Here is a 56,158-nt window from a genome sequence, read left to right on the forward strand (position 1 = left end):
GGCGGTGCCGTTGGGCCTCCGGCTTTGGCCGTCAGGGACATCCATCTGACCCGGGCCAGGGGCCCTACCTGGGGGCAGGTGGCACCGGCCGCGAAGGCTGCAGCCAGGACAGCGGACGGGAAATCGCCGGACGCGGCGGTGCCATTGGCGGCAAGGACCAGGGCCAGCACGGCCACTGTATTGAGCACGGCCGCCAGCAACAGGAGCGGCCGCTGTCCCCGCCTGTCCGCAAGGGACCCCAGAACCGGAGCTCCCAGGGCCGAGCCGATACCCACCGCGCCTGCTGCTGTGCCGCCGGCGGCAAAGGAGCCGCTGGCCGAGGTGACGAGGGTGAGCGTGCCCATGGCCAGCATGGCCAGGGGAAGCCGCGCAAAGAGGCCCAGCGGTATGAAACCCGGGCCGGCCAGGTGGGGAAGGCGCGAAAAGCGTCCCCGTCCTGCCCTTTCCGTGGTGTCCGGGTCAGGGCCTTCCCCGCATGGAACGGCACGGGCAGGGGTGGTGCCGGCTTGGGAAGGGCTGGCTGCTGAAGGGCTCGTCGGTGAAGGGCTTGTTTGTGGTGTCACTTCGGGCTCGCTCAGTAGGTGCGCACCGTCCCTCCTCCCGATGCGCGCAACCCGGTAACGCAGTCAGTATATCGGCCCTGGCCAGCGGACAGTCAGACGACGGCGTCCAGGCTTTCGGAGATCCGCAGGGTGGATCCGTTGCGGTTCTTGACTACCTGCAGCTGGGTGCTGATCCGCTGTTTCATCTCGGCAACATGGCTGACCAATCCCACTACCCTCCCGCCGTCACGAAGTCCTTCGAGGGCATCCATGACCTGTTCCAGGGATTGGTCGTCCAGGCTGCCGAAGCCCTCATCAACGAACAGGGTTTCGATTTCCACCCCTCCGGATTCCTGCTGGACCACGTCGGCAAGTCCCAGGGCCAGGGAGAGCGAGGCCATGAAGGACTCACCTCCGGAAAGCGTGGAGGTGTCCCGGCGGAATCCTGTCCACTGATCCACTACTTCCAGTCCCAGTCCCGACTTTGCACCGCGGGCGGCCTTGGCGTCCGTGTGCTGGAGAAGGTACCGGCCGTCGCTCATGGCCACCAGGCGTTCGGATGCAGCAAGGGCCACCTGTTCCAGCCGCGCGGCCAGGACATAGCTCGTCAGGCTCATCCGGTACGTGTTCTCGCCCCGCCCGGCTGCGGCGTCGGCCAATCCCGAAAGCATCTGCGCCCGCTCTGCGGGCTCACGCGAGGAGCAGGCCAGCGCTTCATATTCGGCGGCGATGGACTTGAGCGATGCCAGGCACCGGCCGGCCAGACCGGCAGCGAGATCGGCCTCCCGCGCCGCATTCCGGGCTTCGGCCGCGACGAGGCGCAGCCCCGCCAGCCGTCCCTCGTCTGCAACGTATCCGCCGGCCGCTTCGTCCAGTGCGAGCACGATGTCTTCTGACTCAAACAGCCCGGCAACGCGGGCTGCTTCGTCCTGGGCGGCACGGATGGCGGACTCAAGGGCTGCCAGTTCAGCGGCGCCGAGGAGCTGGCTGCGGGCCTCGCCCGCACTGGCGAAGCCGGCAGCCGGCAGGGCCCCTTCCAGATGCTCCCGGGCTTCGGCTGCCTGCAGCCGCGCACCGTCCAGGCGCGCCTGCGCTTCGACGGCTTTATCCAGTACTGCAGCCGCCTCTTCAAGTGCCCGCAGCCGGCGGTCCAGGCTGCGGTGGCCGCCCCGAAGGCCGGCCAGCGCTGTGTCCAGGGCCGCGACCTGTTCAGCCAGGTCGGCGAGGGACGCCGTGGTTTGGGACAGCTCCGCCTCCGTTTCGGCCAGCGTGGCCCGGGCCTGGGTGAGGCCTGTGTCCAGGGCGTCCAGCCGCTGCCGCCTGTCCTGCAGCTCCTTCGCGGCCTGCTCGGCGTCCACCGCCGCGGCAAGGGCCTCAGCCGCGCCGGAGCGTGCCTCCTTCATCGGCGTGGTCCCGCCCTGGCCGGCGAGGACGGCCACGGCCTGCTGCGCCTCGGCAAGATCTGCGGCAACCAGGGCATGGGCTGCCTCAGCAGCCTCGTAAAGGCCATGGGCCCGTTCCTCATCCTGGGCAAGGGCCGGTCCTCCGGTGCCCGCATCTGCCGGGCCGGGGTGGTGTCCGCTTCCGCAGACGGGGCAGGGGCTTCCGGGAACCAGCCCCGCTGCCAGTTCCGCGGCAGCGTTGGCCAGACGTTCCTCCCGCAGGTCCAGCCAGCGGCGTTTCGCCTCCAGGAGGTTCTCCCGCGAGTCTTCATGGCGGCCCTTGGCCCGGTCCCTGTGCTCGACGGCGGTCCCGTAGCGGCGGACGACGTCCAGCAGCTCCGCCGCAGCTCCGGCTTCCTTGCGCCGCAGCGCGGCTTCCACGGAACGGCCCTCCAGCTGGTCCATGCCGTCCGCGAGCTGTTCACGTTCTGCCACCAGGCGCGCGGCGCGCTGGCCCAGCGTCCCGACGGAGAGTTCCAGCTCCCCCAGCCTGCCGGCCAGCCCTTGGTGCCGCTTCCGCAGGTCCTGGAGCCTGCCTTCGTCAGGGAGCCGTGCCTCGACGACGGCCAGCAGCGAACGCAGCCTGCCCAGTTCCTCCGCAGCCCCTGGCAGGCTCCCCCGGGCATCCTCGGGCGCGCCCGGGCTGGAAACGGTATCCTCGGTTATCTCAATGCTGAGCTGGGCCAGTTCGCCGCCGTCCCCGGCGGCCAGGCGGAGCAACGTCATGGCCGATTCGGCGGCCGCGGCGGCGCCGCGGACCTTGGCGGCTGCGGCATCCACCGCCTGCAGTTGCCCTTGGAGAACCTCGGCCTGGCGGTGCCGCGCAAGCCGGGAGGCAGTTTCTTCATGCTGCGCGGTCCCTGCCTGGACGGCCTGTTGCCGTGCCACGGCCGCTTTGAGTTTTCGGTGCCGCTCATGGCGCGCAGCCTCCTGCTCAGCCTCTGCGCGGCGGTCCTGGTTGACTGCTTCAGCAGCTGCGGCCTGTTCCGTGAGTTCGGCCAGGCGCACGCCGGCAGAAGCCTGCAGCCAGTCAAGGCGGCGTGGGATGTCATCCGCCGGCGGCGCCCCCGCCTCAGAAAGCTGGAGCGGGGCTGCCTCGGTCTCGGCACGCGAGGCCAGGAGGCCGAGTTGCGCGGACAGGACGGCCACGTCCTCCCGTGCGGCGGCGGCCTGCCGGGACAGTTCCTGTTCCAGGGCTTCAAACCTCTGGGTGCCGAAGAGCTTCTGCAGCAGGTCCAGCCGGTCAGCAGCCTTGGAACGCAGGAAGGCAGCGAAATCTCCCTGCGGCAGCATCACCACCCGGGTGAACTGTTCACGGTCCATGCCCAGCAGGGCCATGATCTCTGCACCCGCTTCATCATTGCGGGCGGACTTCTCCACCCAGGCGCCGTCCACCCGTTCGCGGAGCAGTGTCTTGGCCTGCTGGACCGTGAAGCCGTTCTTTCCACGGGCGCTGGGCTTTTCCCATGCCGGGGAGCGGGTCACTTCGAAGCGGCGTCCCTGTGCGGAAAATTCACAGGTAACGGCGGGTTCCTGCCCGGGCTCGGCGTGGTCGCTGCGCAGCCGTTTACCGTCCTGCCGTGCGCCCGGCACGGAGCCGTAGAGGGCAAAGCAGATGGCATCCAGGACGCTGGTCTTGCCGGCACCGGTGGGCCCGTTCAGCAGGAACAGGCCGTGCGCGCTGAGGCGGTCGAAGTCGATGTCTTCGGTTCCGGCGAAGGGCCCGAACGCGCAGATGCGCAGTTGGTGGATCCTCACCGCGAGACCTCCAGGAGCCTGACGTTTTCCAGGGCGGCCGCGAGCGCAGTTCTTTCCGCGGGGTCGGCGCTCCTTCCCCGCACGTGGTCCAGGAACCCGCAGCAGACGGCGAGGTCGTCCGGCGCGCCTGCGAGCCTGCTGCTGTAGCTGGCCTCCGTGGCGGCTGCGGCGCCCTGGGGATCGAAGGCAAGGACCAGCGTGTCCGGGAACCTGGCGCGCAGCCGTTCCATGGCACGGGAAGGGCGCTGGGAATCCGTCAGGGTGATCTGGCAATACGCGTTTTCAGCCCAGGCATGCCCCGGATCCGCCAGCAGCTCCTCCAGCGGTCCGCGGAGAACGGCCAGGGAACGCGGGGCCTCCCAGAGGACTTCCGCCACCGACGCAACGCCCTCCGGGCCGATATTCACCAGCCAGGCACCCTTCTGGTGCGTGGACTCGGAAAAGGAATAGGCCAGTGGTGACCCCGAGTACCTGACCGAATCGGACAGCTTCTGCCGACCGTGCAGGTGGCCCAGGGCGGTGTAGCTGAAACCGTCAAACAGGTCCAGCGGAACAGCTCCCACGCCGCCGATGCTGAGGTCCCGCTCGCTGTCAGAACTGATGCCTCCGCTGGCGAAGGTATGGGCCAGGACCACCGAGTGGATGGTGGCGGAGGCAGCGCGCCGGGCGATGTCCTCCCGGATCAGGCCGGTTGCCGCACGGGTGACCTCGAAATGGCTTGCCGTGTCCACCCCCAGCTGTTCGGCGACCATCCTGGGCTCAAGCCACGGGATGCCGTAGAGCGCCAGGACGGCGTCCTTCCCCGCAGCATCCGTTCCCAGCGGCAGCAGCAGTGGCTGGTCGAGGTCCTCCACCCTGGTGCGCAGGTGCACTCCCCCGCGTTCCAGCAGGCGGGATGCGAACCCAAGGCGGATGGCGGAGTCGTGGTTGCCGCTGGTGAGGACCACTTTTGCGCCCGCGGCAGTGAGCCGGACCAGTGCGTCGTCAAGCAGGTGGACCACGTCCACGCCCGGAAGCGCCCGGTCATAGACGTCGCCGGCGATCAGGACAACGTCAACGCTGTCCCGCCCAACCGCCGCCACCAGCTGGTCGACGAAAGCCCGCTGGGCGTCCAGCATGCCGACGCCGTGGAAGGAGCGGCCAAGGTGCCAGTCCGAGGTGTGAAGTAACCGCATATTCCTAAGCTATCGGCAGCCACTGACAGTGCAGAAAAACGCCGCGGCAAACAGCGCTCAGGACCTTTTTCCGTCGAAGAACTCCTGGGCCTCGCTCACGCCGGGCCTCTCCTGGCGGCCAGCCTCACCGGGGACTCCCTCATTCACGTCGGCGTCGTTGTCGGCGGCGGGTTCGGCTTCGGCAGCGCCGTCGGGTTCATCGGCAGCCTGCTCGTCCACATGGGGAGCCGGGGAATCAGCCAAGGCCGTGATACGGAACACCAGCCCGGCAATGGCAGCTCCAGCCAGCGGCGCCACCAGGAAGACCCACAGCTGCTCCATCGCCCAGCCGGAGCTGAAGACGGCGGACGCGACCGCACGGGCAGGGTTGAATGGCAGGTTTCCCACCGACTGGCCCACTTGGAGCAGCGCAGCAAAGGACAGTCCGACGGCGACGGGCGCCACCGTGCGGCTTCCGCCTTCACGGCCGGCGGCCCCCAGGAAGACAGCCACGATGATGGCGGCGCCCAGCAGTTCCAGGAGGACGACGGCCGCGAGCGGAGCCTGGATGATGGAGTGCTCACCGAAGCCGGCGGCCACGGTGTCGAAGGCGGTGCGGCTGTCCGGGATGCTGGGCAGGGTGCGCAGGATTCCGAACAGGGCCAGGGCGCCCACCAGGGCCCCGAGGATCTGGGCGGCGGCGTACGCGGCGGCCGCGCCGGCCCGGATCCGTCCGGCCAGGAGGTGCCCCAGGGTGATGGCCGGGTTGAAGTGGCCGCCGGAGATATGCCCGAAGGCCAGCATTGCCGCGGTAATGGCCAGGCCGGCAGCCAGGGCGGAGGGGACGGGGCTGGACTGCGGAATGCTGAACAGCGGCACGCCCAGCCCGGCCACCGCCAGGAAGAGGCTGCCGAAGGCCTCGGCCGCCAGTCGGGGCAGCAGGCCGGTGGGCGCGGCAGCCGTGACTCCGGGCTGCACTGCGTCGCGGGCTGGGACAGGGGTGCTCATGGTGGGACCTTTGCGTTTGGGTTCTGGAGTCAGGCTGCTGCTGGTTGCTGCGGCGCCGCGGCCGTCCAGCAATGTGTTGCGGCGGCGCCGGTGGCGCCGGTGGCGCCGGACAACCCGAGCAGTATTCCAGCCCAGGCTGTGCGTTTGCTGGACGGCAGCTGTCTGCCGGGGTGCCGGGACAGGGTGCTGCCGGGCAACGGCGGGAGCGCTGGCCCCGGGCTACGGACGGTAAATTTACTCCATGAGCTCTAACCACGGCATCCCCGCGCCTACCCTTCCGTCCCGCATCCGCGGTTCCCTGCTGGGCGGGGCGCTGGGCGATGCCCTGGGCTATGCCGTGGTGTCCGATTCCATCGCCGACATCCGGGAGCGGTTCGGGGCGCAGGGCCTGGCAGGGTTCGAGGACCTGCAAGGCCCCTGCCATTTCTCCGATGACACCCAACTAACCCTGTACACGGTGGACGGACTGGTGGAGGCGCTGGAGTGGGCAAACTCCGGCGTGGGAGCGGACGTGAACGCGTGCCTGTGGCTGGCCTACCTGCGCTGGCTGGCCACCCAGGGTGAGGATGCCGGGCCGTCCGCACCGGCGCCCCAGCCGCGCTGGATCGACGGCAATGAGGTGCTCAGGCAGCGCAGGCATCCAGACAAGGTCTGCATCAGCGGGCTGGCATCCGGTGAAATGGGAACCGCGATGCGTCCGGTGAACCCCGAGGCCAGAGGCGCCGGCACCGTAATGCGTTCGGCACCGTTCGGGCTGGTGCCGCACATCACGCCCGACGCCGTCTACAAGTTGAGTGCCGACGCCGCCGCGCTGACGCATGGACATCCTGCCGCGCGGCAGAGTGCGGGCATCTTCAGCCTCCTGATCCACCGGCTGGTGTCCGGGGAGGAGCTGCGGGACGCCGCTGACGGCGTGACAGCGCATGCGGCCACCCTGGTGGACGTGGCCCCGGAGCTGCCGCAACGCCTTGAAGCCGCCCTCCGGCTCGCGGAGAAAGCAGATGTCGGCCCGGAGGAACTGCTCCAGGTGCTGGGCGGAGGCTGGACGGCGGAGGAAGCACTCGCCGTCGCGCTTTATGCCGTCCTCGCCACGCTCCCCGCCGAGGCTGCCGACGCGCAGCCCGCCGTGCATTTCCGGAGGGCCCTCGCGGTGGCGGTGAACCACAGCGGCGGCAGCGACACGGCAGGATCCCTGGCGGGGAACATCCTGGGTGCGCTGTACGGCGAGGCATGCCTGCCGGCGGAATGGCTTGAGGCCCTGGAAGCGCCGGAGGTCATCCGGGGCATGGCGGATCAGTTGGTGAAGGTTACGACCGGCGAAGGCTGATGTTGTTGCAGGCCTCGCAGACGTCCTCCGGGATCACTCCGCGGCGCTGCAGGAACCCGAAGATCGTGCATCCCAGGCAGAATCCGGCGAAGGCCTCCAGCGACGCAGCTATCACCAGGACGCCCAGGAGCGTCCAGGCTGCCGGCGCCGCACCGGCGGTCAACAGGAGCAGGGCGGCGGTGGATACTGCCGCGCCGATCCCCTGCGCAAAGCGCTTGGGCGGTCCCGGAACCAGCTTCACCATTCCCAGCCGCGGGGTAATCACCTTGACCGAAAGCAGTGCCAGGGGCGAAATCCTGGGGCCGAACAGCAACCGCAGCCAGAACCCGACGGCAATGGCCGCGAGCCCCCATCCGGAATTGGCCACGGCGGTGACGACGGCGAGCAGCACCACGAGCGCTGCCGTGGTGCGGGCGGCGTACTCGTTGACTGGGTTGGGAAAAGCGAACAGGGAGGCCATGACGCAAGGGTAGGAGGCAGCTGCCGGGGCGGCCAAGCTTTGTTGCGCCGCGTGACTGCGCCCCTTCCCGGCGGATGGGTCAGGCGCTGACGGCGGGTGCGCGTGCGCCCGCCCAGGCTTCCCCGGCGCTGTGGAGCGGCCCCGGCGCTGCGTCCCCGCTGCCCACCATCTGCAGGAACTCACCCTCGGACAGTACTTCGATGGCCTGCCCCCGCTCGTGGAGCTCCAGGACCCGGCGCGCCTTGCCGGTGAGCCGGCCCGAGCGCAGGTCCGCGGCAACGAACCCGTCCCCCACCACCAGGACGGTCGTCCGGGCGGTGACCCGGCTCTCGGTCCGCGCCCCGCACCGGGCCGACCGCAGTTTGGCTTCCGGACGGTTGATGGAGAGCTGCCCGGTGAACACCACCGTCTGGGCGTACAACGGATGGCCGGGCTCGGCGTCGAGGTTGGGCTCCGGGTTCAGTCCTTCCTCGGGCCAGCCGGACTGGAACCGGCGGACCAGGGCGGCCCCATTGCCGGAAGCACCCGCCATGGCCGTGAGGCTGGGCTTTGAGAGGTCCCCGGTGGCTGGATCGAAGGCCTGCTGCCGGGGCATGGCCAGTCCCAGGGACAAGTACAGTTCGGCGATGCTGTTGGCACCGTTGCGCGCGGCGATATCGATGAGGATGCCCGCACAGGCACGTGCATCCTCTGTAGCGTCGTGGTGGTTGACCAGCGGCACGCCCGCTTCCTCGGCTGCGAACGGGAGGGAATTGGATACCAGGGAGTAGCAGCGCCGCGACAGCATGACGGTGCAGACGTAGTCGTAGGCGGGCCCGGGCAGGCCCGATACTTCCAGCGCCGAGCGGATCACGCCCAGGTCGAAGGCGGCGTTGTGTGCGGCCAGCACATCGTCGCCGATGAACGCGCCGATTTCAGGGAACAGCTCGCCGAAACGGGGCATGCCGGCCACGTCGGCGGGAGTGATGCCGTGGATCCTGACATTGTGGTGGGCGAAGGAGTCGTACCCCGCCGGCGGACGCATCAGCCAGGAGGCCTCCGCAACGATCTTTCCGCCCCTCACCTTCGTCAGCCCCACAGAGCACGGGGAGCCCCGGAAGCCGTTGGCCGTTTCGAAGTCGATCGCCGTAAAGTTCAAACCCACGGCCCCTACCTTACCGCCGGGGAGCACCCAGCCCGGGAAGCACAGGCCCGTCAAGTAACCTTGAGGGGTGAACTTTCCTGTGATGAATGACCTCGCTGTGTCCATGCTGGGCGGTGCGGGACCGGTCCAGCCGAAAATGGCATCCTTCCTGCCCGATTGGCTGAACCCCCAGGTCTTCCTGGCCGATCCCGCACTCGCCCCCTGGGTGGTCCTGCTGGTGTGCGGAATCGTCTTCGCCGAAACCGGCCTGCTGGTGGGTTTCTTCCTGCCGGGCGATTCCATGCTGTTCACCGCGGGCCTGCTGGTGGCCACGGACACCATCAAGTTCAACATCTGGCTCCTTGCCCTGCTGATCGTTGTCTCAGCCATCATCGGCAACCAGACCGGCTACCTCATCGGGTCCAAGGCCGGCCCTGCCCTCTTCAACAAGCCCAACTCGCGGCTCTTCAAGCGCGAGAACGTCGAGAATGCGCACGCGTTCTTTGAAAAGCACGGCGGCAAGGCCCTGATCCTGGCCCGTTTCGTGCCGATCATCAGGACCTTTGTTCCGGTGATCGTCGGCGTGGCGCAGATGAGCCGGAAGAAGTTCTTCATCTACAACGTCATCGGCGCGGCGCTGTGGGGCGGCGGCGTGACGCTGCTCGGCTACCTGCTGGGAGACAAGGTTCCCTGGGTCCGCGACAACCTGGACATCATCTTCATCGCCATCGTGCTGGTCTCGGTGATTCCCATCGGCATCGAGCTCCTGCGCGGGATGTCCGCGCGGCGCCAGGCGGCCGCCTATGGTACCGACGCCGTCGATGAGTTCATCGAGGAGCACGGGCCGGAAGAGGAGCAGAAGACTCCCCGCAACATCCGTGGCGGACGGCCGGAATAGCAGGCCTCCACCCACTCCTGATTGACAGAAAAGGTGCGCACCCCGCCTGGGTGCGCACCTTCTTTGCGTGTTCTCTCAGCCGGCCGCCTCCAGCGCCGCCACAATCGAGGGCAGCAGTGCCCGGAAGGCCTTGCCCCGGTGGCTGATGGCGTTCTTCTCCTCGGCGGACAGCTCGGCGCAGCTGCGGTCCTCGCCCACCGGCTGCAGCACGGGATCATAGCCAAAGCCGCCGGCGCCGCGTGGTTCACGGAGCAGGACCCCCTCCAGCTGTCCATACTCCACCACCTCGCGCCCGGGGCCCTCGGCTTCCGCGGGCATGGCCAGCGCGGCAGCACAAACAAAGGCAGCACCGCGGTGTTCGTCAGGAACATCGGACAGCTGGTTCAGCAGCAGCTCCAGGTTGGCGGCATCGTCACCGTGCCGTCCCGCCCAGCGGGCGGAGAAGATCCCCGGAGCCCCGCCCATGACGTCCACGGCCAGCCCCGAGTCGTCGGCGATCGCCACCAGCCCGGTGGCGCCGGCCACCGCGCGCGCTTTCAGCAGGGAGTTCTCGGCGAACGTCACGCCGGTTTCGACGACGTCCAGCGCACCCGCCGCCGCTGCGTCCACCACCTGGGTGTCGACGTCGAGCCCCGGCACCTGTCCGCGCAGCAGTTCACGGAGTTCGCGAAGTTTTCCTTTGTTGTGCGTGGCGAGCACCAGCCGGGGAGCCGCACCGCTCACAGGGTGTCGGCCAGGGTCTCGCGCTGGATGGCGGCCAGCTCAGCGGTGCCCAGCAGCGCCAGGTCCAGGAGCTGGTTCAGCTCATCCCGGTCGAACGGGGCACCCTCTGCGGTGCCCTGCACCTCCACAAACTTGCCCGAGCCGGTGACCACCACGTTCATGTCGGTCTCCGCCCGGACGTCCTCCACGTAGGGCAGGTCAAGCATGGGGACGCCGTCGATGATTCCGACGGACACGGCCGCGATGGTGTCGATGAGTGGCTGGGCGTTCCTGGCGATGAGTTTGGTGTCGCGGGCGAACCGGATGGCGTCAGCCAGGGCCACATAGGCGCCGGTGATCGCTGCGGTCCGTGTGCCGCCGTCGGCCTGGAGGACGTCGCAGTCCAGCACGATGGTGTTCTCGCCGAGGGCCTTGGTGTCGATGATGGACCGCAGCGAACGCCCGATCAGGCGCGATATTTCGTGCGTGCGGCCACCGATCTTCCCCTTGACGGATTCGCGGTCCGAACGCGTGTTGGTGGCACGGGGCAGCATGGCGTACTCGGCCGTGACCCAGCCGCGGCCTTCGCCCTTGAGCCAGCGCGGGACACCGGCGGTCAGGGATGCCGTGCACAGGACCCTGGTGTTGCCGAACTCGATCAGCGCAGATCCCTCAGCCTGGTTGGACCATCCGCGGGTGATGCTGATGGGCCGGAGCTGGTCGGGGGCACGGCCGTCGGCGCGCACAATGGGCACTGCTGTTGCTTCAGATGTCATGCCTTTAGCTTATCGAGTGCCGGTGGGGCAGGCAGGCGCAGTGGGATCGGGCGCAGCTAGATGGTGTAGTGCACGCCCGCCACGGCAACCGCCACATCGCCGGGAAACACGGGACGGGCTTCGGCCATCACGGTGGTCTGGGATGTCCACACCGGGATGTGGGTCAGCAGGAGCCGCCGCGCGCCGGCTGCCGCGGCTGCCTCCCCGGCCCGCTTGCCCGTCAGGTGAACATCGTTGATGCCGTCGTCGCGGCCTTCTTCGAAGGCTGCCTCGCACAGGAACAGGTCGGCGTCCTTGGCTGCTTCCTCAAGTCCGGCGCAGGAATCGGTGTCGCCCGAATAGGTCAGGACCCGGGACAGCGGACTTCCGTCCTTGCCGGGTTCCACCACTTCCACGCGGAGGGCGTAGGCCTCCTCGATGGGGTGGTTCACGGCGAACGGGGTGATGGTGAACGGCCCCACGGTCACGGGTTCGCGTTCGGTCCAGTTGGTGAAGTCGAACTCTTCATGCATGCCGGGATCCAGGGGCAGTCCGTAGGCGGTGGCCATCCGGTCTGCCGTGGCGGCGGGCCCCCACACGGGAATCCGGCCGCGGCCCCAGCCTCCCGGCTTCCAGCGGATGGCAACGTGCAGCCCGCACAGGTCCATGCAGTGGTCCGGGTGCAGGTGGGTGAGGAAGATCGCATCGATGTCCTCCAGGTCGGTGTAGCGCTGGATGGCTCCGAGCGCTCCGCTGCCGAGGTCCATCACCACTTTCCAGGTCCGCTCGCCGTCCGTGGCGGTCAGGAGGTAGCACGACGCCGGGGACCCGGGCCCGGGGAATGAGCCCGTGCATCCCACAATGGTCAGCTTCACAGGGCGGACCCTCCGCCGCGGCGCGCACCGGTGAATCCGCCGCCCACGAAGTTGGAGGTCCTGGGCCGGTTGCGCGCGCTTTGCGCGGCGGCAATCATCTCAGGGGTGATCCGTGCCAGGCTGCCCGTGGGGTACTGCGCGGCCACATGGTCCACGTGCCGGACCGACAGTACTTCCGGGCCCAGGAACCGGCGGGCGAGCGCTTCGAACTGCCCGGCGTCACCCGTGGCCACGAAGTGGTGCTCGGGCGGGGCCTCCGAGGTGCGCTGCAGGTTGTGGGTGGCCAGGGCACGGTAGACGTCCTTGGCGGTTTCTTCCGCGCTTGAGACCAGGGTGACGTCGGCGCCCATGACGTAGGAAATGACGCCGGTCAGCAGCGGGTAGTGGGTGCAGCCCAGGACCACGGTGTCCACGCCGGCGGCCTGCAGCGGCGCCAGGTATTCCTCTGCGACCGCGAGAAGGGCCGCGCCGGTGGTGATGCCGGCCTCCACATAGTTGACGAATTCCGGGCAAGCCACGGAGGTGATGTCCAGGTCGGGTGCTGCGGCGAAGGTGTCCTCGTAGGCGCGGGACCCCACCGTGGCGGAGGTGCCGATCACGCCCACCTTTCCACTGCGCGTGGCCGCGACGGCGCGGCGGACCGCGGGCTGGATCACCTCGATGACCGGGATGCCGTACTTGGCGGTGTAGCGTTCGCGGGCGTCACGAAGGACAGCGGCCGACGCCGAGTTGCAGGCGATGGTGAGCAGCTTGACTCCGGAGTCCACCAGTTCGTCCATCACGCCCAGGGCGTTGGCGCGCACCTCGGCGATGGGGAGCGGTCCGTACGGCCCGTGGGCGGTATCCCCCACGTAAAGGATTGACTCGTTGGGAAGCTGGTCAATGATGGAGCGGGCCACGGTAAGCCCGCCGACTCCGGAATCGAAGACGCCGATGGGGCGGGATTCAGGGGCGGCGGCCGGAAGGTCGCTTTCGGCGGCCGCCGGCTGTGTTTCCGCCGGTGGTTCCATGCTCGGGGCTGTTGTCATGATTATTCGAGGATAGGTGGTCCCGGAAGCGTCAGCCATCATCTTGTGTCCGGCAACTCATGTCTGCTGTGTCACAGCGGACGGCCTCCCCTGGGCCGCCGACGCTCACCGCTTGGATTCCATCGACTGCAGCATGGCCTGCACCAGCGACTCCTGGAGCCAGGTGGTGAAGTTGTACACCAGCGCCAGGTAGCTCTCCACGTCCTCGGCCTGGGACCAGTCCTGCATGCGGTGGACGTGTTCGGCGTCGGCCTCGTCCCGGATGTCCAGCCGCTCCGCCAGGACCAGCCGCACGTCGTTCAACGCCATGGACCAGTGCCGGGCCCCTTCAGGCGTCAGCACGATCTCGTCCTTGTCCAGGTCCAGGGCAGCCGCCCGGAGGGCACCGATCTTTGTTTCCCGCAGCGACCGCTCGGTGAGCTGGCGGAACTCAAGGGACGCGGCGCCGTCGTCCTTCACCACGTTGGGAAGCAGCCGTTTGACGGCACGGTCCGTGGGTTCGGCCACGTCCATGTCCAGGCCGATGAGTGCGGCAAGCGGGTCCTGTCCCGTGCGGTCCTCGGGCTGGAGCATGGAGATGACGTCGTCGATGAGGCTGCGGAGCAGGTCCCGCTCGGCGGGTTCCAGGAAGCCCGTGATGCCCTTAAGCCCGTATTTGAATGCCTTAGCCACGCTTCCCCTTACCCTGGCCCGGACCGCCGGACTTGCCTGAATTGCCGCCGGGGCCGCCGCTGGCCTTTTCCACCGTGGCCCAGAGCCCAAAACCGTGCATGGCCACCGCGTGGCGCTCCACTTGTTCCTTGCTGCCGGAGGCAACGATGGAACGGCCCTTCTTGTGGACTTCCATCATGAGCTTGTTGGCTTTGCTCTCGGAGTAGCCAAAGTAGCTTTGGAAAACATAGCTGACGTAGCTCATCAGGTTGACGGGATCGTTCCAGATCACCAGGTTCCAGGGGATGTCCGGCGCGGTCAGGGAGTCGGTGGACTCTGCTGTGCCGGTCCGGATGCCCTCCTGTGTATCAGGGCCGGGCGCAACGCTTATGGTCATCTGTCCATTCTATGGGGAGGGTGGGCCCACGCCGGCGAGGGCCCCGCGGCGAAGCGAAGCGAGACGAGGGAGCCGGTGGGTGGGCCCACGCCGGCGAGGGCCCCACGGCGAAGCGAAGCGAGACGAGGGAGCCGGTGGGGACTAGAGTGACTTTCGTGAGCACCTCAGCCGGCTGGGACCATCCCCGCACGTCCTTTTACACCGACCACTACGAGCTGACCATGCTGCAGGCGTCCCTCCATTCAGGGGCAGCGCACCGCAGGTCCGTGTTCGAAGCGTTTGCGCGGCGCCTGCCTGACGGCCGGCGCTACGGCATTGTGGCCGGTACCGGACGCCTCCTGGAAGGCATTGCGAATTTCCGCTTCGGCGAGGCTGAGCTGGACTTCCTGGAGCGCACCAAGGTGGTCAACCAGGAAACGCTGGAGTATCTGGCCAACTACAAGTTCGCCGGTGACATCTGGGGTTACGCCGAGGGGGAGGCGTATTTCCCCAACTCCCCCATCCTGGTGGTGGAGGCCTCCTTCGCCGAGGCCTGCATGCTGGAGACCTACCTGCTGTCCGTCCTCAACCATGACACCGCCATCGCGTCCGCTGCGTCCCGGATGGTCAGTGCAGCCGGCGGCCGTCCCTGCATTGAAATGGGCTCCCGGCGCACCCATGAGGAGGCCGCCACCGCATCCGCGCGTGCGGCAATCATCGCCGGCTTTGACAGCACGTCCAACCTGGAGGCGGGCATCCGCTACGGCGTGAAGACCGTCGGCACTGCAGCCCACTCGTTCACGCTGCTGCACGATACCGAGCGGGAGGCCTTCGAGGCCCAGCTTGCCTCGCTGGGCGAGGGCACGTCGCTGCTGGTGGATACCTACGACGTCGAAAAGGCCGTCCGCACGGCCGTTGAGCTGGCGGGACCCAACCTGGGCGGCGTCCGGCTGGACTCTGGCGACCTGGTGGCCCAGGCGCAGTGGGTGCGCCGGCTCCTGGACGACCTCGGCAACGAGCACACCAAGATCGTGGTCACCTCGGACCTGGACGAATACGCCATCGCTGCCCTGCAGTCAGCCCCTGTCGATTCCTACGGCGTCGGCACGTCGCTGGTAACCGGCTCCGGTGCCCCCACGGCAAGCATGGTCTACAAGCTGGTCAGCCGGGCGGACGACGACGGCACCTTCGTCTCCGTGGCCAAGGCGGCCAAGAACAAGGCCAGCGTGGGCGGCCGCAAGTACGCACTGCGGAAGCTGGACGATCGCGGTACCGCTACCGCGGAAGTCGTGGGAGTGGGCCACCGGCCGGAGGATGACGGCAACGACCGTCCGCTGCTGCAGCAGTTCATGAAGAACGGCGAACTGGTGCCGGGATGGACCGGCCACGAAGGCGTGCTGCGCGCACGGCAGCGCCACGCAGATTCCATGGCTGAGCTGCCCCCGGTGGTCAACCGCCTGCAGCGCGGCGAGGCAGCGATCCCCACCATCTACGAAGAAAACTGAGGAGCACTGATGTCCCGCGCTTTGATCATCGTGGACGTGCAGAACGATTTCTGCGAGGGCGGCTCGCTCGCCGTTCCCGGCGGTGCGGCAGTGGCCGGCGCCATCAGCGAGTACCTGGACGCCCACAACGGCGAATTTGACCATGTGGTGGCCACGCAGGACTGGCACATTGATCCCGGCAGCCACTTTTCCGATACGCCCGATTACAAGGACAGCTGGCCCCGGCACTGCGTGGCAGGCACCCGCGGGGCCGAGCTCCATCCGGACCTGGATACCGAGTACGTGGACGCGTACTTCCGGAAGGGCCAGTTCGCCGCCGCCTACTCGGGCTTCGAGGGCCTGCTGGCCCCTGAGGACGCCGTCCCCACCGGGGAACGCCAGCCCGGGGGCCTGCCCGGCGCCCAGGCAGGGCTGGAAACCGATGAGGACGCCATCGGCCTCGATGACTGGCTGCAGAGCCACGACGTGGAGGACGTGGTGGTGGTCGGCATCGCCACCGATTACTGCGTGAAGGCCACCGCCCTCGACGCCGTCCAGGCCGGCTACGGTGTCACGGTAGTGCGGCGGCTGACCGCCGGCATTGCCGAGGATTTGGAAGACGCCGTTGCGGAAATGGAACTCGGCGGGGCGGACGTCGCCTAAGGGCTACTTGCGGCCCACGAACCAGTCCTGGAGCTTGCGGAGCCGGGACTTCAGTTGCTCCTCGTTGGCCTGTGCCACGGGTGGGCCGCCGCAGACAGTGCGCAGCTTGGTGTGCACCACTCCGTGCGGGGTTCCGGTCCGGGCAGCCCAGGCGGCCACGTTCTTGGCCAGTTCGTTTCGCAGATCCATCAGCATGCGGTGGTCGGGCACGGCGGGGACCTGCTGGGCGGCCGCGGCCGGGCCTTTCCGGTTCTTCCGGTTCAACTGCTCGTGCTGGCGCTGGCGCAGCAGCGTCCCCACCTGCTCCGCGTCGAGGAGTCCGGGGATCCCCAGGAAGTCCAGTTCGTCGTCGGACCCCACTTCGCCGCCGGTGCCGAACTCGCCGCCGTCAAACAGGACGCGGTCGAAGGACGCCTGCGAATCCAGCGCCTCGAATTTGCCCTTGGTGAGGCTGTCGGAGGCCTTTTCCTCGCGGTTGGCCTCCTCCATCAGCGCGTCTTCCGGGTTGAACAGGCCGTCGCCGTCCTCCTTCTCCGGCCGGTCCAGCGCGTGGTCCCGCTCCATCTCCATGGAGTTGGCCAGTGCCATCAGCTGCGGCACGGACGGCAGGAAGACCGACGCCGTTTCGCCCCTCTTGCGGGCACGCACGAAACGTCCCACCGCCTGGGCGAAGAACAGCGGCGTGGACGTTGAGGTGGCGTAGACGCCCACGGAAAGCCGGGGCACGTCAACGCCTTCGGACACCATGCGGACCGCAACCATCCAGCGCTTGTCGCCGGCGGAGAAATCCTCAATCTTGTTCGACGCCTTGGCATCGTCGGACAGGATGACGGTGGGCGATTCGCCGGTGATCCGCTTGAGCTGCCCGGCGTAGGCGCGGGCGTCCTCATGGTCGGTGGCGATGACCAGGCCACCGGCGTCAGGCACGGTGCGCCTGACTTCGCTGAGCCGCTTGTCGGCACCGGCCAGGACAGCGGGAATCCACTCCCCCGCCGGGTTCAAAGCGGTCCGCCAGGCGTGGCTGGTGATGTCCTTGGTCACGGCGGCCTCACCAAGGGAGGCGGCCATTTCCTCGCCCGCGCTGGTGCGCCAGCGCATCTGCCCTGAGTAGGCCATGAACATCACCGGCCGGACCACGTGGTCGCGGAGGGCGTTGCCATAGCCGTAGGTGTAGTCGGCTTTGGAGCGCCGGATGCCGTCCCGGTCCTCGGCGTACTCCACGAACGGGATGGGCGAGGTGTCGGAGCGGAACGGTGTACCGGTCAGGGACAGCCGGCGGACCGCGGGATCGAACGCTTCGCGCAGGCCGTCGCCCCAGGACAGGGCTTCGCCGCCGTGGTGGATCTCGTCCAGGATCACCAGGGTACGGGCGGCCTCGGTCTTGGCGCGGTGGAGCAGGGGCTTGCTGGCCACCTGTGCGTAGGTCACGGCGACGCCGATGAACCCCCGGCCGTGCTGGCCGTCGGAGTTTTTGAAGTTGGGGTCGATGGCGATCCCCACCTTCGCCGCCGCGTCCGCCCACTGGCGTTTCAGGTGGTCGGTGGGGGCGACAATGGTCACGCGGTTCACGGCACCGGAGTCGATGAGGGTGGACGCGATCCGCAGCGCGAAGGTGGTCTTACCGGCACCCGGGGTTGCGACCGCGAGGAAGTCGCGGGGACTGTTCTGCAGGTAGAGGTCAAGGGCTTCCTGCTGCCAGGCACGGAGTTTCGGGGCGGTTCCCCAGGCTGCACGTTCCGGGTAGGCCGGAGGCAGGGTGGGGCCGCCAAAGAGCGTCTCCGTCACTACTTGTTGTTGCCCGAGTCCCCCGGACCCTTCCCGCCGTCGTTGCCCGGCCGGAGGCCCTCATAGACTTCCTTGCATTCAGGGCACACGGGGAACTTCTGCGGGTCCCGTCCCGGGGTCCAGACTTTGCCGCAGAGCGCAATGACCGGTTCGCCGGTCATCGCGGACTCCATGATCTTTTCCTTGCGCACATAGTGGGCAAAGCGCTCCCGGTCTCCCGGTTCCACCTCCTGGCGCAGTTCCTCGCGCTCAATGGTGGCCGTGGACGTTCCAGCCCCGGAAAGCTCGCGCATCGGGTCGTTCTCGAGAGGGTCCGTCATGCTAGTCATGGCATCCATCTTAGCCTTTCCGAGGGCCGGACGTCCGACGGCGGCACGCCCGTACCGGCGTCCGGCACCGGCCGCCGTCGTACTTTTGGACGCCGTGCCGCCGCTCCAGCAGGGGTCGTTACAGTCCCTGCCAGGCGGGCTTGTTCTCATAGGTGTGGCGGTAGAAGTCCGCAAGTTTCAGGGCCGAAGCCGCGGCCTCGTCCAGCAGCACGGTGGCGTGGGGATGGAACTGCAGCACGGAGGCCGGACAGATGGCAGCCACCGGCCCCTCCACGAAATCGCGGACTGCCTGGGCCTTTTGCGCGCCCGTGGCCAGCAGGATCACGTGGCGCGCCGCCATGATGGTGCCCAGGCCCTGCGTGATGACATGGTGCGGCACGTCGGCCAGGCTGGTGAAGAACCTGACATTGTCCCGGCGTGTCTGTTCGATAAGGCTCTTGATCCGCGTCCGGGACGCGAAGGAGGAGCCTGGCTCGTTGAAGCCGATGTGCCCATCGGTGCCCACGCCCAGCAGCTGCAGGTCCACCCCACCGGCCGCGGCGATGGCCTGTTCATACGCCTCGCAGGCAGCAGGAATGTCCGCGGCGGTTCCGTCAGGCCCATGGACGTTCTCCGGGACGATGTTCACGCGGTTGGTGAATTCCCGGCGTATCACCTCCCGGTAGGACTCCGGGTGGCCGGTTGGCAGGCCAACATATTCATCCAGCGCGAAACCGGAAGCCCTGCTGAAGTCCAGGCCCCGTTCATGCCGGGCTGCGAGTTCGTCATAGACCGGCAGCGGCGAGGATCCCGTGGCCAGGCCAAGGACCGCGTCCGGCTTGCGGCGGACCAGCTGTTCGATGGCATCGGCGGCGAGCCTTCCGATCTGCCTGCTGCCGCCGAGGATTACGACTTCCATGGGGTTCCTTTCCTGGAACTGTCAGCGGTTGACGGTAACCTGCGCCAGGAGTTCCGGCCCGCGGGCATCGAGCCACCTGCCGCCCAGGCGGACACCGGCCAGGAAGAGGACCAGGCCCAGAACGGTTCCCACCGCAAGGTTGGTCCAGCCGAACAGGATGTTGCCCGTGACCGCCTGGGCAACCAGCAGCGCGGCCTCGGGCAGGACCAGGAGCATCAGGACCAGCATTCCCACGAACTGCACGGCCAGGGTCTGCCCTACGTTGCCCGGCGGTTTCTTGAACGGGCTGTCCCCGGGCAGCGGCACGGTGACCGTGTACCGGGCGGACACCACCGAGGACAGGCCCAGGCCGGTGAAGAGGATCCCCAGGCTGAACCCCAGCTGGCCGGGAAGCCCTGTCCAGGTGCGGGTGAAGGCGGCATGCCCCACCGAGAACACCAGCACCACGGGGAGGGCGAAGGTCATGCACGCCAGGGCACGTCCCAGCCGGTCCGCAACGCCCCGGACTCCGGTGGCCAGGTGGAGGGCAAACGCGGTGTTGTCATAGGAGACGTCAGCGGAGATTGACCAGGCCAGGATGAAGGCGGACACCGGGGCGAGGAAAGCCAGGCTGCCATAGCTGCCCGTCTGCGTCCCCTGGAAGGCCAGCACCACCGGAAGCAGCGGTATGACCACCAGCGAACCCGAGTAGCGCGGGTCCCGGAACCAGTAGGTGAGCGACCTTGCCATCACGGCTCCGGCGGGGGTGGCCGGCAGCAGGCCGAACAGTCCCAGCCTGCGGCCCCGGCGCTTACCGGCGCCGGCGTACGGCGGGGTGACCAGTGCCCGTTCGAGCAGCAGCTTCCAGCACCAGGCCAGCGCAGCCAGGACCGCCACCGAGACCAGCAGCTTCAGTGCGGCGTGCCCGGGGCGGCCCGACGCGACGTCCCCGCCAAGCGACCAGGGGGCGCCGAGCGGCGTCCACGACAAGGTTTGGGCGAACTCCGGCAGGAAACCCGTGGACGCGGAGATGCCGCGGCCAACCCCCGCCACGATGGGGCCGAGCAGGACCAGCGGCACCATGAACGCGAGGGCGCTGATATCCTTGAAGCGCCGGGAAGCGGCCAGGCTCGCCGTGGCGGTGGTGACCACCTTGGCCAGAACGACGCAGGTCATGACGCCCAGGCACGCGCCGGCCAAAGCTGCGAGCGCGGGGAGCACGCCCCGGGACCAGGTGACCACCGTGGACAGTGACACGAGCGCGGTGGCCAGGCCTGGAATGCCGATCAGGCCGCCCAGGGCAAGTCCGGCGAGCATCTGCCTCATGGGGATCGCAAAGGTGGTGAAGCGGGCCGGGTCGAGCGTCATGTCCGTAGCCGATGCCGCTACCGGAACAACGCCCCAGCCCAGGACGGCGACGGAGCCACCCAGGACCACCGCGGTATGGGCTGTCACCGGCCCGGCGTTGCGCAGCAGGACCAGGGCAATGATCAGTGTCGCCACCACTCCCAGCGCATAGAGCCCGGCGATGGCCATGCCCACCAGCTGCCAGGGGCTGCGGCGCAGCCCGTTGCGGAGCAGCGTGAGCTTGAGCTTTAGAAGGTGCGCAACCATTCCAGGCCCTCCGTGTGGCTGTGCCCGCCGACCAGCTGTACGAAGCGGTCCTCAAGCGAGGCGCCGGCGCGCACCTCATCCACGGTCCCCGCCGCCAGCAGCCGTCCCTTTGCCACCACCGCAACGTGGTCGCACATCCGCTGCACCAGGTCCATGACGTGGCTGGACACGATGACCGTTCCGCCCGAGTCCACGTACCGGTCCAGGATGGAGCGGATGTTTGCTGCAGACACCGGGTCAACGGCTTCAAACGGCTCGTCCAGCACCAGGAGCCGCGGGGCGTGGATGAGCGCTGAGGCCAGGGCAATCTTCTTGGTCATGCCCGCCGAGTAATCCACCACCAGCGTCCCCGCATCCTGGGCAAGGTCCATGGCCGCCAGCAACTCCCCCACCCGCGCAGCCACCACGGCCTTGTCCATGCCGCGCAGCAGCCCGGCATAGGTAATCAGCTGCTCTCCCGTCAGCCGGTCGAAGAGCCGGACGCCGTCGGGAAGGATACCCATGAGGCGCTTGGCTTCGAGGGGGTGCTGCCAGACGTCGACGCCGTGCACCACGGCGGTGCCGAAGTCCGGGCGCAGGAGGCCGGTGGCCATGGACAGCGTGGTGGTCTTGCCTGCCCCGTTGGGTCCCACGATGCCGAAGAACGACCCCGCCGGTACGTCCAGGCTGATGCCGTCGACGGCGATTTTCCCGCCGAACCGCTTGGCCAGCCCCCGGATGGAAAGGGCCGCCACGGGGCCCGGATTCGACGCCTGGTCAGGGATCGGAGCAGTCATGATGCCAGCCTAGTCCGCGGGCCCCCGCTCCGGGGGTGGGAAACTAACCTCATGGACATTGCGCTGGGCCTGCTCGTGATCGTTGCGGTGGTCTGCGCGGGGAGCTTGGCGGGCCGGAAGCTCAACCTCCCGGTTCCGCTGCTTCTGGTCCTGGCCGGCGTGGCGGGTTCCTTCCTGCCGTTCATTCCGCCGGTGGAGCTTAACCCCGAACTGGTCCTGGTTGGCCTGCTGCCACCGCTGCTCTACGCAGCCGCCTTCCGCACATCGTTGTTCGACTTCACCTCTAACCGCCGCTCCATCGGGCTCCTGTCCGTTGGCTACGTCATCTTCGGCGCCCTGGGCGTCGGGGCGGTGGTCTGGCGGCTGTTCCCGGAAATCCCACTGGCCGCCGCCATCGCCCTGGGCGCGGTGGTGGCTCCTCCGGACGCCGTGGCTGCCACGGCGATCGCACGGAGGGTGGGCATGCCCCGCCGGATCGTCAACATCCTTGAAGGCGAGTCCCTGGTCAATGACGCCACCGCGCTGGTGTGCCTGCGCGCTGCCGTGGCCGCCATCGCCGGTTCGGTGTCCGCAGTGGATGTGGCCGCCGGCTTCGTGGTGGCGGCCGGCGGCGGGCTGGTGGTGGGCCTCGCTGCCGCCTACATCCTGACTGAAATCCGGAAAAGGATCAGCAACGTGGCCATCAACACTTCCACGTCGCTGATGGCCCCGTTCGTTGCCTTCCTCCCCGCCGAGGCCATCCACGCGTCCGGCGTGCTCGCCGTCGTCGTCACCGGCCTGGTGATGGGCACCAAGGCGCCGTCCATGCCCAACGGAGCCGCGCGGCAAAGCGCCCGCAGCAACTGGGACACGGTGCAGTTTCTCCTGGAGAACTCCGTGTTCCTGCTGATCGGCCTGCAGGTGCGGACCATCATCGACAGTGTCCAGGACGATTCACTGGGGGCCGGCCGGGTGTGGCTTGGCTGCGCGGTGATCCTGCTGGCCGTGCTGGTGCTGCGCCCCATCTGGGTCTTTCCCACAACGTACCTCCCCCGCCTGATTCCTGCGGTGCGGCGGAAGGACCCGGCGCCGCCGTGGCAGTTCCCCGCCATCGTGTCCTGGGCGGGCATGCGCGGCGTGGTTACCCTGGCCGCCGTGCTCACGCTGCCCGATGACCTTGAACACCGCAACGTACTGGTCCTGGCCGCCATGGTGGTGGTGGCCGGCACCCTGGTGCTGCAGGGCTTTACGCTTCCCGCCCTGGTCCGCGCCCTGGGCGTGCCGGGGCCGGACAGGCGCGAGGATGCGCTGAACCAGGCGTCATTGATGCAGCTGGCCACCACCGCGGGGATGGCACGCCTGGAGGAGCTCCGGCGTGAGAGCGATCCCCCCGAGGTCATGGACATGCTGCGGCGGCGGACGCAGGAGCGGGGGCTGGCAGCCTGGGAGCGCCTGGGCAGGCCGGCGGCAGAGGCGGCCACCCCCAGCCAGCGGTACGCCCAGCTGCGGATGGCCATGCTGGAAGCGGAGCGGGAGAAAGTCCTGGAGCTCAGGCGCGGCGGGGACTTTGCCCATGAGGTCCTCAGCGAAGTCCTGGAACGGCTGGATGTGGAGGAGTCCATGCTCGACGCTTCCCTCAACGAACTGGACTCCGCAGCTGACGGCGGCGGCGGCGAAGGCCTGTCCCAGCCGGGCGGCGTCTGCGACCACCTGACGGCCGCCATGCCGTCTCCGCTCCCCGGCGACCCGGCCTGTGCAGGCTGCGAACGGGAGGGCACCACGCCGGTGCACCTGCGCATGTGCCTTGCGTGCGGACACGTCGGCTGCTGCGACTCCTCCGCGGGACGGCACGCCAGCCGCCACTTCAAGGAAACCGGCCACCCCGTCATGCGCAGCATCGAACCCGGCGAAGAATGGCGCTGGTGCTACGTGGACGACCTGCTGGGCTGACAGCCGGCGCTGGTCTTCAGGGCGCCTTTCGGATCCGGATGGGGCCCTTCGCCGTAGCAGGATCGACGACGGATCCGCCCTGGGTGATCTGGACCTGGCCGGCGTCTACCAGGCGACGCGCAGCTTCGCGGGCCGGTTCCATGAGGGGCCGCCAGTCGTCGCCGCCCACGGCCCTGGCGGCATCGGACGGGCAGATCGTGGATGTTGGCGCCCGCGCAGCCAGCAGCTCCAGGATCTTCGCTTCCAGCTGCCGGCAAACCGGGGTGTGCGGGTCAGGGCGCGTCATGCCGTACTCCCACTCCGGAAAATGCGGTTCAGAAGGTGCGCCGCGGGATGGCGCGCTCGTACTGGGGCGGCCAGGCCATGTCGTGGCCCAGTTCAAATGCGGCCCGGAGCCACCAGTGGGGGTCGCGCAGCGCGGCCCGGGCAATGAAGACGCCGTCGGCCTGGCCGGTGGCAATGGCGTGCTCTGCCTGTCCTGGCGTGGTCACCAGCCCCACCGTGCCGGTGGCAATTCCTGCCTCCTCGCGGATGGCGGCCGAGAAACCGGTCTGGTACCCCAGCCCCGGTTTGATCTGCTGGTGGGCCACTGCCCCGCCGCTGGAAACATCCACCAGGTCCACGCCATGCGCAGCAGCTTCACGGGCCAGCCGGACCGACGCCGCCTGGTCCACGCCGCCGGGCGCCCAGTCGGAGGCCGAGATCCTGAGCAGCAGGGGCATGGAATCGGGAATCACGGCACGGACGGCGTCAACCACGGCCAGCATCAGCCGGTTCCGTCCAGCTTCGTCCCCGCCCCACTCGTCGTCACGCTGGTTGATCAGCGGGCTTTGGAACTGGTGGAGGAGGTAGCCGTGCGCCCCGTGGATCTCCATGGTGTCAAAGCCGGCGGCCACCGCACGCTCAGCGGCGGCGGCAAAATCAGCGATGACGCCCTGGATCTGTTCCACGGTCATGGCGGCAGGTGCCGCGTAGCCCTCGAAGGAGGTAGTGGACGGGCCGACCGTGTCCCACCCGCCCTCGGAAGCCGGGACGCTGCCGTGCTTGCCGGAGAACGGCCAGTACGTGGAGGCCTTCCGGCCGGCATGGGCCAGCTGGACGCCAATCCGGGTTCCGGCGGTGCCGTTCCGGTGGACGAAGGAAATGATCCGCTGCCAGGCCGCCGCCTGCTCATCGTTGTACAGGCCCGCGTCGCGGGGGCTGATCCGGCCCTCGGCGTTCACGGCCGCGGCCTCGGTGAGGATCATTGCCGCGCCGCCCACGGCGAAGCCGCCCAGGTGCACCAGGTGCCAGTCGTTTGGAACCCCCGGGGCGTCGTCGGGATCGCAGCTGTACTGGCACATGGGCGACACCCAGCCCCGGTGCTGCAGCTCCATGGACCGCAGCGCCAGCGGCTGGAACAGGGCCGGCACTAGAACAGCACCCGGGCCAGGGCCTGGCGCGCCTTTGCCACGCGGCCGTCTCCGGCGCCCACCACCTCGAACAGTTCCAGCAGCCGCACCCGCGCAGTTTCACGCTCCGGACCGAAGTTCCGTCCGATGAAGGCCACCAGGCGGTTCAGCGCGTCCTCCACGTGGCCGCCGGCCACGTCCAGGTCCGCCACCCCGAGTTGGGCTTCAAGGTTGTTCGGCTCATTGGCCGCCAGCGTACGCAGCGCTTCGCTGTCCTGGGCCGATACCGACTGCAGCCGGTCCATCAGCTCCACCTGGGCCAGGCCGGCCTTGGCTTCGTGGTCCGACGGCATTTCCTTCAGCGCCTGCCGGTAGGCCTCGGCGGCGGCGGAGTAGTCGCCGGCCTCAATGGCGTCATAGGCGGCCTGGTGCAGCGGCGGCAGCGGCGCGGGCTCCTGTTCGGCGGCCCCGCCGGCGTCAAGGCTTCCGGTCACGCCGTTGGCCGCCGCCACCTTGAGGAGTTCGTCGAAGAGGCTGCGCACCTGCTGCTCCTCCGCCGAACCCTGGAAGAGCGGTACCGGCTGCCCCTTCAGGACGGCGACCGCGGTGGGGACGGCCTGCACCTGGAAGGCCTGGGCAAGCTGCGGGAACGCTTCGATGTCAGCTGCACCGAGGACCAGGCGGCCGCCATAACTGGCAACAACACGGTCGAGGGTCTCCACCATCCTGCCGGACTCCGGCGAATAGGACGCCCACAGGGCGAAGACCACAGGAACCTGCGCGGACAGTTCCACCAGCTGCTGGAAGTTTGCTTCGGTGACGTTGACCTTGAGTTCAGGTCCACCTGCCGCCGCGGCCGGCTGCTCTCCCTGCGCCGCCACCGGAGCCCCGGACGGAGCTGTGCCGGCGGGGGCTGGGCCGGTTGGGGCTGTACCGGCGGGAGCAGCGGGGCGCTTCAGTGAGGAAAGGTCGACGGCGCCGCGCAGGTTAAGCAGGCTGGCAGCGGCAGGAGGGACTGGGCGGGAAGCTGGCGAACTCATGTTTCCCACTCTAGCCACTCCGGCCGCTGCCGGTGGCAATACAGCCAGGGGCTACTTGAAGCTGGCCCCCACGAGGCCGCGGGTGGCGGCGACGAGCTTCATCGGGTCCGTCGAACCAGCCGGCGGCACGTACACGGCCATCGACTCGGCGAAGTTCAAGACCATGCCCGTGGTGGTTTCCTTGCCCCCGGCCAGGGCTGCTGCGTCGTCGCCGATGCTGAGCTTGTCACCTGCGGCCTTCGGCGTGCCTTCGAAGCCGAAGTTGATCCGGCCCAGGACCAGGGCCCCGCCATCGGAGGTCCGGAACACCACGGTGCTCTCGGGAACCACCTTGTGGGTGAAGGAGAAGTTGCCGTTCTCGCCCGCCTTGGCCACCTCTGCCTGGTAGGACAGGGTGTCAGCGATGTACGGCGAGGAGTCACCCTCGACGAGCTTGTCCTTGAACGGCGAGTCTGCGGACGTGAGCCTGTCGGCGAGGCCGGACATTGCCTCCTCGCCGCTGTAAAGCAGTCCGGACTTGTCCGAAGCGGCCAGGGTGTCGGTGCCTCCGCGGCTGATGTTCGGGAACGTGGTGCCCGGCTGCAGGGGCGTGGTTTCCATGAGCTTGTAATTCTCGCGCGGCGACTGCTGGACCAGTGTCAGGATCTGCGGGACAACGTTGCCTTCGCCCTGGGTCACGGCCAGCACCGAACGCGGCCAGTCACGGTCGCTGGTGACCACTGTGGTCAGCAGCTTGGTGGAGCGGACGGGCATGCGCGGCTCGTAGGAACCCACCTGGGAGCGGATCTTGTAGTTCTGGGTGCGGATTTCCAGCTCTGGACCGGCAACGCGGTCCGCGAGCTTGGCGGCATCCTTGGCGGCATCCCCGGCATCGGTGGCGCTGGAGACCTGCTCCAGGATCCGGCGGAACTGTGCGTCGAGCAGGACAGGCGAACCAACTGCTTCCTTGGCCGGTGATGAGGCGCTGCCGGAAGGCTGGGGGCTGGGGCTGGCCGCCTGGGCGGCGGTGCCGGATCCCGCCAGCACGGCTGCTGCCACACCCGCAGCCACCATCGTGACCTTGGAGGACGACGACGGGGCCTGGGTCTGTGCCTTCCGGGCCCGGGCGCGGCGGACAAAGCCGGAGCCGCCGTCGCCTTCGCCGTTCTTCCGGCGCGCGGAAAGCAGCGCCAGGACGATGCCGCCCAGGATCAGGAGGCTGCCCAGGACCATCAGCGGGACAGCCCAGGGGGTGGACGTGTCGTTCGGGAAGGTCATGGACACGGTGGCAGGTGCCGGCTTGGTGCCGTCGGACGCGAGCAGGAGGCTCCAGTCGCCGTCGGCGGGCGGGGTCCACGTGTACTCAAGCTCACCACTGGCATTCTCGTTGGAGACCCAAAGGTCCGAACCGGCTGGGTTCGGGGCGGTAGCTTCGCCGTCGGCGTGGTCAACCCGGAGGGACTTTTCGTCCTCGGAAACCCCGGTGATGGTGTTGTGGGCCGTCCTGCCCACCCAGGCGTCGACGTCATCCGGCCGGCCGGAGGCCAGCATGAAGTTACCGTCGCCCTGGATGTTGATCTTGACCGTACCGCCGTGCAGGGTGCGCAGCTTCTGGTCGATGACCGTGAGCGGCGCAGCGGCGGCGTCGGCCGGCGCGGACGCCGTGAACGTCTCGGAGGGAGCCCAGATGGTTCTCTGGCCGATGCCGGCCAAAAGTGTCAGGAGGCCGAGCAGCACAAGTGCGGCTGCAGTCTTTAAACGCAAGGGAAACACCTATCATCAGCGGGGGTTTGCCTTCAATAGTAACCTTTTTGTTACCACGCTCCCTTTTTTGGCCCTCCCGCCCCTTCCCCTGCCGGCCCGCGGGCGGCGCCTTCGGCTCGTGGTGACAAGCCTGCTGATAGTGTTTGCGATGATCATCACACCGGCCCGCGCAGGCGGTGCCACGCACGGAACAGGCCCCCACAACCATTGACTGACAAGACGGACCCGTCCTCGGCTGCAACCGGTAATACAGGGGATCCCAGGGGCCCTGTCCCTGCCGCCGTTCCTCCGCTCGGCATGGCGGCACGCCGCGGGGGTTCAGCCGCTGCAGCCCTTGGCCACGTGGTCCGCCGGCTTCGGCAGCCCCTGCCCGGCGCGCAGCCCCGGCTTCGCTTCGAGATGCCGCCGGAATATACCGGCCAGGTCCCGGAGGGGGACCACGACGAGGGGGAGGAGCCGCAGTTCGGCCATCCGGGTCCCCGGATGTCCCCGCAGCACCCGCTGTACATGGGCTTCATGGGCACCGTGGGCGTGGGACTGGCGCTGCTGGTCTACTGGATCGGCTCCCACACCACGCAGCTGCTGCTGTGGATCGTGGCGGCGCTGTTCATTGCCCTGGGCCTGGAGCCGGTGGTGGGCTGGCTCGAAAACCGGAAGATCCCCCGGCCCGCCGGCATTCTGGTCTCGGTGGCGGTCCTGATGGGGGCCGTGGTCGGTTTCTTCGCCACCCTCATTCCAACCATCGTCGAACAGGTCTCCGAGATCGTGCGGCAGGCGCCCGACTGGGTGCGCAGCTTCATGGATTCGGACCTCTTCCGGAGCCTCGACGACCAGTTCGGGGTGCGGGACCGCATCACCGAGGAACTGAACAAGTTCGTCAACGACCCCGCCGCAATGGGCGGCATTTTCGGGGGTGTGGTGGGCTTCGGATCCACGGTGGCCAACGGCCTCTTCGGCGCCCTGATCGTTTTGGTGCTGAGCCTGTACTTCCTGGCGGCGCTGCCGGCCATGAAGAGGTGGGGCTACCGCCTGGCCCCGCGCTCCCGGCGGAAGCGGGTGGCTGCCCTCTCGGAGGAGATCACGCGCTCGGTAGGAAACTATGTGATCGGCCAGGCCTGCGTGGCCCTGCTCAACGCCACCTTCGCCTTCGTGGTGATGTCCATTGTGGGCATACCCTTCGCGCTGCTCCTGGCCTTCGTGGTGGTCCTGCTTGCCTTCATACCCCTGGTGGGCGGCATGATCGCAGGCATCGTGGTTACCCTCGTGTCCCTCACCGAGGGCTGGCAGGTGGCGGCCATCTACGCCATCTGCTACTTCGCCTACCTGCAGTTCGAGGCATACTTCATCTCACCGCGCATCATGCAGAAGGCCGTGGCCGTGCCGGGTGCGGTGGCGGTGATTTCCGTCATTGCCGGCGGCAGCCTGCTGGGTGTGCTGGGGGCCCTAATCGCCATCCCCACGGCGGCCGCCGTCCTGCTCCTGGTCCGGGAGATCTACATCGCCCGGCAGGACCAGCACTAGGCTCGCGGCCAGGCAGCCCTAGGCTCCTGCGGCCGCCGCCGGCCCGTCCCATTCCTGCGGCAGCTCCCCACGCGCCGGGTCGGGGCTGACCTGGGCCACAATCTCGTTCAGGGCCCGGGCCGCGTACTTCTCCCCCACCCACAGGTGCTTGGCCCCTGCCACACCCACCACGCGGGCCTGCGGCACCAGGCTGAAGCGGTCGGCGGCTTCGGCCGGCTGCAGGAAGTCGTCATGCTCCGGGACCAGGACGGTGAGCGGCTTGCCGGATTCCGCCCACAGCTGCAGGTGCTTGTCCGTGGCACGGTGCAGCGGGGGCGACAGCAGCACGGCGCCCTCGACCTGCCCGGCCACAGGCTCCACCGCACCGTACATCAGGGCCAGCTCGGTCCCGAACGACCAGCCCACCAGCCAGCGGTTGGGCAGGCCCCGTTCGACGGCGAAACGGACGGCTGCCTCCACGTCGTAGCGCTCCCCCACCCCTTCTTCAAAGGCGCCGGTGCTGGTGCCGCGGGGGGAGGCGGTGCCCCTGGTGTTGAAGCGCAGCACCGCGATGCCCGCCAGCGCCGGCAGCCTGTACGAGGCCTTCCGGTAGACGTGGGAGTCCATGAAGCCGCCATGCGTGGGCAGCGGGTGGAGCGTGATCAGCGTGGCCTTCACAGGGCCCGACTCAGGCAGCGCCAGCTCCCCCACCAGCCTGTGGCCGTCCTCCGTCTGCAGCTCGATGTTTTCGCGCCGGGCAGGCAGGACGGTGGAGGCGCGGATGGGAGCGGGGCCCTGGGCTTGGGTGAATTCGTACGACGCCGGATCAAAAGTCATGCCTGCCAGCTTAGCGACAGCGGAGGTTCTCCTGCCCGCGGAAGGTCAGCGGTACCGGTAGCTGCGCGTCATCCAGCAGTTGGTGTGCCAGTGCCGGCGCTCCGCCAGGCCGGCAGCCGCCCCAAAGAGGTGGTCGTCCTTCCAGACCACCAGGTGCGCGATCCCTGGCAGGACGGCGGTGGAGCACTCCGGGCAGATGTAGGTCTTTTCGGCATTCTTCGCGGTCATCGTCCGGACCATCCACTCGCCGTCGGGGGCGCTTTCACGGCGGGCGATGCCGGCCCGTGCGCGTTCAAGGTCCAGCTCGGGAACGTCCGCATTCCCCTTCCGTCCAGCGCCCCGGCCGGAAACGGGGCCCTTGCCTGAAGCAGGACGGCGGGGTCGGTTGGAACGCGGCATGTATCCATTCTGCCCCAGCCGGTCCGCCCGCCCACGCCGCGGGGGGGGTGCCCCGGCGCCCCACCCGGTCCGACGTCGGGCACGGCCTGGGTGGCCCACGCGATAGTCTGTACGGCGTGCGACTCGTCATAGCCCATTGCTCCGTTGATTACGTTGGCCGGCTCAAGGCCCACCTCCCCCTGGCCACCCGGCTCCTGCTGGTGAAGGCGGACGGCTCCGTGCTGGTGCACTCCGACGGCGGCTCCTACAAGCCGCTGAACTGGATGAGTCCCCCGGCAACCCTGCGCGTTTCGTCCCCCGACGAAGTGGACCTCGAACTGGGCGTGGTGGAGCAGTGGACCGTGCAGTCAGCCAAGACCGATGACCGGCTCATCATCAACATCCACGAGAAGGTCAGCGAGTCCTCCCACGACCTCGGCGTGGACCCCGGGCTGATCAAGGACGGCGTGGAAGCCGACCTGCAGCGGCTGCTGGCCGAGCAGATTGAGACGCTGGGCCAGGGCTACTCCCTGATCAGGCGCGAGTACTTCACCGCCATCGGCCCGGTGGACATCCTGGCCCGGGACGCCGACGGCGCCACCGTGGCCATTGAGCTCAAACGCCGCGGGGACATCGATGGTGTGGAGCAACTGACCCGGTACCTGGAACTGCTCAACCGCGACCCCCTGCTGGCACCCGTCCGCGGCATCTTCGCGGCCCAGCAGATCAAGCCGCAGGCCAAGGTTCTGGCCAACGACCGCGGGATCGACTGCGTCACCCTGGACTACGACGCCATGCGCGGAGTGGACGACAGCGAATCCCGGCTCTTCTAGAAATTCCCTTTGTTGCTTGGGGCACCTAATTTCCCCCTTTCAGGGGCCGCCATCCAGGTCATCTGGTTTTTACCTAAATTTTTTCCTTTTTGCTGTTCGGGCCGTTGACCTGCGGGAACGGGCATGAAATTCTTATCTCAGTCTTTGTGTAGGTGTTTTTCATGCTCGCAAGACAAGTTGCGAGCGCGAAGCTCCTGCAGCGCCAGTCCTTTTCGGGCAAGGCAAACCAGGATTCTTCTCGCGGAGTGACCAAGGGCGGCACGAGGTGTGCCGGTCTTAAAAAGTTCCATAATGAGGAGAAATAAATGGCACAGGGAACCGTGAAGTGGTTCAACGCTGAAAAGGGCTTCGGCTTCATCACCCCGGACGACTCCGATGGCGATGTCTTCGTTCACTACTCCGAGATCCAGACCGGTGGCTTCAAGACCCTCGACGAGAACCAGCGCGTTCAGTTCGAAATCGGCCAGGGCGCCAAGGGCCCCCAGGCTACGGGCGTAACTCTGGTCTAGTACCTGCGCGGCCGCTTACGGCGGCTGTCAGCAAAGCAAATGATCCCCGGCGAAATTGCCGGGGATCATTTGCTTTTGCCAATAAGTACAACTTTTTCTTCAATGCCTTTCCCTAACGAGGGACTGCGCGGCTAATGCCTCCTCAGGTCACCAGTTTGCGGACCAGCCGGGCACCTTGCGCCAGCGACAGCCCGGGCAGGTAGGCGCGGGTCAGCGCCCTCCCGATGGCAGGCAGGTGCAGCGGGTCCTGGTAGTACAGGTAAAGGGCCCGGTACTCAGGCTTGAACCGGGACTTGAACGCTGCCAGGGAGCGGAAGCCGTAGACGGGCTCAAGCGCGTGCCCCACGAGGTCCAGGATCCGCACGAGGTTCTGCGCGCCCTCATCGGTGGCGGTTGCGTCTTCCTCCTCTTCGGCCCCACCGGCTTCGTCCGCGGAGCCCGCGCCTTCCGGACCCTGCCCAGGCTGGCCCTCGGGACGGCTGGCAAGGGGCGAGCCGGACAGGGAGATCATGTCCACGGAATCACGCAGCTCGAGGACAGCGGAGGCGATCAGGAACTCCATCACCCCCGGGAATCCCTCACTGCCCCGGCGCATGACGTCCAGCGTCCGGCTGACCAGCCGCCCGCCGTCGTACACCGGAAGCCAGCTGGTCACGCCGTGGACCGCACCATTGCCGTCAACGGCCAGGCAGCACAGGACCTCCTCGTCGTCGAGCTCGTCCACTCCCCCAAGCGTGAAGCCCATTTCGGGAACCGATTTGCCGGCCGCCCATTCCTCGGATACTTCGTTCAGCCGGGACCGGAGTGCTGCCGGCAGGGAATGGTAGGAGCCCCAGACGGCATGAACCCCCAGCTTGGCGGCGCGGTTCAGTGCCGTCCTGACGTTCTGCCATTCCTTACCCTTGAACTCCAGCTCGTTCAGGGCCAGCCGGGTTTCCTGGGCCACGGCCACCCGGGAAAAGCCGCGTTCCCTCAGTGCCGGCCACAAGGTGTCATCGCAGGAATACAGTGCGGGAATGAGCGCCTGGCTGCGGCAGTAGTCCAGGAACCCCTCCGTCACGCCCTGCTCCGCCGTGCGGTCACCAATGGCCCCGCCCAGGGTCAGGGCCACCGTCCCGTGCTGCTGGAAGGCCATGGCCCCCGCCCCGTCCGGGCTGAACCAGTAGGTGTTGGGCTCCCACAACGCCATCCATGACAGCGGGCCGCCGCCCTGGTGGAGCAGCTGCCGGGCGCGGTCCCGGTCCTGCCGCCCAAAGTTCAGGCCATGGTGCCGCCCCACGAGCACCCACCACACGGCCACCAGGGCCACGAGCCAGAACACCGGGCCCGAGTAAGCGAACAGCAGGGCTTCCGCACTGTCCCGTTCCGGGAAGGCCCGGCGGAAATGCTGCGGTATGGGCACCGGAACATACTGCCGCGCCAACTCCGCGAAAAGGCCCAGCAGCCCGCCGTCCCGGGCCAGGCCGCCGGACCAGAACCAGGCCACCGTATAGGAACTGGCCAGGACAAGCCATGTTCCGCAGACCACTGCCCCGAGGGTGCGCCGTGCACCGGGGCGGGTCTGTACACGGAACTGCCGGCGGTTGAGCCACAGGACCACCGCCAGCAGCAGCGGGACGACCACGAGCGGAAGGACGTGGGCGAACGCAGAGGACAGCGGCGTTGCGTGCGTGCCCTGGAGGCGTGAGGGAACAAGGGCGAACAGGGCAAGGTAGACCGCCGCCAGGGCCGTCACGGCCAGCTGGATGGCCAGTGCGATGTTCAGTGCCAGCCGGCGGCCCCGGCGCATGCCGTCCGCGCAGATCAGCAGCAGGATGACCGGCACCACTGCCAGCGCCAGGCCGAAGGGTCCGGCAAACCCTGCCCTTCCCGTCTCCAGGCAGGAGGCGTCAACGGTGGCACCGCAGTTGAAGACGAGCTGGCTGAGGGTTGGCATCGGGCTCAGCACGACGTCGCGCAGCAGGGCCAGCGGGCCGGTGGGCGCGCGCGTGATTCCGGTCAGGATGGGTCCTACGGCGAACACGGCAACGGTGAGGGCCAGGAGGTTCCTGGTCTCGCGTCCGGTGGACCGGTGGCGATGGAGCCGCCCCTGGTCCCCCTGGATCCACCAGCCGGCCAGGAGGCCCAGGAGCGCGCCGATGAGGCCGATGACCGTCTCGGCATGACCGACGTAGAGGACCAGCAGGATCGAGATGGACAACACCGCGGTGCGCAGCCGCCGCTGCCACAGCAGGGTGATCCGGGCACTCGCGGCAAGGCCGGCGGTCAGCACGGGGGCATAGGGGCCGATAAGGCGGTCATCAACCATCCTGTCCAGCCAGCCGTCACCCACGTAGCCCGCCAGCTGGGTCACCAGGAGGAACACGGTGACGGCAGCAAACTGGCCGCCAAAGAACAGGCCGACGGCGGCCCGGCGGCCCAGCTTGCGCTCGGCGAGTCCGAGCAGCAGGACAATCATCAGTGACGCGGCGAGGTAGGCCAGCGGATTGGTGGCGAAAAAAAGACTGGTGAACAGGGACCACCACCGCCCGTGGCGCAAGCCGGGCCCGCTGACGGAGGCGAGTCCCAGGAGTTGTTCCGGCGGTCCGTCCAGGAAGCTCCCGGTCAGGGCGGCGGCTGCCAGGAAGGCAACAACGACGCCCAGCGTGAAGGGCATGGATTTCAGCGTTCCAAGCGCCTGCTGGACTGCCGGGCGCCCGACGGCGGCCCACATCAGGACGACGGTGCGGTCCGGATGCCGGGTGCTCACCACTGCAGGCCCCACTGCTTGCCAAGGAACTGCAGTGCGTCCGCAAAGCGCTTGGACGAGGTGTCCCACGAGTGGCCGGTGTGCTCCACCTCGTGTGCCTGCACGGTAAAGCCCGCATTCTCTGCCGCGGCAGCCAAGGTATGGAGGTTCCCCACGAACTCCGGATCGTTTTGGCCTGCAGTCAGGTACATGCCGCTGGACTCAAACCGTTGGTGTTTCATGATCTCCAGTGGAGTCTGCTTGATGAATTCCCCGGGATTTCCGGGGAAGGCGGCGTCAATGGTCTTCTGCCGTTCCTTGGCAATGGCGGGCTCGGCCTCGCTGGAAAATCCCAGCACATCAGCGTAGACGTCCGGATGCCGGGTACCCATCTGCACCGCGCAGGTGCCGCCGAAGGAGAAGCCTCCGATGGCCCAATGGCTGTGGTTGGTGTCCACCGCAAGTGTGGTACTGATCCAGCGTGGCACGTCCTGGGACAGGTAGGTGTCTGCGTTGGCGATCCGGCTGTCCATGCACATGGTGTTGGCGGGCTGGGATCCGTTGGGGTCAGGGATGACCACCACCGGGGCTACTCCCCCGTGTTCGGCGGCAAAGGAATCCATGTGGCCACGGATTGCGCCGCCCGTGAGCCAGTCCGCCGGGCCGCCGGGTTGCCCGGCCACCAGGACCAGCACCGGCAGGGCAGGCCGGTTGGCGGCAAAGTAGGCCGGCGGCAGGTAGATAAAGGCATCACGCGTGGTCATCCCGGAGGCCGGCCCCGGGATTGCCGACTTCCGCAGTTCGCCTCCGGCCGGCAACTCCCCCTCCGGCTTCCAGCCCCGGAGAGGGACGCCGTCCGATTCGCCCGGGTGCCGCATGAGGTCCTGCTCAAGTGCCGGAATACGTGCCAGCGCGGTGCCCAAGAGGTCGCTTACCGTCCTGTTCAGGCCAAAGTAGGCGTTGATCTGGATTGCTGACAGCAGGACCACCAGCAGCGCCGCAAGGATCCCCCCGCCGCGGCCACCCCAGCTTGTCCTGGGCAGCCGGAGCAGGCCCAGGATGACAGCCGCGACGCCTGGGACCAGCCACAGCAGTACGGGATCCGGCAGGTCCTCCGGAAAGACAGTGAAGATGTTGATGAGGGCCCAGTGCACCGTGGCCACCAGCGCAAAGGCCGCGGCGGCTGCAATGATGATGCGCAGCACCCAGGCCCGGGCCCGGTGCGCGGGGGCCATGGAGGCGCGCCAGGGCGGCACCAGGAGATAGGCTGCGCCGCCCGCTCCCAACACCAGGACAGTTCCGTATAGCGGGCCGTCCGTGAGCCGGATGTCTGAAAACCAGTCCACGTTGGCTAGCGCCAGGTCCCCACGCCGATGACCGGTCCCGCTTCCAGCCAGGATGAAAGACCTGTGTAGGCGTCGAACTTCATGGCGAAGTGCAGGTCCTGCCCCTCGTACCGGAGTTCGACGATCACCACGTCCGGCTGGACCTTCACGGCCTCGGCTTCCGTGGGTTTCCGGCGGCCCAGCAGCTCCAGGGAACTGCGTTTGAAAGTGTACTTGGGGCGGACGCTCAGGGAGATGAGCCTGAACCATTCAAGGTCATTGTCCTGATAACGACAAACCCCCATCTGCCAGCTGTTTCCAGCTACGCAAATGGAGGCGTCCACCGTGCCGAGGGCACGCCGCAGGTTGAAGCGGCGCACCCCCGAAAGGCACAGTGCAAAAATCAGCAATCCGAACGTGATTGCCAGTGCGATGAACGAAATACCCGGTGCGTCCATCAAGGTCGTGCTAGCGGATCCCAGCGGTAGCCGAGCCGCCCAGCTGGGCGTTGTCAGCAACGATGACCACGCGGTTGTTGTCCACGGAGAAGAACCCACCGTCCACATCTACCGCAATACGGTCCCCGGATACCGGCTGGATTGCCAGCTCACCCTCGGCCAGGATCGCCAGCAGGGGCGAGTGGCCGGGCAGGATTCCGATTTCACCATCGCTGGTGCGGGCCTTGACCATCTTGGCCGCTCCGGACCACACGAAGTGGTCCGCTGCGACAATCTCAACCTCAAGCTCAGCCATATTACTTGGTCTGTTCCTGGATCTTGGCCCACTGGCGCTCTACGTCATCGAGGCCGCCGACGTTGAAGAACGCCTGCTCTGCGATGTGGTCGAGTTCGCCGTCGCAGATGGCAGCGAAGCCTTCAACGGTGTCCTTGATGGAAACCGTGGAGCCTTCGACACCGGTGAACTGCTTGGCGGTGTAGGTGTTCTGCGACAGGAACTGCTGGATACGGCGTGCACGCGACACGACGATCTTGTCTTCCTCGGAGAGTTCATCGACACCGAGGATGGCGATGATGTCCTGGAGTTCCTTGTTCTTCTGCAGGATCTGCTTCACACGGACGGCCGTGTTGTAGTGATCCTTGCCGATGTACTGGGGATCCAGGATTCGCGAGGTGGACGTCAGCGGGTCAACGGCCGGGTACAGACCACGGGAGGCAATTTCACGGGAAAGTTCCGTGGTGGCATCCAGGTGTGCGAAGGTCGTGGCCGGAGCCGGGTCAGTGTAGTCATCTGCGGGTACGTAGATGGCCTGCATCGAGGTGATGGAGTGGCCCTTGGTGGAGGTGATGCGCTCCTGCAGGAGACCCATCTCGTCCGCCAGGTTGGGCTGGTAGCCCACGGCCGAAGGCATGCGGCCCAGCAGGGTGGAAACCTCAGAGCCTGCCTGGGTGAAGCGGAAGATGTTGTCGATGAACAGCAGCACGTCCTGGTTCTGCACATCGCGGAAGTACTCCGCCATGGTCAGTGCGGACAGGGCCACGCGCAGGCGCGTTCCCGGCGGCTCATCCATCTGGCCGAATACAAGGGCGGTGTCCTTGAGGACGCCTGCCTCTTCCATTTCAACCCAGAGGTCGTTGCCCTCACGGGTACGCTCGCCAACACCGGCGAACACGGAAGTACCACCGAAGTTGCGGGCAACACGGGTGATCATTTCCTGGATCAGAACAGTCTTGCCCACGCCGGCGCCGCCGAAGAGGCCGATCTTTCCACCCTTGATGTACGGGGTGAGGAGGTCGATGACCTTGATGCCGGTCTCCAGCATCTCGGTGGAACCTTCGAGCGAAGCGAAGCTGGGGGCCTTGCGGTGGATGGGCCAGCGTTCGCTGACGTCCAGCTCCGACTCGGCAACGTCCAGGGGCTGGCCCAGGACGTTGAAGATGTGGCCCTTGACACCGTCGCCGACGGGAACGGAGATCGGGGCGCCGGTGTCAATAACGCCGGTGCCGCGGACCAGGCCGTCGGTTGCCTGCAGCGAGATTGCACGGATGAGGTTGTCGCCGAGATGCAGCGCAACTTCGAAGGTGATGGTCTTGGTTTCACCGTTGAGAGTGATCTCGGTGGTGAGGGCGTTATAGATCGACGGGATTGCGTCAGCCGGGAATTCGACGTCGACAACCGGGCCGATTACGCGCGCAATACGGCCGGTTGCACCGGACGTTGCGGCTACGTGTTCGGTAGCAGTGGCAGTCATCTCTCTCACTTCATTCAGTAGATGGCGTGGGGTTAAGTCTATCTGTGGTGGTGCTGGTTCCGCGGTACCGGGCTGCTGGAGGCTACGACGCGAGGGCGTCGGCACCTGCAACAATCTCGGAAAGCTCCTGCGTAATTTCGGCCTGGCGGGCCGTGTTGCGCAGGCGCGTGTACTTCTTGATCAGGTCCGTTGCGTTGTCGCCTGCGGACTTCATCGCGCGCTGGCGGGCTGCAAGCTCGGACGCCGCCGCCTGCAGCATGGCTGCAAAGATCCGCGATTCGATGTAGCGCGGCAGGAGCGCGTCAAGGACACGCTCCGTTTCCGGCTCGAACTCGTACAGCGGCAGGAGGTCCGATTCAGAGGCAGCCTGCTCTTCCACTACTTCAAGCGGGAGCAGGCGGATGACGGTCGGTTCCTGGGTGACCATGGACTTGAAACGGGTGTAGACAACGTGGATTTCATCCACGCCGCCCTCTTCGAAGTCGGTCGCGAATTCTGCCAACAGCGCTTCGCCGATTTCACGGGCGGTCGCGAACTCCGGAGCGTCGGTTCCGCCGGTCCAGACCCGCGCGTATTCGCGGTTCCGGAATTCGAAGTAGGCCTGGGCCTTCCGGCCCACGAGGTAGGTTTTGACTTCCTTGCCTTCAGCGTGGAGCAGCTCGAAGAGACCTTCCGCCTGCTTGAGCACACCGGCGGAGTAGGAACCTGCCAGGCCGCGGTCCGAGGTAATTACCAGGACGGCGGCACGGCGGATCTGCTCCGGCTCAGTGGTCAGCGGGTGGTCGATTTCGCTTTGGCTTGCGACAGCAGAAACGGCGCGCGTGATCGCGTTCGCGTAAGGCAGTGAAGCTGCTACGCGCGCACGGGCCTTCCCGATGCGCGAGGTAGCGATCAGTTCCATCGCCTTGAAGATCTTGCGCATCGACGTGGTCGAGCTGATCTTCTGGCGGTAGACCCGGATCTGGGCTCCCATACTTATCCTTTCCTAACATTCCGTAGCCGGGTGTGCCGGACCCTGGGGGCGGCACACCCGGCTATGCGGAACTAGCGCTTCTGCTTGACGATCTTTTCCTGGTCGACTTCGCCCTCGGAGATAGCGTCATGCTCCTCGTGGCCGGCGCCTACCAGGTGGTTGTCACCCTCGCCGAAGAAGCCCTTCTTGAAGTCCACGATCGAGGACTTCAAGGCGGCAACGGTGTCGTCGTCCAGCACGTTGGTTTGGGCCAGCGTGGTCAGGATCGAGGACTTGTGGCGCAGGTGCTCCAGGAATTCAGCCTCGAAGCGGCTGATGTCCTCGACGGGAACGTCATCCAGGTAGCCGTTGGTGCCGGCCCAGATGGAGACGACCTGGTCCTCGACCGGGAACGGCGAGTACTGGCCCTGCTTGAGCAGTTCCATCAGGCGGGCGCCACGGGTCAGCTGCTGGCGGGATGCGGCGTCCAGGTCGGATGCGAACATCGCGAAGGCCTGCATGTCGCGGTACTGGGCGAGGTCCAGCTTCAAGGTACCGGAGACCTTCTTCATGGACTTCACCTGGGCGGCACCGCCAACGCGGGACACCGAGACACCCACGTCAACAGCGGGGCGCTGGTTGGCGTTGAAGAGGTCCGACTGCAGGAAGATCTGGCCGTCGGTGATGGAGATGACGTTGGTCGGGATGTAGGCGGACACGTCGTTCGCCTTGGTCTCGATCAACGGCAGCCCCGTCATGGAACCGGCACCGAGCTCGTCGGAGAGCTTGGCACAACGCTCCAGCAGGCGGGAGTGCAGGTAGAAGACGTCGCCCGGGTAGGCTTCGCGTCCCGGCGGGCGGCGGAGCAGCAGGGACACGGCGCGGTATGCCTCGGCCTGCTTGGACAGGTCGTCGAACACGATCAGGACGTGCTTGCCGCCGTACATCCAGTGCTGGCCGATGGCCGAGCCTGCGTACGGCGCCAGGTACTTGAAGCCTGCGGGGTCGGAGGCGGGAGAGGCCACGATGGTGGTGTACTCCAGCGCGCCGTTGTCCTCGAGGGTCTGGCGGATGGCGGCAATGGTGGACGCCTTCTGGCCGATGGCGACGTAGATGCAGCGGACCTGCTTCTTGACATCACCCGAAGCCCAGTTGGCCTTCTGGTTGATGATGGTGTCGATCGCGATGGCGGACTTGCCGGTCTGGCGGTCGCCAATGATCAGCTGGCGCTGGCCGCGGCCGATCGGGATCATCGCGTCGATGGCCTTCAGGCCAGTCTGCATCGGCTCGTGGACCGACTTGCGCTGGGTCACGCCGGGCGCCTGGAGTTCCAGGGCACGGGTGGTCTCAGCCTTGATCTCGCCAAGGTCGTCCATGGGCTGGCCCAAGGGGTCAACCACTCGGCCGAGGAAGGCGTCGCCGACCGGAACGGACAGAACCTGTCCGGTGCGGTGCACTTCCTGGCCTTCTTCGATGCCCTGGAAGTCACCGAGGATAATGACACCGATCTCGCGGACGTCAAGGTTCTGGGCCAGGCCCAGAGTGCCGTCCTCAAAGCGAAGAAGCTCGTTCGCCATGACCGAGGGAAGGCCCTCAACACGGGCGATGCCGTCACCTGCGGTCGTTACACGGCCAACCTCTACGCGCTCTGCGTTTCCGGGTTCGTAGGACGCCGCGAACTCGTTCAACGCATTACGGACGTCGTCGGCGTTGATGGTCAATTCGGCCATCTGCAGTCCCTGCTCTCCTGTTTGTGATCACCGCAAACGGTGACCGGGGTTTCTATCAGTTTGGTTATGCTCGTCCGGCTAGCCGGCCAGCTGGCGTTGCAGTTCGCCCAGCCGGGTAAGAACCGAAGCGTCGAGCACTTCGTCACCCACCTGGACGCGGATTCCGCCAATGAGCGACGGGTCAACGTTCATGTTGACCTTCAGTTCCCGCCCGTACAGTGCATTCAGGCCCGCCTGGAGGCGTGCCAGCTGCGTCTGCGACAAGGGTCGGGTTACGCTGACCGTTGCAATCCAGCGCTGCTGCCGCTTGGCTGCCAGTTCGGCGAAGCGTTCCACAAGCCGGGTGGGCTTGATTCCCCGAGGCTCGCTGACTGCCTGCGTAATGAGGACTTTGGCTTCCTCACTGACGCCCGGCACCAGCTTCCCGGCAAGGGTAGCCTTCACTGCGGCACTTGCCTGCGGTTCGGACAGAGCACGTTGTACCTCGTGGCTGGAGGCAACAGCCTGGTTGAAGGAGAACAGATCGTTCTCCAGCTCTTCCAGGCCGGTGATTCCGGAGGCAGAAACGGCCGACTTGTTTTCAGCAACGGAAATGACCACCGTTGCGGCAAGAGTCTCGAGTGCATCGCCGATGTCACGCGCCGATGCCCAGCGTGAGCTGGCCAGTCCGGCCGCGATCTCAGCAGCATCAGCGGAGACTTTTCCGCCAACCAGCTGCCTCACCAGCGCCGACTTTTCGTCACCGCTGCGGGAGGGGTCAGTCAGGGCACGGCGCAAGCCAGCCGAGCTGTCCACCATTCCCAGGATTCCGAAGAGTTCCTTTGCCAGCTGCAGCGACGCCGTGGGAAGCTTCGCTTCCAAAGCGGCAAGGGCTGTTGCCAGCGATTCGCTCGATACGCCTGCCATTACTTAGCTGCACCTGCGTTCTGGGTCTCCAGATCTGCCAGGAAACGGTCCACTACCCGTGCCGCGCGTGCGTCGTCCTCGAGGGACTCGCCCACGATGCGGCCGGCAAGGGTGGTGGCCAGGGTGCCCACCTCGGAGCGCAGGGACACCACGGCCGCCTGGCGCTCGGATTCGATCTGTGCGTGGGCCTGTGCGGTGATGCGGGCAGACTCTGCTGCCGCCTTCTCCTTGAGATCCGCGAGGATCTGGGCACCTTCGGCGCGGGCTTCCTCACGGATGCGGTTGGCTTCGGTGCGGGCGTCGGTCAGCTGCTGCTTGTACTCTTCGAGTGCAGCAGACGCCTCAGCCTGGGCCTTTTCAGCCTTGGCGATGCCGCCTTCGATGGCCTCGGCACGCTCTGCGAAGGTCTTCTCGAACATCGGGACAACAAACTTGACCACGATGAAGAAGAGGATGGCAAAGCCCACGAAGACAACCAGCATTTCCCAGCCATTGGGAACAAGGGGGTTGACGTCGCCTTCAGCGGCGGCTGAGATGATCAGCTGATGCATATTTCACCCGTCCTTATCTACTCGGTTCTGAATGTTCGCTGAAGTTCTGAAGGTTTACTTGAGAACGAAAGCGAAGACCAGGCCCAGGATGGCGAGTGCTTCTGTCAGCGCCAGGCCAAGGAATGCGATCGGCTGCAGGACGCGCTGGGCTTCCGGCTGGCGTGCGACGCCGTTGATGTAGGCAGCGAACACGAGACCCACACCGATACCACCGCCGATAGCCGAGAGGCCATAGCCGATGAGGTTGAGGGAGCCGTTGATGGAGCCTTCCATTTTTTTTCCTTTCAAGATGCCACTTATGTGGCAGGTTGTTTGGGTTGCTTCATCCCCGCAAGGGGAAGACTGTTATGTGCCGCCGGAGCGTGCTGCCCCGGACGGCGTGCCTAGTGGCTGTCGGCGTGCAGTGCGCCTTCGATGTAGATCGCGGTCAGCAGTGTAAAGACGTAGGCCTGCAGGACCATGATCAGGGCTTCAAGCATGTACATGGCGATGGCACCGGCAAGAACCAGGATGGAGGTTCCCTTCAACAGGAAGTTCTCCTGCATGATGAGGTACTCGATGCCGGAGCCGGCGATCATCACGATCAGGTGGCCGGCGAGCATAGTCGCGAACAGACGGAGGCTGTGCGTGACGGGCCGGACAACGAAGTTGGAGATGATTTCGATCGGAATCACGATCGGCAGGATGTACCACGGCACCCCAGAGGGGACGGTGGCCAGCTTGAAGTAGCGCAGGCCGTTCTTCTTGACGCCGATGGCGATCCAGGTGATGTAGACCAGGCCGGCCAGCACGTACGCTCCACCCACGTGCGAGAACGTGGGGAGCTGGAACACCGGAATGGCGCCGTAGATGTTGTTGACCAGGATGAAGAAGAACAGGCTGAACAGCAGGGGGACGTACTTGATGAAGTCCCTGCCGCCGATGATGTCCTTGGCAATGCCGTTGCGGACGAAGCCGTACGCGGCTTCGCCTGCGAACTGGAGCTTGCCGGGTACCAGCTGCTGCTTGCGTGCGGCGAGCACGAAGAAGACGGCGATAAAGACGACAGAGAGGAGGACCAGCAGCATCTGCTTGGAGAATCCTTCTGCGGCACCCCACGGCAGAATTGCCGGCAAATGCATATCGTTAATACCAGGAGGAGTAAACTCTCCTGAATCTTGGGCCGGGAGCGCAAGCGCGATCAACGCGTTTCCTCTCTGCAGTGTCCATCATTGGGCGTTGGGCGGGGTCCGGCAGCCTGACAGCCTGCTGTTCCCCCTGTGAAATTATTTGGCATTATCTTCTCCGTCCTGGGACGGTGCGCTGGGAGCATGGCGCCCATCAGCAATTTTGCGGGAACTGGTGAGGCCATGCATGTGGGAAAGGTAGAAACCTCCGACGGCTCCAAGCAGAGCGCCTGCGAGCACAATCCAGCGCGTTCCCCACAGATAATCCAGCCCCCACCCTATCAAACTCCAGACGATGATTCCGCCAATGATGTAGCTGAATACAGCCATTCCGGCGTTGTAGCCGCCATCGTTGGACGCGTCGGAAGATGCCGGTGTGGAGCCGTTTGAGCCGCGCTTGCCGCGTGCGCCGCCCGGAGTCTTCTTCGGATCACGCATCGGGGGCTCCCCTGTCTTCTGGATCGTTGTAGATCTGGAGGCGGGCCCTGCTGAAGCCTTGGATCTCCGCGGCCTGCCACAAGACCACTGCCACAACGGCACCGATGACGAACCAGCGGCCATGGAGCCATTCCGGAGCACCGATGACGAACAGGACAACGGCAAAGCCCACCACCTTGATGAAGTAGGTGGCCACGAACATCCCGATCGCACCCGAGGGGTTGCGGCGCCCCACGAAGTGCCCCACCAGCAGGCTGATGCCAAAGAACAGCATCACCAGCAGGCCACCAAGGAAACTTGATACCGCCCCGGTTGCCCCGTTGAGGAGGCCGGCCGGGATTGCGCTCAGCACAAGTCCGGCCGTGGCGGCAATCGAGCTGCGTTTCAGCAGGTTGAGCCAGAGCGAATGGGTGGGACCGGACGTACCAACGGGTCCATTGCCGGACGCAGGTCCGGACTCGGCGTTGGAGGGCATGCGATCCAATCGTCGGCACCACATGGCAGATCGCCAGGAGGCAGGGGGTGGAGTGGCAGCTTGGGCTGCCCCTGAATTCTACACGAGATAGAAATAATTCAGAACCGCCGTTACGCCGTGGTTTCCCCGTTGCCGCGGGACAGGTACGGCCAGGCGGTCACCAGTCCCATGACCAGTGTGGCGAAGATGTCCACGGCGAGCACGATGTGCCAGGGGAAGACGGCGAACGCCAGGCCGCCGAAGGACAGGACGGCGGTCCACAGGTACATCAGGATCACCGCGGTGCGGTGCGAATAGCCAATGTCCAGCAGCTTGTGGTGCAGGTGTCCGCGGTCCGCGGACCAGGGCGACCGTCCGCGGGCTGTCCGGCGGACGACGGCCAGCCCCAGGTCCAGCAGTGGGAGGAAGAGGACCGCGAAGGGAAGCAGGATGGGAATGATCGTGGAGATACCGTTGGCCCGGTCGTAGAGGCCGGAGGTGATCTGCCCCGTGGACACCACACCGGCCGAAGCCATGAGGAGTCCGATCAGCATGGCACCGGAGTCGCCCATGAAGATCTTCGAGGGAAAAAAGTTGTGCGGCAGGAAGCCCAGGCAGCCGCCCACCAGCACAGCCGTAATGAGGGTTGCCAGGTCCGAATAGTCCAGCAGCACCGCGTTCCGGTGTACCCAGTAGGCGGTGACGAAGAACGCCGTGCCGCCGATGATGGCGACGCCCGCCGCGAGGCCGTCCAGTCCGTCAATGAAATTGAAGGCATTCATGGTGGTGACGATCAATCCGGCCGTCAGCACTATCCGCAGGGTTCCGTCCTGGAGGTAGATAGGTTCCGGCACCCAGGGGACGATGGTCATCTGGACACCCCAACTGGCTACTGTGAGTCCGGCTGCGCTCTGGCCGATCAGTTTCACCCACCACCGAATGTCCAGCAGGTCGTCCGCCACGCCCACCAGGACGATCACCGCGGCTCCTGCCAGGACACCCCAGGGTGAGAAATTGTTGCGGTAGATGTCCTTGACGAAGAAGGACTGGCTGGCAACAACCAGCGCCACCATGACGCCCAGGAAGATCGCCACGCCGCCCAGCCTGGACACCGGCGTGGAATGCATGTCGCGGCTGCGGATGGGCAGGTGCAGCTCAAGGCGGTGGCCAACGACGCGGGCACCCCAGGTCGCTGCGTAGGAGACGATGGCGGCGGTGAGCCCCATCAGCAGGTACATGATCATGGGACGGCAACCGCAACAGGAGTGGTGGTGCCGCAGCCCCTCAGCTGCAGGGGCAGCGGGTTTTGGGTGGATGGGCTCACGGGCCGGGAATCTGTTCTTCGATAAATGAAACTTCTCCGTCGCCGAGCGCGCAGCAGGCAGTGCGCACAGACTTACGCGCAGGGCCTTACAGGGCTGTATTACAGTGGACTCTAGTCAAAGATACTAGTGCCACCGGCACCATGGCTCCGCGCCACACGGGCGCATAACAGGCGGGGAACTCCCTGGCAGCCATGCTGAAAGGACCCCCATGACCTCCCGCATTGCGGTTGCCGCCGTAACTTTCGACCGGCCCAAGGAATTGTCCGTCCTGCTGGATTCCATCAACGCCCAGAGCCGGCACGTGGACACGATTTGCCTGGTGGACAGCGGCAGCACCCCTGCTGCGGACGTGGCGGCGGCGCACCCCAACGTGGACTATGTCCGCTCCGAAGCAAACCTGGGCGGCGCCGGCGGGTTTGCGCTGGCCGCACTCAAGGCAGTGGCCAGCGGTGCGCGCTGGATCTGGATGATGGACGACGACGCCGAGCCGGCCGACCCGGAATGCCTCGCCACGCTGCTTCGTGAGGCTGAGGCACGCGGCCTGGAGGCGGTGGTCCCTTTGGTCACGGCGCCCGGCCATCCCGACCGGCTGTCCTTCTTCTTCCGGCTTGACGGCAAGGTCACGCACGACCGGGCCGAGGTGGAGAAACTTGGCTTCCTGCCGGATGACGGCCACTTCTTCAACGGTGCGCTGATCCGCTCCGACGTGTTCTTCAAGGTGGGCCTGCCGGACATGCGCCTGTTCATCCGGGGCGACGAGGTTGATTTCACCATCCGGCTGCGCAAGGCCGGGATCCGCTTCGGCACGGTCACCACTACCGCCATCACGCACCCGCACGCCTTCGGTGAAACGCAGCACGTCTACGGCGCCCGCTGGCACGTGATCGTTCCGGACTCCGCCTTCAAGCGCTACTACTATTACCGGAACCGCGGCTACCTCATCCGCCGGTATTTCCGGGTGCGCTCATTGGTGGCCGACGTCGGCGGCTACCTGGGTTATTTCCTGCAGCGCCGGGACCTTCCGGGCTTCCTGGGGTGGGCGCGGTCGTTCACTGCCGGCCTGCGCGGCAAGGGCTTCGCTCCACTGGAAGACCAGAAGTTCTAGGCACACGCTGCCGCTGTCTACCGCGCCCCCGCGGTTCTGCGGCAGCGTTTATTTTTCCAGCCGCGGCTTTCTGAGCCTCCTGGCGGCCAGGAGCCACAGCAGGACCCAGGGCTCTCCCAGCACGCGGTAGGCCACACGGCGGGGATGCAGGAGCAGGCGCCATGCCCACTCCAGGCCCATCCTGCCAAGCCACCGGGGCGCAAGCTTCTGGACCCCCGCCAACTGCTCGATGGCACCGCCCACAGCGCAGTACACAGCAGGCGGCATGTCAGCCAACCGGCGCTGCAGCACGTCCTCCTGGAGCGGCATGCCCAGGCCAAGCAGGACCAACTGCGGCTGTTCACGGTGCAGCCAGGCAATGGCTGCCTCCTCCAGGTCAGGGCCCCATCCCTCGCCGGGAAAGCCGGAGACGCGGGCGCCTGGAACAATGTCCTTCAGCCTGTTGACAGCCCCTGCGTTAGCTTCCGTTCCGGCGCCGATCACGGCAATCCGTTCAAGGCCGCAGACCTGGTCCAGTGCCGGGAGCCAGTCCGTGGAACCCAGCCGGTAATCCATGACCGGGCCTTCGGCGTTGCCGGTCCTCCCCCACAGCCACAGCACGGGCGCGCCGTCCAGGAGCACCACGTCACTGTCCTCGTACAGGCGCCGGAATCCGTCGTCGGACAGGGTGAGGGTGACGCTGTGCAGGTTGTGGCCCAGGACGGTACGGGTGGATCCTTCCGCCACGAAGCTGCTCAGCTCCGCCACCAGGTCGGGGACCCGCAGCGGAGTGGCGTGGACGTCCAGGACGGGAATCTGCTGGCGGTCCAGCGCCATCAAGGCTGCTGGTTCCCGGCCGGCGTCGTGGCTTCCGCGGCCGGGCCTGTCACAGCGGACGACCCGGACCCGGACGCGCCGGGTGCGGCCCCGCCGTCGTCCGTCGCATCCCCCGCAGCAGCCTGCTCTGGTGCGGGCTCCTCCTCAGCCATGGGGATTTCTCCCAGGCCCAGGACACCCGGAACGTGCTCGCGGAGCTGGTCCAGGCTCACTGCGCCGTTGCGCACCACGCGCAGGAGGGGGCCGGTGGCGTCCACAATGGTGGACGGCACCCCGGCTTCACCCTCCAAGGGGCGCTGGCCGCCTTCAAGGTAAACCTCCACGGAATCAGCCAGCTGTTCCCGGGCGGCAGCGGCAGTCTGGGCCGGAGCGTGGCCGGTGCGGTTGGCGGACGACACGGCGAGGGGGCCGGTCAAGGTCAGCAGTTCCAGGGCGACTTCGTCGGCAGGCATCCGCAGCGCCACGGTCCCCTTGGTTTCGCCGAGGTCCCAGTCCAGGGACGGCTGCGCATGCAGGATCAGCGTCAAGCCGCCGGGCCAGAAGGCCTCAGCGAGTGCGCGGGCATCCGCAGACACGTCAGTGGCCAGGCCGTCCAGGGCATTGATGCGCGGAATCAGGACGGGCGGCGGCATGGTGCGGCTGCGCCCCTTGGATACCAGCAGCATGGTGACGGCCTGCGGGGAGAACGCGTCTGCGCCGATGCCGTAAACCGTGTCGGTGGGGAGCACGACGCACTTCTTTTCGCTGATGGCACGCTGGGCGTCCTCGAGCCCCCGGGCCCGCTCGTCGTCGATGGTGCAGTCATAAGTTGTGGTCACTGGCCCATTCTTTCATTCCGTATGGCCTGGTCCGCGAGCACGGCACTGGTGGCGCGCTCCTTGCCGTTCAGGTCCAGGTGCGTGGTGACGGCCGTCCAGGTTCCGGCCCTGGAGAGCATGGCGGCAATCCAGCCTGCCTGGACTTCCGCGTGTTCCATGACGAAGTAGCCCCCGGGCCGCAGCAGCCGGGCAGCGGAAGCCGCTGCCGCCGTCGGAAGTTCCATGCCGTCCGCTCCGCCGCCGTATAGAGCCTCCGGCGGATCATGCAGGGCTACTTCGGGTTCGTTGGGGATGGCTTCGGCCGGGATGTACGGCGGGTTGGAAATCACGACGTCGACTGTCCCGTTGAGTTCGCCGAAAGCGTCGCGCAGGTCCCCCAGGATGAGGTTGACCCCCAGCGGCGCCAGGTTTTTCGTCGCCCAGGCGTGGGCGAACGGGCTGTACTCGACCGCGTGCACTTCTGCGCCGGGGACCTCGTGCGCGATGGAACCCGCGATGGCACCGGATCCCGTCCCGAGGTCCACGATGCGGGGGTGCTGCATCCCCTTGACGTGGTCGATGGCCAGCTGGACCACGGACTCTGTCTCCGGACGCGGGATGAACACTCCCGGGCCTACGGCCAGCTCCAGGTAACGGAAATGCGCCACTCCGGTGATGTGCTGCAGCGGAATGCGGCGGGCACGTTCGGCAACGAGTTCCGCGTAGCCCGGCGGTACAGGAGTATCGCCGAGCATCAGAGAGCGCAGGCGTCCCAATCCGACGTTGAGCAGGTGTTCCGCCAGGAGCTCCGCGTCGGTCCGGGGGCTGGGGACACCGGCCTCAGCCAGGAGTGCGGCAGCCTCACGGACGGCCGCACCGAGTGTCTGGGCGGGCGCCGCGGAGGTGGGCTCGGTCATGGGTGAAGGCTTCCGGTCAGTCGCCGATGGCGTCCAGCCGGGCCTGCTCATCCATCTCGATGGCGGACTGGATGACCGGTTCCAGGTCACCGTTCATGACCTGGTCCAGGTTGTAGGCCTTGTAGCCGGTGCGGTGGTCCGCGATCCGGTTTTCGGGGTAGTTGTAGGTGCGGATGCGCTCAGAGCGGTCCATGGTGCGGATCTGCGACTTGCGCTGGGCCGAGTTCTCGGCGTCGATCTGCTCCTGCTGGTGCGCCAGGATGCGTGCGCGGAGGACACGCATGCCGGCTTCACGGTTCTGCAGCTGGGACTTCTCGTTCTGCATGGCCACCACAATGCCGGTGGGAAGGTGCGTAATGCGGACGGCGGAGTCGGTGGTGTTCACGGACTGGCCGCCCGGGCCCGAGGACCGGTACACATCGATCTTGAGGTCGTTCTGGTTGATTTCGAGCTCTTCGGGCTCGTCCACCTCGGGCAGGACCAGCACGCCGGCAGCGGAGGTGTGGATGCGGCCCTGGGACTCGGTGACGGGCACGCGCTGGACGCGGTGCACGCCGCCTTCGAACTTAAGCCGCGCATAGACGCCTTCGGCGGGATCGTTCGAGTTGCCCTTGACGGCCACCTGGACGTCCTTGTAGCCACCGAGGTCCGACTCAGTGGCTGAAATGATTTCGGTCTTCCAGCCGCGGGACTCCGCGTACCGGGTGTACATGCGCAGCAGGTCGCCGGCGAACAGGGCGGCCTCGTCGCCGCCTTCCCCGCCCTTGACCTCAAGGATCACGTTGCGGGCGTCGTCGGGATCGCGGGGAATGAGCAGGCGCCGCAGCTTGGCGGCAGCAGTCTCCAGCGCGGCCTCAAGTTCAGGCACCTCGGCAGCAAACTCGGGATCCTCAGCAGCCATCTCCTTGGCGGCAGCAAGATCGTCCCGGATGCCTTCCCACTTGTGATAGGCCTCAACGATGCCATTGAGCTGAGCCGACCGCCGCCCCAGCTTCCGGGCAAGCCGCTGGTCAGCATAAACAGCAGGATCCCCGAGCTGCGCCTGGATGGAATCATGCTCATCAAGCAGGCCCTGTACGGACTCAAACATCTATAAACCTCTTTCGACTTGTACAAGTCTAATGACTGCCATGCGGAGACTGACCGCACGTCCGGACGCATGCCCGCATTTGGTGAGATAACTGCATGGCGTTCGGATTTTGCCGCCCCGGGAGTGGCATCGGGCCTGCCGGAGCTGGGCGGCGAACGATCGAAGATCGAAGCCGCCCAGCGAAGGGGCGGGGGCGGCAAAATCCGAACGACAAAGGCGGGGCCGGCAAAATGCGTCGGCCCCGCCCCTGGTGAAACTACTTGTCGTTATCCGACTTCGCACCAAGCGTCGTCTTCTGGACCTGCATGAGGAACTCGACGTTGCTCTGGGTTTCCCGGATCTTGTTGGTGAGCAGTTCAAGGCTCTGCTGGGTCTCGAGTCCGGAGAGGACGCGGCGCAGCTTCCACATGATCTTGACTTCTTCGGGCGAGAGCAGGTTCTCTTCGCGGCGGGTACCGGACGCGTTGACGTCCACGGCCGGGAAGATGCGCTTGTCTGCCAGCTGGCGGGACAGGCGGAGTTCCATGTTGCCGGTGCCCTTGAACTCTTCGAAGATGACCTCGTCCATCTTGGAACCGGTCTCGACGAGGGCGGTGGCCAGGATGGTGAGCGAGCCGCCGTTTTCGATGTTGCGGGCGGCACCGAAGAAGCGCTTGGGCGGGTAGAGGGCTGCGGAGTCCACACCACCGGACAGGATGCGGCCGGAGGCCGGTGCTGCCAGGTTGTAGGCGCGGCCCAGGCGGGTCATGGAGTCCAGCAGGACCACCACGTCCATGCCCATTTCCACCAGGCGCTTGGCGCGTTCGATGGAGAGCTCGGCCACGGTGGTGTGGTCGTCGGCGGGACGGTCGAAGGTGGAGGCAATAACCTCGCCCTTGACGGTGCGCTGCATGTCCGTGACTTCTTCGGGCCGTTCGTCAACCAGCACCATCATGAGGTGGACCTCAGGGTTGTTGGTGGTGATGGCGTTGGCGATGGACTGCAGGATGAGCGTCTTGCCGGCCTTGGGCGGGGAGACGATCAGGCCGCGCTGGCCCTTGCCGATGGGGGCCACGAGGTCGATGACGCGGGGACCGATCTTTTTGGGGTCGGTCTCGAGGCGCAGGCGCTCGGACGGGTAGAGCGGAACCAGCTTGGCGAACTCCACGCGGTCCTTGAGCTCTTCCGGCGTCTTGCCGTTGACCGATGTGACCCGGACCAGGGCGTTGAACTTCTGGCGGGCGGACTGCTGGCTGCGGTCTTCGCCTTCGCGCGGAGCACGGATTGCGCCTACAACGGCGTCACCCTTGCGCAGGTTGTACTTCTTGACCTGGGCCAGGGAGACGTAGACGTCGTTGGGGCCGGGCAGGTAGCCGGAGGTGCGGATGAACGCGTAGTTCTCCAGGACATCAAGGATGCCGGCGACCGGCAGCAGGACGTCGTCGTCGGTGACCTCGACATCGTCCACGTCCGGACCCTGGTTGCGGCCGCGGCGGCGGTCGTTGCGGTCGCGGAAACGGTCGTTGCGCGAGTTGTCCCGGTCCTGGCCGCCGGAACGGTCGTTGCGGTCATTCCGGTCGCGGCGGTTACGGCGGTTGCGGCGGCTTCCACCGTCGGCGTCGTCGTTGTCCCGGGTGTCCCGGCCGCCGTCGCGCTGGCCGGCTTCGCGGCTGCCGGCGTTGTCGCGGCCGCCATCGGAATCGCGGGTGTTGTCACGGCCGCGGGTGCGGCCGCCTTCACGGCGTTCCGTGCGCTGGCCGGCGTCCCCTGCTTCCGCGGGAGCTTCGGTGCGCTGTTCACCTGCGCGCTGTTCCGCGGCCGGCTGCTCTGCCGGGGTTTCCACCGGAGCTTCCTGGACGGAGGCTGCAGCGGCTTCGCTGCGGCGGCGGTTGCGGGTTCGCGGCTGGCGGCGCTCGGCGGCGCCCTCCGTTGCCTCGGTGGTTTCCGCGGGGGCGGCCGACGGCGCCTCGACGGCTGCGGCGGCCGGTGCGGCTGCGGTTTCCGCAACCGGAGCCTCGGTTGCGGGGGCTACCACGCCGTCACTGACAGCGCGGCGGCTGCGGCCGCGTCCGCGGGCACGGGTGCCTTCAGCAGCAGGAGCTTCTGCGGCCTCCGGAGCGGAAGCCGGTGCGGCCGGAGCCACAGTGCTTTCCGGAGCCTTGGCCGCTGCCTTGGCAGGAGTCTTGACGGTGAGGGTCCCTGCGCGGTGGGCGGAGATGGCCGAAACCAGGTCCCCCTTGCGCATGCGGGAGCCGCCGGAGATGCCGAGCTGGCTGGCAAGGGCCTGCAGCTGGGCGAGCTTCAGGCCGGCAAGGCCGCTGCTCTTGGCGGGTGCGGCCGTTGATTCGGCAGCAGAAGTTGTGTGTTCCACAGCTGGCGACAGCTCAGTGGTTTCGGTCACGAAGGATCCTTCCCCCTCGACGGCGTCCAGACTGGGAGCTGGACGCGATGATTTGATCTGGGCTGCAGTTCAGATCTGCAGCCGGATTTCAGCCTTGCCGGTTGGATTTCGGCCAGCAGGGCCGGATACTGATTCACCTTGCGCTGCGCCCACGGCACAACGCCTGACTGACGCTTCAGGGGCAGTTGGATGCTGCAGATTCCTGCGACAGACCAAGCAGGCGGCACCGGAATACATTCACAGTGGTAGATCAAACAGCAACTGAATGCAGGAGCAGATCAGATAGGCGGAATTACCGCCGGTGCACGTCCACCTTAGCACCTTCAACGTCCACTGCGAGCTTCAGCACGCGCCAGCCGATGTCCGGCGTGTTCTCGGATGTAAAGGCCTCGATGAAGGCGAGGGCATCGCCGGCCTGCGCTTCACCGTTGGCCAGCACCAGGACGGTTGGCCCGGCGCCGGAAACCACTGCCGCGTAGCCTGCTTTCCGGAGGGCGCCGATCAATGCCGCACTGGGCCGCATGGCCTCGGCCCGGTAGCTCTGGTGCAGGTAGTCCTCGGTGCCCGGCAACAGGAATTCGGGCTTTTGCGTCAGGGCATGGATCAGCAGGGCCGCGCGGCCTGAATTCATCGCCGCCGCATGGTGTCCGACGGATGCCGGCAGCAGAGCGCGGGCGGCCTCGGTGGAGAGTTCGTAGTCGGGGACCGCCACAATGGGGATGATGGAACCGGCAACGGCAGCGCTGGTGCTGCTGTACTGCTCACTGTCCTGCCATGACAGCGCCAGTCCGCCGAAAATCGCGGGTGCGACGTTGTCCGGGTGGCCCTCCAACTCGCTGGTGAGCTGCAGGATCCAGTCCTTTCCACGCTGGCTTCCGGACGGCACCATGGCGTTGGCGGCCGAGACCGCAGCCACCACGGCGGACGCGGAGGAGCCCAGCCCGCGGCCGTGCGGGTTCACGTTCCGGGCTGTCACCTTGAGGCCGCCGTGGCGGTAGCCCAGCCGTTCGAAGGCCGCATCCATGGCACGCACCACCAAGTGGCTGGCATCCCGAGGGAGGGTGTCGGCGCCCTCGCCGCTGAGTTCGAAGACGAGTTGGTCCGTGTCCAGGCTTTCCACGGTCAGGGTGTCGTGCAGGGCCAGTGCAAGTCCCAGGCTGTCGTAGCCGGGACCCAGGTTGGCCGTGGTGGCCGGAACGCGCACGGTGACGCGCTGGCCCGGCTCAATCAGTTGCAGTCCTACGGCGGCCTGCGAGGTGGTGTCCAAGGTTATTTTTCTTCCAGTCCCAGCTCAGCGGCAACGGTGACAACGTCGTTCGGAACCTTGACCGGCTGGACATCGCTGCCGTCCTCGGTGCGCAGGGCCCACTGGGGGTCCTTGAGTCCGTGGCCGGTGACAGTGATGACAATGGTCTTCCCGCTGGGGACTTCGCCTGCGGCGTGCTTCTTGAGCAGGCCTGCCACACCGGCGGCGGAACCGGGCTCCACGAAGACGCCTTCCTTGGACGACAGCCACCGGTGGGCGTTCAGGATTTCCTCATCGGTAACGGCCTCGATGAGTCCGCCGGATTCGTCACGGGCGCCCACGGCACCATCCCAGGACGCAGGATTTCCAATGCGGATGGCGGTGGCGATGGTGTCCGGCTCCGTGATGGGGTGGCCTGCCACGAAGGGCGCAGCACCGGCGGCCTGGAAGCCCCACATCGCGGGCGTCCTGGTGGATACGGCGGGGAGCGTTCCGGCCGTGTCCGATTCGAAGGGAGCGGAGTACTCCTTGTAGCCCTTCCAGTAAGCCGTGATGTTGCCGGCGTTGCCCACGGGCAGCACGTGGATGTCAGGGGCATCACCCAGGGAATCGACCACTTCGAAGGCACCGGTCTTCTGGCCCTGGATGCGGGCAGGGTTGACCGAGTTGACCAGGAAGACGGGGTAGGACTCCCCCAGCTTGCGGGCGATGTCAAGGCAGTTGTCGAAGTTGCCGTCCACCTGGAGCAGGGTGGCGCCGTGGGCGATGGCCTGGCTGAGCTTGCCCATGGAGATCTTGCCTTCGGGCACCAGGACGGCGCACTTGAGGCCGGCGGCGGTGGCGTAGGCAGCGGCGGACGCGGACGTGTTGCCGGTGGAAGCGCACACGACGGCCTTCGCGCCGGAGGCAACCGCTGCCGTCATGGCCATGGTCATGCCCCGGTCCTTGAAGGAGCCGGTGGGGTTCATGCCCTCCACCTTGAGGTAGACCTCGGAACCGGTGAGTTCGGAGAGCTTCTGCGCGCGCACCAGCGGGGTGCCGCCCTCGCCCAGGGTGATGACCCTGGTGGACTCCGTCACGGGCAGGCGGTCAGCGTATTCGCGGATGACTCCGCGCCATTGGTGAGCCACTTAGACTCCTTCTACCCGCAAAACGGATGTAACTGAATTGATGACGTCCAGGCCCTTCACGGCCTCGACGGTGGCTGCGAGGGCAGCCTCTGACGCGCGGTGGGTGACGATCCGCAGTTCGGCCGACTCCACGTTGGACGCCGAATCGCGGTGGATGGTCTGCCGCATGATTTCGATGGAGACACCGTGTTCGGCGAAGAGCTGGGCGATCTTTGCCAGGACGCCGGGCTGGTCGGCAACGTCCAGGCCGATGTAGTAGCTGGTGGTGGCCGCGTCGATGGGCAGCGCGGGAACGTGGCCGGTGGTGGTTTCGGTGCGGCCGGGACCGCCCAGGACCAGGCGGCGGGCTGCTGAAACGAGGTCGCCCAGGACGGCCGATGCCGTGGGGGTGCCGCCGGCGCCCTGGCCGTAGAACATCAGTTCACCGGCGTTTTCGGCCTCGATGAACACCGCATTGAAGGCACCGCGGACAGCGGCCAGCGGATGTTCGCGGGGCAGGAGGGTGGGGTGTACGCGGACGGAAACGCCTTCCTTGCCTTCGGCGTCCGTCAGCTTTTCCGCGATGGCCAGCAACTTGATGACGAAGCCGGCGTCTTTCGCGGCGGCGATGTCCGCGGCACTGACGGACGTGATGCCTTCGCAGTGGACGTCGTCCAGCGCGAAACGGGTGTGGAAGGACAGCGACGCGAGGATGGCGGCCTTGGCGGCAGCGTCATGGCCTTCGACGTCGGCAGTGGGGTCGGCCTCGGCGTAGCCAAGGCGCTGGGCTTCGGCCAGGGCATCCGCGAACTGGGCGCCGGTGGTGTCCATCTGGTCAAGGATGAAGTTGGTGGTGCCGTTGACGATGCCCAGCACCCGGGTAATCCGGTCGCCTGAGAGGCTGTCGCGGATGGGGCGCAGGATGGGGATGGCACCGGCAACGGCGGCCTCGTAGGACAGCTGGACGCCGGCTTTGTCCGCCTCTTCGTAGAGCGTGGGGCCGTCCTGCGCCAGGAGCGCCTTGTTGCCGGTGACCACGCAGGCGCCGTTGCGCAGCGCGGAGAGGATCAGCGTGCGCGCGGGTTCGATGCCGCCCATCAGCTCGATGACCAGGTCGGCGTCCTTGA

54 protein-coding genes (2 of these 54 only partly in view) are annotated in these 56,158 nt (G+C 66.9%); 9 read left to right on the plus strand and 45 right to left on the minus strand.

From position 1 onward, the window contains the following. The 4 genes from ACR65J_RS12580 to ACR65J_RS12595 all read right to left on the minus strand — a co-directional run. Window positions 1-563, minus strand: partial view of an MFS transporter gene (locus tag ACR65J_RS12580; protein WP_440169320.1) — the 5' portion only. Its footprint begins 808 nt before the window's first position; only the first 563 of its 1,371 coding nucleotides appear in the window; the start codon lies at window positions 561-563; its stop codon lies beyond the left edge, outside the window. Between the two features lie 92 nt (window positions 564-655). Continuing rightward, entirely contained in the window at window positions 656-3,742 is a 3,087-nt protein-coding gene (locus ACR65J_RS12585) for an AAA family ATPase (protein ID WP_440169323.1), read from the minus strand. Next, entirely contained in the window at window positions 3,739-4,917 is a 1,179-nt protein-coding gene (locus tag ACR65J_RS12590) for an exonuclease SbcCD subunit D (protein ID WP_440169326.1), read from the minus strand. The genes ACR65J_RS12585 and ACR65J_RS12590 overlap by 4 nt, the downstream gene beginning before the upstream one ends. A gap of 57 nt (window positions 4,918-4,974) precedes the next feature. After that, window positions 4,975-5,904: an MIP/aquaporin family protein gene (locus ACR65J_RS12595; protein WP_440169329.1), complete on the minus strand. Its 930-nt coding sequence runs from the start codon at window positions 5,902-5,904 to the stop codon at window positions 4,975-4,977. Window positions 5,905-6,145: 241 nt separating this feature from the next. Here ACR65J_RS12595 and ACR65J_RS12600 point away from each other — a divergent pair, with 241 nt between their 5' ends. Then, entirely contained in the window at window positions 6,146-7,231 is a 1,086-nt protein-coding gene (locus ACR65J_RS12600) for an ADP-ribosylglycohydrolase family protein (RefSeq protein WP_440169331.1), read from the plus strand. Here the strand turns inward: ACR65J_RS12600 and ACR65J_RS12605 are convergent. Further along, window positions 7,212-7,691, minus strand: coding sequence for a DUF4395 domain-containing protein (locus ACR65J_RS12605; protein ID WP_440169333.1), 480 nt, complete (start codon window positions 7,689-7,691; stop codon window positions 7,212-7,214). The genes ACR65J_RS12600 and ACR65J_RS12605 overlap by 20 nt on opposite strands. 79 nt (window positions 7,692-7,770) lie before the next feature. Next, entirely contained in the window at window positions 7,771-8,835 is a 1,065-nt protein-coding gene (locus ACR65J_RS12610; protein WP_440169335.1) for a 3'-5' exonuclease, read from the minus strand. Window positions 8,836-8,917: 82 nt separating this feature from the next. Here ACR65J_RS12610 and ACR65J_RS12615 point away from each other — a divergent pair, with 82 nt between their 5' ends. Continuing rightward, window positions 8,918-9,712 carry a DedA family protein gene (locus ACR65J_RS12615; RefSeq protein WP_440169602.1) on the plus strand — a complete coding sequence of 265 codons (795 nt, stop codon included), beginning with the start codon at window positions 8,918-8,920 and terminating at the stop codon, window positions 9,710-9,712. A gap of 75 nt (window positions 9,713-9,787) precedes the next feature. Here ACR65J_RS12615 and rdgB read toward each other — a convergent pair whose 3' ends face one another. From rdgB to clpS, 6 genes are all read right to left on the minus strand, one after another. Continuing rightward, window positions 9,788-10,435, minus strand: a complete 648-nt coding sequence (rdgB, locus tag ACR65J_RS12620; RefSeq protein WP_440169337.1) for an RdgB/HAM1 family non-canonical purine NTP pyrophosphatase — start codon at window positions 10,433-10,435, stop codon at window positions 9,788-9,790. Further along, window positions 10,432-11,190: a ribonuclease PH gene (gene rph, locus ACR65J_RS12625; protein ID WP_440169339.1), complete on the minus strand. Its 759-nt coding sequence runs from the start codon at window positions 11,188-11,190 to the stop codon at window positions 10,432-10,434. Before rph ends, rdgB begins: the two co-directional genes overlap by 4 nt. Before the next feature lie 56 nt (window positions 11,191-11,246). Continuing rightward, window positions 11,247-12,044 carry an MBL fold metallo-hydrolase gene (locus ACR65J_RS12630; protein WP_440169341.1) on the minus strand — a complete coding sequence of 266 codons (798 nt, stop codon included), beginning with the start codon at window positions 12,042-12,044 and terminating at the stop codon, window positions 11,247-11,249. Next, window positions 12,041-13,072, minus strand: a complete 1,032-nt coding sequence (murI, locus tag ACR65J_RS12635) for a glutamate racemase (RefSeq protein ID WP_440169344.1) — start codon at window positions 13,070-13,072, stop codon at window positions 12,041-12,043. Before murI ends, ACR65J_RS12630 begins: the two co-directional genes overlap by 4 nt. A 105-nt stretch (window positions 13,073-13,177) precedes the next feature. Next, window positions 13,178-13,744, minus strand: a complete 567-nt coding sequence (locus ACR65J_RS12640; RefSeq protein WP_440169346.1) for a DUF2017 domain-containing protein — start codon at window positions 13,742-13,744, stop codon at window positions 13,178-13,180. Then, window positions 13,737-14,120, minus strand: coding sequence for an ATP-dependent Clp protease adapter ClpS (gene clpS / locus ACR65J_RS12645; protein WP_440169348.1), 384 nt, complete (start codon window positions 14,118-14,120; stop codon window positions 13,737-13,739). The genes ACR65J_RS12640 and clpS overlap by 8 nt, the downstream gene beginning before the upstream one ends. 155 nt (window positions 14,121-14,275) lie before the next feature. Between clpS and ACR65J_RS12650 the strand changes: the two genes are divergently transcribed. Further along, window positions 14,276-15,604, plus strand: coding sequence for a nicotinate phosphoribosyltransferase (locus ACR65J_RS12650; protein WP_440169350.1), 1,329 nt, complete (start codon window positions 14,276-14,278; stop codon window positions 15,602-15,604). Window positions 15,605-15,613: 9 nt separating this feature from the next. Beyond that, a complete protein-coding gene (locus ACR65J_RS12655) occupies window positions 15,614-16,246 on the plus strand; it encodes an isochorismatase family protein (protein WP_440169353.1) in 633 nt (210 codons plus the stop codon). Window positions 16,247-16,249: 3 nt separating this feature from the next. On the opposite strand, the gene ACR65J_RS12660 is transcribed toward ACR65J_RS12655, so the two are convergent. The 5 genes from ACR65J_RS12660 to ACR65J_RS12680 all read right to left on the minus strand — a co-directional run bounded on the left by ACR65J_RS12660 (window position 16,250) and on the right by ACR65J_RS12680 (window position 21,627). Next, a complete protein-coding gene (locus ACR65J_RS12660) occupies window positions 16,250-18,031 on the minus strand; it encodes a DEAD/DEAH box helicase (RefSeq protein ID WP_440169356.1) in 1,782 nt (593 codons plus the stop codon). Next, on the minus strand, window positions 18,031-18,369 hold the full coding sequence (locus tag ACR65J_RS12665; RefSeq protein WP_110541018.1) for a DUF3039 domain-containing protein: 339 nt from the start codon (window positions 18,367-18,369) through the stop codon (window positions 18,031-18,033). The genes ACR65J_RS12660 and ACR65J_RS12665 overlap by 1 nt, the downstream gene beginning before the upstream one ends. Window positions 18,370-18,478: 109 nt before the next feature. After that, a complete protein-coding gene (gene nagB, locus ACR65J_RS12670) occupies window positions 18,479-19,258 on the minus strand; it encodes a glucosamine-6-phosphate deaminase (RefSeq protein ID WP_440169359.1) in 780 nt (259 codons plus the stop codon). A gap of 21 nt (window positions 19,259-19,279) precedes the next feature. Further along, window positions 19,280-20,851: a transporter gene (locus tag ACR65J_RS12675; RefSeq protein ID WP_440169361.1), complete on the minus strand. Its 1,572-nt coding sequence runs from the start codon at window positions 20,849-20,851 to the stop codon at window positions 19,280-19,282. Next, entirely contained in the window at window positions 20,833-21,627 is a 795-nt protein-coding gene (locus tag ACR65J_RS12680; protein WP_440169364.1) for an ABC transporter ATP-binding protein, read from the minus strand. Before ACR65J_RS12680 ends, ACR65J_RS12675 begins: the two co-directional genes overlap by 19 nt. 51 nt (window positions 21,628-21,678) lie before the next feature. Between ACR65J_RS12680 and ACR65J_RS12685 the strand changes: the two genes are divergently transcribed. Continuing rightward, window positions 21,679-23,556 (plus strand): Na+/H+ antiporter, encoded by a 1,878-nt coding sequence (locus ACR65J_RS12685; RefSeq protein ID WP_440169366.1) that lies wholly within the window; start codon window positions 21,679-21,681, stop codon window positions 23,554-23,556. 16 nt (window positions 23,557-23,572) lie between these two features. Here ACR65J_RS12685 and ACR65J_RS12690 read toward each other — a convergent pair whose 3' ends face one another. The 4 genes from ACR65J_RS12690 to ACR65J_RS12705 are packed head-to-tail and all read right to left on the minus strand — an operon-like array spanning window position 23,573 to window position 27,703. Then, a complete protein-coding gene (locus tag ACR65J_RS12690; RefSeq protein ID WP_440169369.1) occupies window positions 23,573-23,842 on the minus strand; it encodes a DUF3253 domain-containing protein in 270 nt (89 codons plus the stop codon). 28 nt (window positions 23,843-23,870) lie between these two features. Next, a complete protein-coding gene (locus tag ACR65J_RS12695) occupies window positions 23,871-24,968 on the minus strand; it encodes an NADH:flavin oxidoreductase/NADH oxidase (RefSeq protein WP_440169371.1) in 1,098 nt (365 codons plus the stop codon). After that, on the minus strand, window positions 24,968-25,987 hold the full coding sequence (locus tag ACR65J_RS12700; RefSeq protein ID WP_440169374.1) for a tetratricopeptide repeat protein: 1,020 nt from the start codon (window positions 25,985-25,987) through the stop codon (window positions 24,968-24,970). The genes ACR65J_RS12695 and ACR65J_RS12700 overlap by 1 nt, the downstream gene beginning before the upstream one ends. Before the next feature lie 51 nt (window positions 25,988-26,038). Continuing rightward, complete coding sequence (locus ACR65J_RS12705; RefSeq protein WP_440169605.1) at window positions 26,039-27,703, minus strand: DUF8094 domain-containing protein; 1,665 nt, start codon at window positions 27,701-27,703, stop codon at window positions 26,039-26,041. A 234-nt stretch (window positions 27,704-27,937) separates the two neighbouring features. Between ACR65J_RS12705 and ACR65J_RS12710 the strand changes: the two genes are divergently transcribed. Continuing rightward, window positions 27,938-29,251, plus strand: coding sequence for an AI-2E family transporter (locus ACR65J_RS12710; RefSeq protein ID WP_440169376.1), 1,314 nt, complete (start codon window positions 27,938-27,940; stop codon window positions 29,249-29,251). Window positions 29,252-29,269: 18 nt separating this feature from the next. Here ACR65J_RS12710 and ACR65J_RS12715 read toward each other — a convergent pair whose 3' ends face one another. Further along, entirely contained in the window at window positions 29,270-30,067 is a 798-nt protein-coding gene (locus tag ACR65J_RS12715; protein WP_440169378.1) for an alpha/beta hydrolase, read from the minus strand. A gap of 45 nt (window positions 30,068-30,112) precedes the next feature. Then, window positions 30,113-30,466 carry an Rv1322 family protein gene (locus ACR65J_RS12720; RefSeq protein WP_440169380.1) on the minus strand — a complete coding sequence of 118 codons (354 nt, stop codon included), beginning with the start codon at window positions 30,464-30,466 and terminating at the stop codon, window positions 30,113-30,115. Window positions 30,467-30,582: 116 nt separating this feature from the next. On the opposite strand from ACR65J_RS12720, the gene nucS reads away from it, so the two are divergent. Both nucS and ACR65J_RS12730 read left to right on the plus strand, forming a co-directional pair. Continuing rightward, on the plus strand, window positions 30,583-31,278 hold the full coding sequence (gene nucS / locus ACR65J_RS12725) for an endonuclease NucS (RefSeq protein ID WP_387558902.1): 696 nt from the start codon (window positions 30,583-30,585) through the stop codon (window positions 31,276-31,278). A 305-nt stretch (window positions 31,279-31,583) separates the two neighbouring features. Further along, window positions 31,584-31,787, plus strand: coding sequence for a cold-shock protein (locus ACR65J_RS12730; protein ID WP_011692441.1), 204 nt, complete (start codon window positions 31,584-31,586; stop codon window positions 31,785-31,787). A 142-nt stretch (window positions 31,788-31,929) separates the two neighbouring features. Here ACR65J_RS12730 and ACR65J_RS12735 read toward each other — a convergent pair whose 3' ends face one another. The 14 genes from ACR65J_RS12735 to ACR65J_RS12800 form a co-directional block, all read right to left on the minus strand. Then, window positions 31,930-34,500 carry a bifunctional lysylphosphatidylglycerol flippase/synthetase MprF gene (locus tag ACR65J_RS12735; RefSeq protein ID WP_440169608.1) on the minus strand — a complete coding sequence of 857 codons (2,571 nt, stop codon included), beginning with the start codon at window positions 34,498-34,500 and terminating at the stop codon, window positions 31,930-31,932. A 32-nt stretch (window positions 34,501-34,532) separates the two neighbouring features. Next, window positions 34,533-35,861, minus strand: a complete 1,329-nt coding sequence (locus ACR65J_RS12740; RefSeq protein WP_440169384.1) for an alpha/beta hydrolase — start codon at window positions 35,859-35,861, stop codon at window positions 34,533-34,535. Window positions 35,862-35,866: 5 nt separating this feature from the next. After that, window positions 35,867-36,298 (minus strand): DUF2550 domain-containing protein, encoded by a 432-nt coding sequence (locus ACR65J_RS12745; protein WP_440169386.1) that lies wholly within the window; start codon window positions 36,296-36,298, stop codon window positions 35,867-35,869. Window positions 36,299-36,308: 10 nt separating this feature from the next. Continuing rightward, the gene (locus ACR65J_RS12750; protein ID WP_018760117.1) at window positions 36,309-36,593 is read right to left on the minus strand and encodes a F0F1 ATP synthase subunit epsilon; all 285 of its coding nucleotides are present in this window, start codon (window positions 36,591-36,593) and stop codon (window positions 36,309-36,311) included. Window position 36,594: 1 nt separating this feature from the next. Then, window positions 36,595-38,049: a F0F1 ATP synthase subunit beta gene (atpD, locus tag ACR65J_RS12755; protein ID WP_110541032.1), complete on the minus strand. Its 1,455-nt coding sequence runs from the start codon at window positions 38,047-38,049 to the stop codon at window positions 36,595-36,597. An 82-nt stretch (window positions 38,050-38,131) separates the two neighbouring features. Continuing rightward, the gene (locus ACR65J_RS12760; RefSeq protein WP_307425892.1) at window positions 38,132-39,022 is read right to left on the minus strand and encodes a F0F1 ATP synthase subunit gamma; all 891 of its coding nucleotides are present in this window, start codon (window positions 39,020-39,022) and stop codon (window positions 38,132-38,134) included. Between the two features lie 71 nt (window positions 39,023-39,093). Beyond that, complete coding sequence (gene atpA / locus ACR65J_RS12765; protein ID WP_440169389.1) at window positions 39,094-40,731, minus strand: F0F1 ATP synthase subunit alpha; 1,638 nt, start codon at window positions 40,729-40,731, stop codon at window positions 39,094-39,096. A 78-nt stretch (window positions 40,732-40,809) separates the two neighbouring features. Continuing rightward, window positions 40,810-41,637: a F0F1 ATP synthase subunit delta gene (locus tag ACR65J_RS12770; protein ID WP_440169391.1), complete on the minus strand. Its 828-nt coding sequence runs from the start codon at window positions 41,635-41,637 to the stop codon at window positions 40,810-40,812. Beyond that, a complete protein-coding gene (locus ACR65J_RS12775) occupies window positions 41,637-42,188 on the minus strand; it encodes a F0F1 ATP synthase subunit B (protein WP_440169393.1) in 552 nt (183 codons plus the stop codon). The genes ACR65J_RS12770 and ACR65J_RS12775 overlap by 1 nt, the downstream gene beginning before the upstream one ends. Window positions 42,189-42,242: 54 nt before the next feature. Then, window positions 42,243-42,461 carry an ATP synthase F0 subunit C gene (gene atpE, locus ACR65J_RS12780; protein ID WP_003804776.1) on the minus strand — a complete coding sequence of 73 codons (219 nt, stop codon included), beginning with the start codon at window positions 42,459-42,461 and terminating at the stop codon, window positions 42,243-42,245. A gap of 110 nt (window positions 42,462-42,571) precedes the next feature. After that, complete coding sequence (gene atpB, locus ACR65J_RS12785) at window positions 42,572-43,372, minus strand: F0F1 ATP synthase subunit A (RefSeq protein WP_440169395.1); 801 nt, start codon at window positions 43,370-43,372, stop codon at window positions 42,572-42,574. An 81-nt stretch (window positions 43,373-43,453) separates the two neighbouring features. Further along, the gene (locus tag ACR65J_RS12790; protein ID WP_440169397.1) at window positions 43,454-43,792 is read right to left on the minus strand and encodes an AtpZ/AtpI family protein; all 339 of its coding nucleotides are present in this window, start codon (window positions 43,790-43,792) and stop codon (window positions 43,454-43,456) included. Continuing rightward, on the minus strand, window positions 43,785-44,267 hold the full coding sequence (locus ACR65J_RS12795; protein ID WP_440169400.1) for a Cg1360 family ATP-synthase-associated protein: 483 nt from the start codon (window positions 44,265-44,267) through the stop codon (window positions 43,785-43,787). Before ACR65J_RS12795 ends, ACR65J_RS12790 begins: the two co-directional genes overlap by 8 nt. Window positions 44,268-44,377: 110 nt before the next feature. Beyond that, window positions 44,378-45,490, minus strand: coding sequence for an MraY family glycosyltransferase (locus ACR65J_RS12800; protein ID WP_440169402.1), 1,113 nt, complete (start codon window positions 45,488-45,490; stop codon window positions 44,378-44,380). 289 nt (window positions 45,491-45,779) lie between these two features. Here ACR65J_RS12800 and ACR65J_RS12805 point away from each other — a divergent pair, with 289 nt between their 5' ends. Beyond that, window positions 45,780-46,676 carry a glycosyltransferase gene (locus ACR65J_RS12805; protein ID WP_440169405.1) on the plus strand — a complete coding sequence of 299 codons (897 nt, stop codon included), beginning with the start codon at window positions 45,780-45,782 and terminating at the stop codon, window positions 46,674-46,676. 48 nt (window positions 46,677-46,724) lie between these two features. Here the strand turns inward: ACR65J_RS12805 and ACR65J_RS12810 are convergent, their stop codons facing one another. The 8 genes from ACR65J_RS12810 to ACR65J_RS12845 form a co-directional block, all read right to left on the minus strand. Beyond that, window positions 46,725-47,492, minus strand: a complete 768-nt coding sequence (locus ACR65J_RS12810) for a WecB/TagA/CpsF family glycosyltransferase (protein ID WP_440169408.1) — start codon at window positions 47,490-47,492, stop codon at window positions 46,725-46,727. Continuing rightward, window positions 47,492-48,310, minus strand: a complete 819-nt coding sequence (locus tag ACR65J_RS12815; protein WP_440169410.1) for an L-threonylcarbamoyladenylate synthase — start codon at window positions 48,308-48,310, stop codon at window positions 47,492-47,494. The genes ACR65J_RS12810 and ACR65J_RS12815 overlap by 1 nt, the downstream gene beginning before the upstream one ends. Continuing rightward, entirely contained in the window at window positions 48,307-49,206 is a 900-nt protein-coding gene (prmC, locus tag ACR65J_RS12820; RefSeq protein ID WP_440169413.1) for a peptide chain release factor N(5)-glutamine methyltransferase, read from the minus strand. The genes ACR65J_RS12815 and prmC overlap by 4 nt, the downstream gene beginning before the upstream one ends. A 16-nt stretch (window positions 49,207-49,222) precedes the next feature. After that, entirely contained in the window at window positions 49,223-50,296 is a 1,074-nt protein-coding gene (prfA, locus tag ACR65J_RS12825) for a peptide chain release factor 1 (RefSeq protein WP_307357591.1), read from the minus strand. 256 nt (window positions 50,297-50,552) lie between these two features. Then, entirely contained in the window at window positions 50,553-52,676 is a 2,124-nt protein-coding gene (gene rho / locus ACR65J_RS12830) for a transcription termination factor Rho (RefSeq protein ID WP_440169416.1), read from the minus strand. Between the two features lie 292 nt (window positions 52,677-52,968). Further along, window positions 52,969-53,943, minus strand: coding sequence for a homoserine kinase (thrB, locus tag ACR65J_RS12835; protein ID WP_440169419.1), 975 nt, complete (start codon window positions 53,941-53,943; stop codon window positions 52,969-52,971). 2 nt (window positions 53,944-53,945) lie between these two features. Then, window positions 53,946-55,052 (minus strand): threonine synthase, encoded by a 1,107-nt coding sequence (gene thrC, locus ACR65J_RS12840; RefSeq protein ID WP_440169421.1) that lies wholly within the window; start codon window positions 55,050-55,052, stop codon window positions 53,946-53,948. Beyond that, window positions 55,053-56,158: the 3' portion of a homoserine dehydrogenase gene (locus ACR65J_RS12845; protein WP_440169423.1), read on the minus strand. 211 nt of this gene lie beyond the right edge of the window; only the last 1,106 of its 1,317 coding nucleotides appear in the window; its start codon lies beyond the right edge, outside the window — the gene reads right to left on this strand; its stop codon occupies window positions 55,053-55,055.

The sequence above is a fragment of the Arthrobacter sp. SAFR-044 genome, from assembly GCF_059414985.1.

Bases quoted from the DNA above. Each gene is read 5' to 3' on its own strand.
- ACR65J_RS12590 (WP_440169326.1), bottom strand. From the start codon at position 4,917: ATGCGGTTACTTCACACCTCGGACTGGCACCTTGGCCGCTCCTTCCAC.
- ACR65J_RS12595 (WP_440169329.1), bottom strand. From the start codon at position 5,904: ATGAGCACCCCTGTCCCAGCCCGCGACGCAGTGCAGCCCGGAGTCACG.
- ACR65J_RS12600 (WP_440169331.1), top strand. From the start codon at position 6,146: ATGAGCTCTAACCACGGCATCCCCGCGCCTACCCTTCCGTCCCGCATC.
- ACR65J_RS12605 (WP_440169333.1), bottom strand. From the start codon at position 7,691: ATGGCCTCCCTGTTCGCTTTTCCCAACCCAGTCAACGAGTACGCCGCC.
- ACR65J_RS12615 (WP_440169602.1), top strand. From the start codon at position 8,918: ATGAATGACCTCGCTGTGTCCATGCTGGGCGGTGCGGGACCGGTCCAG.
- rph (WP_440169339.1), bottom strand. From the start codon at position 11,190: ATGACATCTGAAGCAACAGCAGTGCCCATTGTGCGCGCCGACGGCCGT.
- murI (WP_440169344.1), bottom strand. From the start codon at position 13,072: ATGACAACAGCCCCGAGCATGGAACCACCGGCGGAAACACAGCCGGCG.
- clpS (WP_440169348.1), bottom strand. From the start codon at position 14,120: ATGACCATAAGCGTTGCGCCCGGCCCTGATACACAGGAGGGCATCCGG.
- ACR65J_RS12655 (WP_440169353.1), top strand. From the start codon at position 15,614: ATGTCCCGCGCTTTGATCATCGTGGACGTGCAGAACGATTTCTGCGAG.
- ACR65J_RS12665 (WP_110541018.1), bottom strand. From the start codon at position 18,369: ATGGATGCCATGACTAGCATGACGGACCCTCTCGAGAACGACCCGATG.
- nagB (WP_440169359.1), bottom strand. From the start codon at position 19,258: ATGGAAGTCGTAATCCTCGGCGGCAGCAGGCAGATCGGAAGGCTCGCC.
- ACR65J_RS12675 (WP_440169361.1), bottom strand. From the start codon at position 20,851: ATGGTTGCGCACCTTCTAAAGCTCAAGCTCACGCTGCTCCGCAACGGG.
- ACR65J_RS12680 (WP_440169364.1), bottom strand. From the start codon at position 21,627: ATGACTGCTCCGATCCCTGACCAGGCGTCGAATCCGGGCCCCGTGGCG.
- ACR65J_RS12685 (WP_440169366.1), top strand. From the start codon at position 21,679: ATGGACATTGCGCTGGGCCTGCTCGTGATCGTTGCGGTGGTCTGCGCG.
- ACR65J_RS12690 (WP_440169369.1), bottom strand. From the start codon at position 23,842: ATGACGCGCCCTGACCCGCACACCCCGGTTTGCCGGCAGCTGGAAGCG.
- ACR65J_RS12700 (WP_440169374.1), bottom strand. From the start codon at position 25,987: ATGAGTTCGCCAGCTTCCCGCCCAGTCCCTCCTGCCGCTGCCAGCCTG.
- ACR65J_RS12715 (WP_440169378.1), bottom strand. From the start codon at position 30,067: ATGACTTTTGATCCGGCGTCGTACGAATTCACCCAAGCCCAGGGCCCC.
- ACR65J_RS12720 (WP_440169380.1), bottom strand. From the start codon at position 30,466: ATGCCGCGTTCCAACCGACCCCGCCGTCCTGCTTCAGGCAAGGGCCCC.
- ACR65J_RS12730 (WP_011692441.1), top strand. From the start codon at position 31,584: ATGGCACAGGGAACCGTGAAGTGGTTCAACGCTGAAAAGGGCTTCGGC.
- ACR65J_RS12735 (WP_440169608.1), bottom strand. From the start codon at position 34,500: ATGTGGGCCGCCGTCGGGCGCCCGGCAGTCCAGCAGGCGCTTGGAACG.
- ACR65J_RS12745 (WP_440169386.1), bottom strand. From the start codon at position 36,298: ATGGACGCACCGGGTATTTCGTTCATCGCACTGGCAATCACGTTCGGA.
- ACR65J_RS12750 (WP_018760117.1), bottom strand. From the start codon at position 36,593: ATGGCTGAGCTTGAGGTTGAGATTGTCGCAGCGGACCACTTCGTGTGG.
- atpD (WP_110541032.1), bottom strand. From the start codon at position 38,049: ATGACTGCCACTGCTACCGAACACGTAGCCGCAACGTCCGGTGCAACC.
- ACR65J_RS12760 (WP_307425892.1), bottom strand. From the start codon at position 39,022: ATGGGAGCCCAGATCCGGGTCTACCGCCAGAAGATCAGCTCGACCACG.
- atpA (WP_440169389.1), bottom strand. From the start codon at position 40,731: ATGGCCGAATTGACCATCAACGCCGACGACGTCCGTAATGCGTTGAAC.
- ACR65J_RS12770 (WP_440169391.1), bottom strand. From the start codon at position 41,637: ATGGCAGGCGTATCGAGCGAATCGCTGGCAACAGCCCTTGCCGCTTTG.
- ACR65J_RS12775 (WP_440169393.1), bottom strand. From the start codon at position 42,188: ATGCATCAGCTGATCATCTCAGCCGCCGCTGAAGGCGACGTCAACCCC.
- atpE (WP_003804776.1), bottom strand. From the start codon at position 42,461: ATGGAAGGCTCCATCAACGGCTCCCTCAACCTCATCGGCTATGGCCTC.
- ACR65J_RS12790 (WP_440169397.1), bottom strand. From the start codon at position 43,792: ATGCGTGATCCGAAGAAGACTCCGGGCGGCGCACGCGGCAAGCGCGGC.
- ACR65J_RS12795 (WP_440169400.1), bottom strand. From the start codon at position 44,267: ATGCCCTCCAACGCCGAGTCCGGACCTGCGTCCGGCAATGGACCCGTT.
- ACR65J_RS12800 (WP_440169402.1), bottom strand. From the start codon at position 45,490: ATGATCATGTACCTGCTGATGGGGCTCACCGCCGCCATCGTCTCCTAC.
- ACR65J_RS12805 (WP_440169405.1), top strand. From the start codon at position 45,780: ATGACCTCCCGCATTGCGGTTGCCGCCGTAACTTTCGACCGGCCCAAG.
- ACR65J_RS12810 (WP_440169408.1), bottom strand. From the start codon at position 47,492: ATGGCGCTGGACCGCCAGCAGATTCCCGTCCTGGACGTCCACGCCACT.
- prmC (WP_440169413.1), bottom strand. From the start codon at position 49,206: ATGACCGAGCCCACCTCCGCGGCGCCCGCCCAGACACTCGGTGCGGCC.
- prfA (WP_307357591.1), bottom strand. From the start codon at position 50,296: ATGTTTGAGTCCGTACAGGGCCTGCTTGATGAGCATGATTCCATCCAG.